This is a genomic window from Paenibacillus sp. HGF5 (assembly GCF_000204455.1).
GTDB lineage: Bacteria > Bacillota > Bacilli > Paenibacillales > Paenibacillaceae > Paenibacillus_AQ > Paenibacillus_AQ lautus_A.
In genome coordinates, this window is sequence record NZ_AEXS01000017.1 from 56,589 (window position 1) to 114,259 (window position 57,671).

46 protein-coding genes, 3 tRNA genes and 1 pseudogene (2 of these 50 cut by a window edge) are annotated in these 57,671 nt (G+C 52.3%); 7 read left to right on the forward strand and 43 right to left on the reverse strand.

The window, feature by feature from the left end:
- The 11 genes and pseudogenes from HMPREF9412_RS02150 to HMPREF9412_RS02200 form a co-directional block, all read right to left on the reverse strand.
- On the reverse strand, positions 1-1,566 hold the 5' portion of the coding sequence (locus HMPREF9412_RS02150) for a beta-N-acetylhexosaminidase (RefSeq protein WP_009589599.1). It extends 351 nt beyond the left edge of the window; 1,566 of the gene's 1,917 nt are visible here — the first part of the coding sequence; the start codon lies at positions 1,564-1,566; its stop codon lies off the left edge, out of view.
- A gap of 135 nt (positions 1,567-1,701) precedes the next feature.
- On the reverse strand, positions 1,702-4,437 hold the full coding sequence (locus HMPREF9412_RS02155; RefSeq protein WP_009589580.1) for an alpha-mannosidase: 2,736 nt from the start codon (positions 4,435-4,437) through the stop codon (positions 1,702-1,704).
- Positions 4,438-4,458: 21 nt separating this feature from the next.
- Positions 4,459-7,598, reverse strand: a pseudogene (locus tag HMPREF9412_RS02160) (beta-galactosidase).
- Positions 7,595-8,914 (reverse strand): glycoside hydrolase family 125 protein, encoded by a 1,320-nt coding sequence (locus tag HMPREF9412_RS02165; RefSeq protein ID WP_009589677.1) that lies wholly within the window; start codon positions 8,912-8,914, stop codon positions 7,595-7,597. The pseudogene HMPREF9412_RS02160 and the gene HMPREF9412_RS02165 overlap by 4 nt, the downstream one beginning before the upstream one ends.
- 21 nt (positions 8,915-8,935) lie before the next feature.
- A complete protein-coding gene (locus HMPREF9412_RS02170) occupies positions 8,936-12,049 on the reverse strand; it encodes an alpha-mannosidase (RefSeq protein WP_009589596.1) in 3,114 nt (1,037 codons plus the stop codon).
- A 3-nt stretch (positions 12,050-12,052) separates the two neighbouring features.
- Entirely contained in the window at positions 12,053-14,350 is a 2,298-nt protein-coding gene (locus tag HMPREF9412_RS02175) for a glycoside hydrolase family 3 N-terminal domain-containing protein (RefSeq protein WP_009589595.1), read from the reverse strand.
- Between the two features lie 26 nt (positions 14,351-14,376).
- Positions 14,377-15,273 (reverse strand): carbohydrate ABC transporter permease, encoded by an 897-nt coding sequence (locus HMPREF9412_RS02180; protein ID WP_036666173.1) that lies wholly within the window; start codon positions 15,271-15,273, stop codon positions 14,377-14,379.
- 52 nt (positions 15,274-15,325) lie between these two features.
- Entirely contained in the window at positions 15,326-16,255 is a 930-nt protein-coding gene (locus tag HMPREF9412_RS02185; protein ID WP_175320733.1) for an ABC transporter permease, read from the reverse strand.
- A 140-nt stretch (positions 16,256-16,395) separates the two neighbouring features.
- On the reverse strand, positions 16,396-17,874 hold the full coding sequence (locus HMPREF9412_RS02190) for an ABC transporter substrate-binding protein (protein WP_009589669.1): 1,479 nt from the start codon (positions 17,872-17,874) through the stop codon (positions 16,396-16,398).
- A 127-nt stretch (positions 17,875-18,001) separates the two neighbouring features.
- Positions 18,002-19,513 (reverse strand): response regulator transcription factor, encoded by a 1,512-nt coding sequence (locus tag HMPREF9412_RS02195; protein ID WP_009589604.1) that lies wholly within the window; start codon positions 19,511-19,513, stop codon positions 18,002-18,004.
- The gene (locus HMPREF9412_RS02200) at positions 19,506-21,329 is read right to left on the reverse strand and encodes a sensor histidine kinase (protein WP_009589678.1); all 1,824 of its coding nucleotides are present in this window, start codon (positions 21,327-21,329) and stop codon (positions 19,506-19,508) included. Before HMPREF9412_RS02200 ends, HMPREF9412_RS02195 begins: the two co-directional genes overlap by 8 nt.
- Positions 21,330-21,512: 183 nt before the next feature.
- Between HMPREF9412_RS02200 and HMPREF9412_RS02205 the strand changes: the two genes are divergently transcribed.
- Both HMPREF9412_RS02205 and HMPREF9412_RS02210 read left to right on the forward strand, forming a co-directional pair.
- Positions 21,513-21,851 carry a L,D-transpeptidase gene (locus HMPREF9412_RS02205; protein WP_036671045.1) on the forward strand — a complete coding sequence of 113 codons (339 nt, stop codon included), beginning with the start codon at positions 21,513-21,515 and terminating at the stop codon, positions 21,849-21,851.
- Between the two features lie 101 nt (positions 21,852-21,952).
- Positions 21,953-23,029, forward strand: a complete 1,077-nt coding sequence (locus HMPREF9412_RS02210) for an AI-2E family transporter (RefSeq protein ID WP_009589679.1) — start codon at positions 21,953-21,955, stop codon at positions 23,027-23,029.
- A 75-nt stretch (positions 23,030-23,104) separates the two neighbouring features.
- Here the strand turns inward: HMPREF9412_RS02210 and HMPREF9412_RS02215 are convergent, their stop codons facing one another.
- The 3 genes from HMPREF9412_RS02215 to HMPREF9412_RS02225 form a co-directional block, all read right to left on the reverse strand.
- A complete protein-coding gene (locus tag HMPREF9412_RS02215; protein ID WP_009589634.1) occupies positions 23,105-23,500 on the reverse strand; it encodes a hypothetical protein in 396 nt (131 codons plus the stop codon).
- 19 nt (positions 23,501-23,519) lie between these two features.
- Positions 23,520-24,206 carry a uracil-DNA glycosylase gene (locus HMPREF9412_RS02220; RefSeq protein WP_009589683.1) on the reverse strand — a complete coding sequence of 229 codons (687 nt, stop codon included), beginning with the start codon at positions 24,204-24,206 and terminating at the stop codon, positions 23,520-23,522.
- A gap of 200 nt (positions 24,207-24,406) precedes the next feature.
- Positions 24,407-24,492 (reverse strand) — tRNA-Leu (locus HMPREF9412_RS02225).
- Between the two features lie 396 nt (positions 24,493-24,888).
- On the opposite strand from HMPREF9412_RS02225, the gene HMPREF9412_RS02230 reads away from it, so the two are divergent.
- From HMPREF9412_RS02230 to HMPREF9412_RS02240, 3 genes are all read left to right on the forward strand, one after another.
- Positions 24,889-25,659 (forward strand): polysaccharide deacetylase family protein, encoded by a 771-nt coding sequence (locus HMPREF9412_RS02230; RefSeq protein ID WP_009589577.1) that lies wholly within the window; start codon positions 24,889-24,891, stop codon positions 25,657-25,659.
- A 190-nt stretch (positions 25,660-25,849) separates the two neighbouring features.
- Entirely contained in the window at positions 25,850-26,449 is a 600-nt protein-coding gene (locus tag HMPREF9412_RS02235) for a TetR/AcrR family transcriptional regulator (protein WP_009589588.1), read from the forward strand.
- Positions 26,450-26,553: 104 nt separating this feature from the next.
- The gene (locus HMPREF9412_RS02240) at positions 26,554-27,759 is read left to right on the forward strand and encodes an MFS transporter (protein WP_009589667.1); all 1,206 of its coding nucleotides are present in this window, start codon (positions 26,554-26,556) and stop codon (positions 27,757-27,759) included.
- 101 nt (positions 27,760-27,860) lie between these two features.
- On the opposite strand, the gene HMPREF9412_RS02245 is transcribed toward HMPREF9412_RS02240, so the two are convergent.
- A complete protein-coding gene (locus tag HMPREF9412_RS02245) occupies positions 27,861-28,118 on the reverse strand; it encodes a hypothetical protein (RefSeq protein ID WP_009589600.1) in 258 nt (85 codons plus the stop codon).
- A gap of 195 nt (positions 28,119-28,313) precedes the next feature.
- Between HMPREF9412_RS02245 and HMPREF9412_RS02250 the strand changes: the two genes are divergently transcribed.
- Entirely contained in the window at positions 28,314-29,924 is a 1,611-nt protein-coding gene (locus tag HMPREF9412_RS02250) for a GMC family oxidoreductase (protein ID WP_009589644.1), read from the forward strand.
- A 109-nt stretch (positions 29,925-30,033) separates the two neighbouring features.
- On the opposite strand, the gene HMPREF9412_RS02255 is transcribed toward HMPREF9412_RS02250, so the two are convergent.
- The 24 genes from HMPREF9412_RS02255 to lspA form a co-directional block, all read right to left on the reverse strand.
- On the reverse strand, positions 30,034-30,618 hold the full coding sequence (locus HMPREF9412_RS02255; RefSeq protein WP_009589616.1) for a hypothetical protein: 585 nt from the start codon (positions 30,616-30,618) through the stop codon (positions 30,034-30,036).
- Positions 30,619-30,903: 285 nt separating this feature from the next.
- Positions 30,904-31,008, reverse strand: a complete 105-nt coding sequence (locus tag HMPREF9412_RS33170) for a YjcZ family sporulation protein (protein WP_254663984.1) — start codon at positions 31,006-31,008, stop codon at positions 30,904-30,906.
- A 228-nt stretch (positions 31,009-31,236) separates the two neighbouring features.
- A complete protein-coding gene (locus tag HMPREF9412_RS02260; RefSeq protein WP_009589573.1) occupies positions 31,237-31,947 on the reverse strand; it encodes a DUF421 domain-containing protein in 711 nt (236 codons plus the stop codon).
- 180 nt (positions 31,948-32,127) lie between these two features.
- Positions 32,128-32,201, reverse strand: a tRNA-Ile gene (locus HMPREF9412_RS02265).
- 55 nt (positions 32,202-32,256) lie between these two features.
- Positions 32,257-32,333: transfer RNA gene (locus HMPREF9412_RS02270), tRNA-Met, on the reverse strand.
- A gap of 82 nt (positions 32,334-32,415) precedes the next feature.
- Positions 32,416-32,580 (reverse strand): hypothetical protein, encoded by a 165-nt coding sequence (locus HMPREF9412_RS32755; RefSeq protein ID WP_009589607.1) that lies wholly within the window; start codon positions 32,578-32,580, stop codon positions 32,416-32,418.
- A 182-nt stretch (positions 32,581-32,762) separates the two neighbouring features.
- Positions 32,763-33,035, reverse strand: a complete 273-nt coding sequence (locus HMPREF9412_RS02275) for a WXG100 family type VII secretion target (RefSeq protein ID WP_009589633.1) — start codon at positions 33,033-33,035, stop codon at positions 32,763-32,765.
- A 37-nt stretch (positions 33,036-33,072) separates the two neighbouring features.
- On the reverse strand, positions 33,073-33,348 hold the full coding sequence (locus tag HMPREF9412_RS02280; RefSeq protein WP_009589601.1) for a DUF4176 domain-containing protein: 276 nt from the start codon (positions 33,346-33,348) through the stop codon (positions 33,073-33,075).
- Entirely contained in the window at positions 33,348-34,115 is a 768-nt protein-coding gene (locus HMPREF9412_RS02285; protein ID WP_009589650.1) for a membrane protein, read from the reverse strand. Before HMPREF9412_RS02285 ends, HMPREF9412_RS02280 begins: the two co-directional genes overlap by 1 nt.
- A 14-nt stretch (positions 34,116-34,129) precedes the next feature.
- Positions 34,130-35,203: a WXG100 family type VII secretion target gene (locus HMPREF9412_RS02290; protein ID WP_009589658.1), complete on the reverse strand. Its 1,074-nt coding sequence runs from the start codon at positions 35,201-35,203 to the stop codon at positions 34,130-34,132.
- 72 nt (positions 35,204-35,275) lie between these two features.
- A complete protein-coding gene (locus HMPREF9412_RS02295; RefSeq protein WP_009589654.1) occupies positions 35,276-36,061 on the reverse strand; it encodes a hypothetical protein in 786 nt (261 codons plus the stop codon).
- A 217-nt stretch (positions 36,062-36,278) separates the two neighbouring features.
- On the reverse strand, positions 36,279-36,863 hold the full coding sequence (locus HMPREF9412_RS02300; protein ID WP_009589584.1) for a TetR/AcrR family transcriptional regulator: 585 nt from the start codon (positions 36,861-36,863) through the stop codon (positions 36,279-36,281).
- Positions 36,864-37,053: 190 nt separating this feature from the next.
- The gene (pyrE, locus tag HMPREF9412_RS02305; RefSeq protein WP_009589603.1) at positions 37,054-37,695 is read right to left on the reverse strand and encodes an orotate phosphoribosyltransferase; all 642 of its coding nucleotides are present in this window, start codon (positions 37,693-37,695) and stop codon (positions 37,054-37,056) included.
- Entirely contained in the window at positions 37,692-38,429 is a 738-nt protein-coding gene (gene pyrF, locus HMPREF9412_RS02310) for an orotidine-5'-phosphate decarboxylase (protein ID WP_009589605.1), read from the reverse strand. Before pyrF ends, pyrE begins: the two co-directional genes overlap by 4 nt.
- Positions 38,430-38,450: 21 nt before the next feature.
- The gene (gene carB / locus HMPREF9412_RS02315; RefSeq protein ID WP_009589631.1) at positions 38,451-41,657 is read right to left on the reverse strand and encodes a carbamoyl-phosphate synthase large subunit; all 3,207 of its coding nucleotides are present in this window, start codon (positions 41,655-41,657) and stop codon (positions 38,451-38,453) included.
- 1 nt (position 41,658) lies between these two features.
- The gene (gene carA / locus HMPREF9412_RS02320) at positions 41,659-42,795 is read right to left on the reverse strand and encodes a glutamine-hydrolyzing carbamoyl-phosphate synthase small subunit (protein WP_009589632.1); all 1,137 of its coding nucleotides are present in this window, start codon (positions 42,793-42,795) and stop codon (positions 41,659-41,661) included.
- A 60-nt stretch (positions 42,796-42,855) separates the two neighbouring features.
- Positions 42,856-44,157 (reverse strand): dihydroorotase, encoded by a 1,302-nt coding sequence (locus tag HMPREF9412_RS02325; RefSeq protein ID WP_009589657.1) that lies wholly within the window; start codon positions 44,155-44,157, stop codon positions 42,856-42,858.
- Positions 44,158-44,279: 122 nt separating this feature from the next.
- On the reverse strand, positions 44,280-45,191 hold the full coding sequence (locus HMPREF9412_RS02330; RefSeq protein WP_302621986.1) for an aspartate carbamoyltransferase catalytic subunit: 912 nt from the start codon (positions 45,189-45,191) through the stop codon (positions 44,280-44,282).
- A complete protein-coding gene (pyrR, locus tag HMPREF9412_RS02335; RefSeq protein ID WP_009589585.1) occupies positions 45,191-45,751 on the reverse strand; it encodes a bifunctional pyr operon transcriptional regulator/uracil phosphoribosyltransferase PyrR in 561 nt (186 codons plus the stop codon). The genes HMPREF9412_RS02330 and pyrR overlap by 1 nt, the downstream gene beginning before the upstream one ends.
- A gap of 317 nt (positions 45,752-46,068) precedes the next feature.
- Positions 46,069-47,322 (reverse strand): LL-diaminopimelate aminotransferase, encoded by a 1,254-nt coding sequence (locus HMPREF9412_RS02340; RefSeq protein ID WP_009589610.1) that lies wholly within the window; start codon positions 47,320-47,322, stop codon positions 46,069-46,071.
- Positions 47,323-47,472: 150 nt separating this feature from the next.
- Complete coding sequence (gene abc-f, locus HMPREF9412_RS02345; protein ID WP_009589581.1) at positions 47,473-49,434, reverse strand: ribosomal protection-like ABC-F family protein; 1,962 nt, start codon at positions 49,432-49,434, stop codon at positions 47,473-47,475.
- Between the two features lie 144 nt (positions 49,435-49,578).
- On the reverse strand, positions 49,579-49,734 hold the full coding sequence (locus HMPREF9412_RS32760) for an RAxF-45 family protein (RefSeq protein ID WP_009589583.1): 156 nt from the start codon (positions 49,732-49,734) through the stop codon (positions 49,579-49,581).
- A gap of 162 nt (positions 49,735-49,896) precedes the next feature.
- On the reverse strand, positions 49,897-50,871 hold the full coding sequence (locus HMPREF9412_RS02350; RefSeq protein ID WP_050802777.1) for an RluA family pseudouridine synthase: 975 nt from the start codon (positions 50,869-50,871) through the stop codon (positions 49,897-49,899).
- Entirely contained in the window at positions 50,868-51,368 is a 501-nt protein-coding gene (gene lspA / locus HMPREF9412_RS02355; protein ID WP_009589639.1) for a signal peptidase II, read from the reverse strand. The genes HMPREF9412_RS02350 and lspA overlap by 4 nt, the downstream gene beginning before the upstream one ends.
- A gap of 212 nt (positions 51,369-51,580) precedes the next feature.
- Between lspA and HMPREF9412_RS02360 the strand changes: the two genes are divergently transcribed.
- Positions 51,581-52,321 (forward strand): TraR/DksA C4-type zinc finger protein, encoded by a 741-nt coding sequence (locus HMPREF9412_RS02360; RefSeq protein ID WP_009589648.1) that lies wholly within the window; start codon positions 51,581-51,583, stop codon positions 52,319-52,321.
- A gap of 59 nt (positions 52,322-52,380) precedes the next feature.
- On the opposite strand, the gene HMPREF9412_RS02365 is transcribed toward HMPREF9412_RS02360, so the two are convergent.
- The 4 genes from HMPREF9412_RS02365 to HMPREF9412_RS02380 form a co-directional block, all read right to left on the reverse strand.
- On the reverse strand, positions 52,381-52,731 hold the full coding sequence (locus HMPREF9412_RS02365; protein ID WP_009589626.1) for a DUF5665 domain-containing protein: 351 nt from the start codon (positions 52,729-52,731) through the stop codon (positions 52,381-52,383).
- A gap of 228 nt (positions 52,732-52,959) precedes the next feature.
- Positions 52,960-56,049 carry an isoleucine--tRNA ligase gene (gene ileS / locus HMPREF9412_RS02370; RefSeq protein WP_009589668.1) on the reverse strand — a complete coding sequence of 1,030 codons (3,090 nt, stop codon included), beginning with the start codon at positions 56,047-56,049 and terminating at the stop codon, positions 52,960-52,962.
- A 590-nt stretch (positions 56,050-56,639) separates the two neighbouring features.
- On the reverse strand, positions 56,640-57,134 hold the full coding sequence (locus HMPREF9412_RS02375; protein WP_009589591.1) for a DivIVA domain-containing protein: 495 nt from the start codon (positions 57,132-57,134) through the stop codon (positions 56,640-56,642).
- A gap of 171 nt (positions 57,135-57,305) precedes the next feature.
- Positions 57,306-57,671 carry the 3' end of a YlmH family RNA-binding protein gene (locus tag HMPREF9412_RS02380; protein ID WP_009589598.1) on the reverse strand. 420 nt of this gene lie beyond the right edge of the window, so 366 of the gene's 786 nt are visible here — the last part of the coding sequence; the start codon falls outside the window, past its right edge; it ends in the stop codon at positions 57,306-57,308.

The window sequence follows — 57,671 nt, forward strand, 5'->3', positions numbered from 1 at the left end:
CCTTTTCAACGTAACGCCCAGGGTGCTCTTGATAACGAGGACCGAGGCCAATTTTTCATAGAAATCATAAAGGCGGTTAAACGGTGCCGGGTACTGTTCCTTGCAGTCCCGCCATCTCTGCTCCAGCTCGGCGTAATGTCCAGGCAGCACGGAATCCGCTTCCCCCTCCACATGCTTGTCCAGCAGTCCCAGCAAAGGATCCTGCCACAACAAATACTTCGAGGGATTGGCCATCCAGTGATTTCCCTCCGACACGCCGGGAACCTCATCCATATATTTCAGCGCGTTCAGCGATCCGAACAAATCGATGCCCGTGCAAGCCGCGAGCCTTCTTGCCAGAAGCTCGTCGCTGATACCGTCTCCGTACCCATGCTCGGCAAACAGCTGGAGGCCCGCCAGGATGACCAGGTGATTGGTTTCGTTTCCGTTATCCCCCCAGGCGGTGGCGATGACTTCGCGGATCCCTTTCGTTTTGGCGGCGCGCAGGGCAGGATGGCTGGTCATCCAGGTCTTGCCGTTGTTCGGACTGATGCTGTTCCACATATGAATGCCGCCAGCAAAAATCGGCTTGGAGCCCAGCTTCATATGCTTATCATACAGCCGCTCATACCCCTCTTCATCCCTGCGTCCGTAATCCCAATATACGAATTGGACGCCTTGGGGAATGCGGCTCATATTGTCGTCGGAAAAATCCGCATCCAGATTGTACAGCGAACCTTGATAATCGTTGGCCAGCAAATTAAAATACATGTCGCTCCAGATCATCGGCCGGAGTCCGAGACGCTCGGTAATGGCAAGCACCCGGCTGACATGGTCATTCATAATCTGAAACCGGTCCTGGACCCCGTTCAATTTTAAATACTTGCCAAGGCCGACCTGAAACGCCTCGTCCATCCCGATGTGAATCCGCTTGGAACGGAACATCCGGGATGCGGCGGTGATCATCTGTTCGATGAAAGCATACGTCTTGGGCTCACCTGCGAGCAAAATATCCGCATGATCCTTCATATCCGCGGCATAGCCCCATTTCAGCGCTTGCTGCAGATGCCCCAAGGTCTGGATGCACGGAATCATCTCGATGCCGAACAGGTCCGCGTAATCGTCGCATTCCCTCATTTCCGAAGCCGTGTACCGGCCGCGCATATAACCGAAATACGGCTGCTCTTTCACCTCGTACGTATCCTCGGTATACATCATCAGCCCGTTCAGCCCCATCAAAGCCATATAGCGGATAAACTGCTTGATCACCGGAACCTTAAGCACGCCATTGCGCGAAACGTCAAGCATCGTGCCGTTGAAGTCAAACCTGGGCTCCTCGGTCAACTCGAACCGGTCACGCTCCCTCGCCTGCTCCAGAAACACCCCTAAAGCACGAAAAAAATGAATCTTCTCCTGGTATCGGATCGTCCCCTGCCCATCCTTTAATGATAACTGGATCGGTCCTGGAGCCTGTATGACCCGAATCTTTAGGCCCTCTCCCTCCGTAATGCGGATATCCAATATGTCCGAGAGCTCGCCAACCCCTTCAAGCAGCTTCTCCGGCAGGTTATCAAAATAAATCTTCATCTCCATACCTCCATTCCGTTTTTGAGATGATGCCTATCACATTGCAAGACAGCAAAGCCCGATCCCTGTCATTTCGGAATCGGGCTTTTGCTAGCCGGGATGGATCACCATGCCCGGCGTATATTTGATCGAAACTTACTCGGCCGAAACTTTAACGCCCAGCGTCAAGATCTCATAAGGTTTCACCGGCAGCGTAAAGCTTCCATGATTGTCAAAGCTTTGAACCGCTCCCTCTTCCTCCAGGATATTGCTCTTGTACACGCCCTGGGACGGCAGGGAAGATGTCAGCGCGAGCTCAGCATCTGTGCCTGCCAAATTAAACCAGCGCAGCATCAAGTCCCCAGTGTTCGGATTCACTTTCAGGGAAGAGAATGCAAGCTCTTCGCGGCTCCATGCCAGCGGCGCGGAGGTGGAAGCCACCTGTCCGGTATGAACGCCGGTCTGGGCAGCCGTCCATGGAATCTGGAACTGGTAAGCCTCGGCATAAGCGCCGGAAGCGATGCCGTCGCCCTGATGCGGAATGACCTCCATACGTACCGTATGAACGCCGATGCACTGGGCTTCAGGCGTCGGGAAGTAACCCCAATCGCCGAGCTCGCCTACGGAGCGAAGCAGCGTAACGGCAATCGTATTCCGACCGTCCCGCAGGACTTCGTACTCGTTTAAGCCCTGGTTGGCCACCGTCAGTCCTGCCGCAGCCGCCGAAATGTCTACGAAAGCCTGTTGATGAGCCGTGTAGCTCGGGTTCTCCCATTCGGCAGCCGGGTCATTATCCCGTTTCGCCACTTCGAACATGGAATCCACGTAATGGGAAGATGCCTCCAAATCGGTCGGGAACAAAGCACGCACCCGATGATCCTTCGCCTGATTATCCAACGTGGCTTCGATCTCCACGCCTTTGCCGCTGCGGTTCAAGCTGACCACGGTACGTATGCGCATCGGCACCATCTCGCTCGATCTTTGCGCTTTGCGGTTCGGATAATACACAAGCTCATGCTGCTCTTCATCCAGCTTACTGTCCGCCATAGCCGGAATGGACCAGTTATGAACGATTTCAACGGATGCCCGGTAAGGCGTGTCTTCCAGAACCGTAATTTCGGCGGTCAGTCCTTTGGTTGTCAATGGAACTTCACCGTCCGGCTGTTTGTACATATATTCGTTACCGATGTCTCCGGTATTTTCATAAACGCCCAGATCGCGGTATACTTGTCCGTTCTTTTTATCCGTCAGGGAGAAGGAACCGTCCGCTTGGATTTCGACCTTGATCAGGTCATTTTCCAACACGTTCGACTGGCTGATCAGAGATCCCGTCTCGGCAGGCTTCACTTCGCTCTTCACCCAAGCATAGGCAGTCAAGCCCATGGCAGGAATGTCGCTTGCCTCGAAAGTCAGTCTCACGCGGCGGCACATGTACGGCTGGCGGAAACGGTCGTCCGGCAGATCGTACCCGAACTGAAGTCCCAGGTCCTCTACGGTGCAAGGCACGGCTTGACCTTGAGCGTTAACCAGCACGCGGCCGGACAAGTCGACTTCCTTCATCCGGCGGCTGGTTTCCTCAAGCGAATAGCCTTCCCGGAAATAGAGGCGTTTCGCGTCCAGCTCGATGCTGACCGTACCGCTGCGTTCCCATCCGGTCGTATTGAATACGACCAGCGGCAGCGGATCGGTGCCCCATTGCTCGAATGCGGTTGTGTCCACCGCATCCGCGATGACGCGCACGCTGTCGTCCACGATATTTTCCGCCACGTGGGCGCTTTTCTCGAAGCGGGTGACCATCTCGCGGTGAACTTCGTCCACGCTGCAGCCGCAGATGCTGTCATGCGGATGATTCTGCATCAGCGTCTTCCACGCATAGGTGAACAGATGATGCGGATACTCCTTGCCAAGCAGGCTGGCGTAGGATGCCAGCGGCTCGGCCACTTTTTCCAGCAGAGTCTGGCCGCGCTGGTTCATCTGCTTCAGGTATACGCGCGCCGAAGCGGTGTTCACGAGCGTTCCCCATCCATCGGTGCGCTGGCTGCGGAGCTCTCCTTTGACGGAGGAAAGATCCTGCGGCAGCTTCTCGCGGACCGCTTTCAGGTAATCGTCGAAATTGGAGTGGATAAACTCCGTATCCGGATACAGCTTCTTCGCTGTACGAATGCCTTCCGGAAGATCGGTCTGAATCGGCTGATGATCGCAACCGTTCATGTACAGCAGCTCAGGCGTGGAAGCGTACTTCTCGGCATCCGCCAGCTTGCGGTCCCAGAACGCCTTCGCCTCGGCTTCATCCACGGGTACCTCGTTGCCGTTGCTGTACCAGTTGGCAAACAGGATGCCCAGCACCTTGGAGCCGTCCGGACCTTCCCACATCAGCTCGGAGAACGAAGATTCATAGCCGCTGTCGGAGACGGTATTGTTAAAGCCCGTCGGCTTCACGCCCCGTCCGAAGAAGGCGTTATCGATGCCGGACTGGAGCATCAGCTGCGGGATTTGGCCCGTAAGTCCAAACGTATCCGGGAAATACCCGATTTTGGCAACCGTCCCGTACCGCTTCGCATCCTGGTGCCCGATCTGCATATTTCTCACGTTGGCTTCGCTGCTCGTCAGGTACGCATCCTGCAGGATGTACCAAGGACCGATGATGATGCGGCCGTCCGTGATCAGCTTCTCCAGCTGTTCTTTTTTCTCAGGTCTTACTTGTAAATAATCTTCGATAATAATCGTCTGGCCATCAAGGAAAAAGCTGCGGTATTCCGAGTCCTTTTCCATCGTCTCAAGCAAGCTGTCCATCAGCTCGATTAACCGCACATGGTGCTTTTCGTACGGCAAATACCACTCGCGGTCCCAGTGAGTATGAGAAATGATATGTGCCTTTCTGGATTGGTCCATCTCTACTTAGTCCCCCTTATGTTAGCCTTTCGATACGGTGATTTCGACTTCATCCGGACGGTACACCGATAACAGGTCGCCGCTCGCATCCACTGCGAACAAGATCGAACGATCCGCCTCGAGCACGAATGAATAGATAAGGCCGGTTGAAGGATCCTTCACCTCGACGTTCGCATCCCACGATTGCTCTGAGCCGAAGACGAAGAGGGCTCCTTCTTCAAACGTTACTTTGCGTCCGTATACGCCGGAATGTTCTCCGCCTTGATTCCAGATCAGTCCCGTGTCGGCTGCGGACAACTCCAATGCATGCCGGTACAAAGCGGAAATGGCGTCGATCCGGTCGTTCAGTTCCACCGGAAGCGGGCTCCAGAGCAGACGTCCTTCTCCAAGCTTCACGTCCACGAGCGAGTCGCCGGCTGCGTCTGCCGGTTTAGCCCCGCTGCCTGCCGGAATTTCTTTGCTCAGCTCGGCAATCTTGCGATGACCATATGAAACGGGCCATGCACGATCCCCTAAGCGCAAGCTTTCTTCCCGGCGCACATTTGCCAGCTTGCGTTCGCCCAGCTCTGCGGCCATGCGATCAACCGGATGCCAGTAAGCATCCAGACCGATCGGACCGGTCAGGAGCAGCGTGGCTCCCGTTTCCTCTACGATCGTTATCAATTCGGCGAACGCCTGATCATCCACATTGTGGGCGCTCGGCAGAATGATGAATTTCGCCGGATTGCTGCGCAGCGAGCTTAAATCATATTCCCCAACGGCACGGAACGGCACGTTCAGCTCGTAAGCAAGCGCGCGCGTCGCCTTCGTCGTCGCTTCAAAAGCAAGCTTCCGGTTGGAGAAATCGTTGGAATAAGGGAAGATGACCGCGGTCTCTTCAAGCTTCCGGCCTGCAAACAAATCCCGGATGCCTTCCATGAAGGAGCCGAAATCATACGATACATCCGCTTCCGGTTTCTCCGTGCCATCGGCGCGGACAGCTCCGATATGCGATTCATTGGCATTATCCATGTAGAAGTTGGTGTTCCAGATCCAATGAATGGCTCCTGCGCCACCGGTAGAGAAGGCGTAAGCATATTTGCGCTCCAGCAGGTTCCGAAGCTCGGCTTCGCTCCGCTTCGCCCGGCCGTCCGGTGTTTCCACGTACATAATGCCCGTTTCCTGAATCAGGTTCGGTTTATCCGGCGTTTTGGCAAAGATGCCGTCCCAGATCAAATAGTCGTTGAACCACCAGGAGTGAACCGTCGTATAGTCCACGGCTTCGGCATAGAAGAACGGGGATGGACGCTGTGCGCCAAGCGCCTCGTCTTGTCCGACGGTCACCATATGGTCCGGGCACACCGCCTTGATATCTTCATATAATTCCTTGGCCCAGCGGTTATGCATATCCATGGAGAACAATACATAATCGAGCCATTGCCCGCCTTTTTTCCCCTGGTGCATGTCTTGAACGTCAAAATTAATGGCTTGAGGCTCCGGAGGAACCACGGAGTCAAAACCCGGCAGCTGATCGGCCGTCATGTTCCAGCGTTCCTGTAAACGCTCAATCGAGCCGTGACGCTTCTTCAGCCAATCGACATAAGCCTGCCGCTCGAACGGATCCTTCGCCGAACGCGGACCGTCCGAGAAAATTTGCGGCGGATCGAACATGGAAGGCTCGTTGATCAGGTCCCAGTCCACATTCTTTGTGTCTTTGTGCCTTGTCACGATGGAGCGTATGAAACGCTTCTGCGCTTCCACGCTTCGCGGATCGAGGTAAGGATTCTGGCCTTCCCATGTCTCCGGCGTGAAGGAGAAGAAGGTAAACGTTACCTGCAGATCATGCTTCTTCGCCGTTAACAGGAAGGCGTCAATCGAACGCATAACCTCCTCGGATGCATGCCCGTCCACCTGCATAATATTGCGATAAGCGGTCCAAATGCCGGTGCGGATCCAGTTGATGCCGGCCCCCGCATTTGCGCCATATCACGATCCCATACATCCGTATTCGGAAGGAACAGGAATTTACGCGCGACATCGGACGTCATGTACGTCATGCCGACAACCGGCATCGGACGGCCGTCCTTGATGAAGTAATCCCGGTTGCAGGTTACGGGCGAGCCTGCCTGCAGCAGCTGCGGATCAGCTCCCCAGAAGCCTTGTCTCAGCCTGCGGATTTCTCCGTCCGGCCCTTCGGCTTCGCACACCACGCGATAAGCTCCCGGCTTGATATCGAGTGCAACCGGGATGCGCTGTACATAAAATTGCCCGGTCACGTCCACGGTAACGGTATGATTCCATTCGGAAGATTCATCCCCGTCGTGCTTGACAGAGATGCGGAACGTCCAGCTCTGCGGCTCATGAACCTGCAGGCCCCGGCCAAGCCTTTGCGCCTGCAGGGTCAGAATCGCGCGCTCGCCGGACTCGTAGGTCGCATAATTCGGCTTGATCCACAGCTCGGTAATCCCCTTCGCGCAGAATGCCGCCCAGCGGCGCACCTCTGCTCCTCCATCCTGTTCCCAGAAGGAAGCGGTGAGTGGCTGATTCACAAACAGCCAGCGTCCGCCCAAGAAAGGTCCGCCGACATTTTCCCATAGAACAACCGGAGCGGCGACCTCTCTCCCGTTCGCCGTGCTTCCCTTAAGGAGCGGATAAATCCGGGTATCCATCGGCCCGGCCGATCCCATTTGGTGAGGCAGATCACTGCTCTTGGTGACATGCGGAACCAAATTCCACGTATCGCTGACGGTTAACCGTTCCCGGCTGCTCTCCATCAGCGGTATAACGTCGCTTGCAATCAAATGATCGACACGCCCGCTGTCCACAGGCAGCACCTCATGAATATGAAGCTGCTGGTGATACGCCGTCTGTTCGTGCTCCACCACCCAAGCGCCGTCCTCTTTGCGGACAGGACGCTTGAAGGGTGCGCCGCCAACGCTGACCAAGCCGCCGCCGTTTCTCAGGAAGTCCAGAATCGCTCTCCAGGCGGATTTCGGAAAATAAGGCGAGTGCAAATTGACAAAGCTTGCACCTTGTCCGCCTGACGATGCCAGCGCTTCAGCGAGGTCCTCGGCGCTGCATACCGCATCAAATGCATTCAGAGCCGCGGCGCTAGCCGGCAAACCGGCAGCTTCTGCTGCCGGAAAGGACGGATCATAGAATACAATCAGGCGCCCGCTCATAGAATCCCTGCTTTCATCGCCTGATACACCAATTGCGAGAACAGGCTGTTGGACCAGGCAAACCACGATCTGGTGAAGACTTTCGGATCGTCGGCATGGAATCCTTCATGCATGAAGCCGGTATCGGCATCGGTCGCTTCCAGCAGCGCAATCATCTCCAGCTTCTCTTCTGCCGTCTGTGCCGTAATTCCCTGCATGGACAAGGCCATATGCCAGATATAATCCGGCGGCGTATGCGGACTGCCGATTCCTTTGGCAACAGCGCCCTCGTAGTAGAAAGGATTCTCTTTGCTGAGCGCGAACCGTCTGGTGTTTTGGTAGATTGGATCATCCGCGGAGCAATACCCCAGATAAGGAATGGACATCAATCCTGGAGTGCCCGCATCATCCATCAGGCAGTAATTTCCGTAACCGTCCGTTTCATAGGCGTAGATCGGTCCGAACTCCGGATGACGATAGATGCCGTACAGCTGAATTCCGTGATCCACGTCAGCTTCAAGTCGTTTCAATTCATCCAGCAGCTTCATGTCACGGAATACCCATTCCGCGAATTCCTGCATTTGACGAAGGGCCACAACGGCGAACATGTTCCCCGGAATGTTGTAGTGGAAATCACAGGCATCGTCGCTTGAACGGAAGCCCGACCAGATCATGCCCGTATAATTCACCGGCATGCCGAGACCGTTGTTGCGCAAGGAATCGGTTGGAATTCCGTTATCCCGCGTGAAACGGTAAGGCGATTTCTCGAAATGGTGCTGTTCGGTTTTAAACAGCTCGATGATTTTGATCATAGCCGACTTAAAGTTGGCGTCGAACACATCCGTCAGGCCGGTTTCCTTCCAGTACAGGTAGGCCAGGCGAACGGAGAAGCACAGCGAATCGATTTCGAATTTGCGCTCCCATACCCATGGCGACATGTCCGTTTCGTCGGTCGTGTTCCAGTGCCAGTCGTTGGCCGATTCATTGAAGGCATTGGCATAAGGATCGATATGAATATATTGAAAATGGCGTTTGATCAATCCGCTTAGAATCCGCTGAAGGTGCGGATCGTTCTTGGCAAACGGAATGTAATGGATCACTTGCTCTACCGAATCGCGCAGCCACATGGCCGGAATATCGCCGGTGATCACAAATGTCGTGCCATCCTCCATCAATTTGGTGGTTGTTTCCAGCGTGTTCGGGAACGTGTTCTTGAACAGCTGAAGCAGCTTGGGACGGTGCGCCAGCTTTTCTTCGGCCTCTTGCAAAACCGCCTGAATGGATTGCGGCAGCTCTAGCTCCGGCATTGGTATTTTGGGGAGTCTGAATTGTTCCATGATTTGTTCTGGCTCCTTTGACTAAGTATGTTGTGTGGTCAATTTGATGGTTTTGATCTCGTACGGCAGGAATTGAAGGGTTAGCCTTCCTTCCGCGATATCCAGTTGTTCGAGTTCTTCTTCCAAGGCGTTGGATCGATGGACCCTTTCGCAAGGATAAGGCCAGCTCACTGTTGCCGCATCCCGGCCGCCCGCGGACTCATACATCCGAAGGACGTACCCCGTGCCGTCTTCTGCCGGCTTAACGGTATCCAGGATAACGTGATCGCTCTCGAAAGGAATAAACGAATGCACGGCAGGCTGCGAACCCTTCTTCGAACCTGTTCTCACCCATGGCAGATCATGATTAAGCTCGGCTGCTTTGCGGACGATTCCGGCGCTTCTCCAGTCTCCGTTATGCGGATAGAGGGAATACGTGAACTCATGCTCTCCCAAATCCGCCGTGACATCCGGCCATTTCGGCGCGCGCAGCAGCGACAGCCGGATCGTGCTGTCCTGAACATCATATCCGTATTTGCAGTCGTTGATCAGGCTGACGCCGTATCCATGCTCCGACACATCCGCGAAGCGGTGTCCGCAGACTTCATATTGCGCCTGCTCCCAGCTCGTATTACGATGAGTCGGTCTCTCAATGGTTCCGAACGGAATCTCGTAGGTGGCCTTCTCGGCAACGACGCCGATCGGGAAACCGACTTTCAGCAATTTATGCGATTCGTTCCAGCTGACAAACGTCTTGAAGTCGATCCGTCGGTCATGATGATAAAAAATCATATCCTGCGTGATCTCCGACTGATGAATGCGCCAGCGGAAACGCAGCACATCCTGGACTTCGCCCGCAGACACCAGCTTCTTCTCGATCAGCTCGGCATCGCCGGCGGATTGCTCCTCGTAGCGGGTATCGATATCCCACGCATCCCACAGCGTCGGACGGTCATGGAAGAAGTGGAAACGATTCGCGGCTTCGCCCGGCTTGATTACTTCCCGTTGTGCTTCTTTATCCCACAGGCTCGTGATTTCGCCGCGCTCGTTAAAGCTGACCTTATAGAAATCCGTTTCCCAAGAATCTGCGAACACTGTAGTAGACTTCTCCGCTGCCTTTCCGTTTCCTGCCGAAGGCTTCAACCAGATGGTTGTGTATCCCAAAGCCGGGATGCCTTGAACATGAACGTTCAAGCGCTGCGAGGTTTCGCCGTTCTCTCCGGATAAGGCATCGAATAGCAGCGGCGAGCCATCCGAATCGTACGGTGTAAGACCATGCTCTACTTCTAGCGAGATGACGGCGTCTCTTCTCCATCCAAGTCCGTTGAAGATAACATACGGAACGCCTTCCCCTTCTGTATCGGCCTGGTCCGCCAATACCTGAAGCCCGAGATTCAGGCTATGATTTCCTTTTTGGAATACCTCTTTGTATTCCTTCTCGGAGGTCACGTAAGATTCCGTTATCGCGGAACCCGGAATAATATCGTGGAATTGATTCAGCAAAATCAGCTTCCAGCCGTCATGCAGCTCGCTGACGATGCCCTGCTTCTTCTCGTTGTCCATCGACGGGAAAGCTACCGAGTTCCATAGCTCCGCCTCGCGGAACAGGATTTCCGCTTTCCGGTTATGGCGCTTGTTTCGTGCATGCGTCGTATAGGTGCCGCGATGAAGCTCCAGGTATAAATCCCCGCGCCATTTCGGCAGCTTCGGCTGAGCTGCGTCGATCCCGTCAAAAAACTCGGCAGCCGTGCTGTATTTGTTGGCAGGCTGGCCGACCATCAGCTCGGCCCGGTTGATGTATTCCAGCATCTCGCGAGTTACGCCTCCGCCGCCGTCGCCGTGTCCATACAGCAGCATCTGCTCCGGATGAACGGCCTTTTGACGGTACGACTGCCAATGCTCGTGAACGTCCTTCGGCAGCGTGTTCTCGTTCACGCCATGGTTCAGATAGGAGAGCATCGGCGTTCCATCGATCCCGACCCAATGGAATAGATCGTACGGGAACACATTCGTATCGTTCCAGCCAAGCTTGGTTGTCATGAAATAATGAATGCCGCCATGCTTCAAGATTTGAGGCAGGGATGCACAGTATCCGAACGTATCCGGCAGCCATTCGATTTGCGATGTCAGGCCAAACTCTTCTTGATAGAAGCGCTGCCCGTACAGCATTTGACGCATGAGGGATTCCCCGCTCGGAATGTTCAGGTCCGGTTCGACCCACATCCCGCCGACCAGCTCCCAGCGCCCTTCCTTGATTCTGGCCTTCACTCTCTCGTACAGCTCGGGATCGTGATCCTTCAGGAATTGGTACAGCAGCGGCTGACTCTGAGCGTACTTGAATTCGGGATATTCGTTCATCAGCGCATCCATCGTGGAGAAGGTGCGGCTTGTTTTTCGTACGGTTTCGCGAACGGGCCACAGCCAGGCGATGTCGATATGGGACTGGCCCACCATATGCTCGGTGCCTTCAGAATGGCCGCCTATGGCTGCGACCGACTGTTTCAGATCATGCTCAATCGCGGTTACCTCGGCACCATCCCGAATGGCAGCGTCATTCAAGCCTACGAAGCGATCCATGGCCTGATACAGCGCCTCCATCAAACGGATGCGCCGCATATCGGTATCCGGCAGCAGGATAAGCGAATCCCGGATCACGGTAGCGGTGTACATCAGGCTCTGGACAGGCACGTTTACGCGGACAAGCAAACTTTGTACGCGGGTAATCGGTGGCTGAATGACAGCCTGCTGATTCAGCGGGTCGACCGGCTCCGGAATCGGATCGAACAATTCGATCTCAAGCTCCATGTTCATTCCGGTGCGCTTCGGATCCAGCGTAACGAAAGTATGATTCCGGTCCAATCCCTGATAAGACGCGCCATTAATGCGCAGCAGCCCCTCGCCCCCGGATTGAAACACGAGCCCAAGCGCTCCATCTGCCCATTGCGGGAGTAACTCAAGATTCCTCCTAAAGAAATAGGTTGTCCCCTGCGTGCTCGGAAACCTGTTGAAGTTCTGCCCCTCCGGATAAGGGGCCGTCTCTTCGTACACGCCCGGAACCATGTAAGTGGACCGGGTAATGTTCCAATCTCGAAGCTCCGTCGATTCGAGCCACTGCCGCTCCGACAGTTCGCGTATAAAGCGTCGAATACGTTCCATTGATTAATCCTCCTGTACGGTCAGATCTGCACTAAGCGTATCGTTCACATGCCTGCCTAGCATAACACGGAACAGCCCGGGTTCAACCACCTGCCGGTAATCTTGACCGATATATTGAAGCTGTTCCGGACCGATCGTGAATTCCACCTTGCGCCGCTCTCCGGGCTGCAGGGAAATTTTCTGGAAGCCCTTCAGTTCACGGGCGGGTCTTGTATATTTGCTGGCGGCATCGCTTACGTATAATTGTACAACCTCGGACCCTTCACAGTCACCGCTATTTGTAACGTTCACGGAAACAACGGCCGTACCGTCCGTTCCGATCACTTCTGGAGTCATTTGAATATCCGAATAACTGAATTCGGTATAGCTTAGCCCGTATCCGAACGGATAACGCGGCTGGGAATCCTCTTCAAGGTAACGCTTACCGCGCGACCGCTTGCCGTTATAGTAAACCGGCAGCTGCCCGACATGCTTCGGTATCGACATCGTCAGCTTGCCGGACGGATTCACGTCCCCGAACAAAATGTCCGCTATCGCATGTCCGCCTTCCTGTCCAGGATACCATGCTTCCAGAATCGCATCGGCATGCTCGTCGATCCACGGCTCCGCGATCGGACGGCCGTTGATGTACACCACGATCATCCGCTTGCCAAGCTTATGGATCTCCTGCGCCAAATCCAATTGAACGCCGGATAGCTGCAGCGTCATCCGGTCAATGCCTTCGCCGCAATCCATGTCGCTTAAAGCATCGTCCGTGACCTTCGAGGCCCCTGTGCGCAAATCAATCGTGCCTTCGCCAAAATCGCGGGCGCTGGAACCGCCAAGCACCATAACCACGGTATCGGCCTGTTCCGCACAAGACAATGCGAATTCAAAGCCCTCCCTGGAATCGTCCTTAATGCGGCATCCCGGAGCGTACAATACGCGCTGCGCTTCCTCTCCCAGTTTCGCGCGGATTCCGCCAAGCACGGTGGTCACGGCTGCCGGCGGCTGAGGAGAGGTGTAGTCTCCAAGCTGATTGTATCCCTGATCGGCATTAGGTCCAATGACGGCAATCACGCCGCCTTCCTTGGATAACGGCAGAGCCTTTGCTTCGTTCTTAAGGAGAACGATGCCTTCTGCCGCAAGCTGCCTGGCAAGCCCGATATGCTGCCCGCTGCCGATCACGTTCTCGGCTGTCTGGGGATCCACGTAAGGATTCTCGAACAATCCGAGCTTGAATTTTAACGTCAATACACGGCGTACGGCCTCGTCCAATACCGAGACCTCCAGCTTGTTTGACTCGACAGCCTTCTGAAGATGCTTGCCGAACATCTCGCCAGACATCTCCAAATCGATGCCGGCGCGGATGGCCTGCACAGCGGCATCCATTCCGTCTTCGGCGGTATCGTGGCCGCTGGCCAGCATATCGATGGCGCCGCAGTCGGTGATTACCATGCCGTCAAAACCCCACTCCTTGCGGAGAATGCCGTCAAGCAGCTCCGTATTGACGGTGCATGGCACGCCGTCAATCTCGTTATAGGCGGGCATAATGGAGGCCGCTCCCGCTTCCACGGCCTTCTTGAACGGCAGCATGTCCACTTCCATCAGCTCACGCGTGCCCATGTGCACGGGTCCGGCATTTCTCCCGCCTTCCGAGCTGCCATAGCCAACGAAATGCTTCAAGGTCGCCGCAACGCTGCTCGGGCTGTCCAGGGACTCGCCCTGAAGGCCTTCCACCGATGCGACCGCATATTCGCTGATCAGGTACGGGTCTTCACCGAAGCATTCCTCGGTACGTCCCCATCTTGGATCGCGCACGACGTCGAGCACCGGCGAATAGGTGACCGCGCCGCCCTGGCTGCGTGTTTCCAGCGCGACGGCCCGGCACATGTCGCGGTATAAATCCAAGTTCCACGTGCTCCCGATGGACAACGGCACCGGAAAGACCGTGCCGCCGATGGCCATGTGACCATGCGAGCATTCTTCCCCGATCAGGATCGGAATGCCAAGTCGGGACTGCTCAATGGCGTACCGCTGGATGTGATTGACGGCTTCCGCTCCTTCACGCGGAGAAAGACCGGTCTCAAGTGTTACACCGGTCCATGGATCAGCGCGAAGGGTCCCGTAAAGGGATCCGACGCCGCCATTTTTAACTTGCTCTTTAAATGAATCCGTTAATGTAATCTGACCTTCATTCACCTCATAGGTCTTCCAGCCGAACGGCTGGATCAGCTGCCCCACCTTTTCCTCCAGGTTCATCAGGCCAAGCAGATGTTCCACTCTTTCCGCAATGGGTTTACGGGGATCTTTATAAGTCATCTTATACCCTCCGGTACTTGAAGAATTTATTCTTTAACCGCGCCGATGGTCAGACCTTGAATGAAGTAGCGCTGGAAGAACGGATAGGCCAGAATAATCGGACCGGTTGCCAGAACGACCATCGCCATCCGCGAAGTATCCTGCGGCATGCTCTGAAGAGCGGCCATGCTAAGGGATGAGTTCTGCGAGTTCTGCAGGATGAACTGCATGCTGGTTTCGATCCGCATGAGCATGGATTGCAGCGGAACCAGGTTCGGATCGTCGATGTAGAGCAATGCGTTGAACCAATCGTTCCAATACCCAAGCGTGCTGAACAAACCGATGGTAGCCAGACCCGGCAGGGATAGCGGCAATACCAGCTTGTAGAAAATCTTAAACTCGCTCGCACCGTCGATTTTACCGGATTCGATGATGGCGTCCGGAACGCTGGTGCTGTAGAACGTACGCAGAATCATGATATAGAAGGCATTGAGCGCCAAAGGCAGAATCAAAGCCCAGATGGAATCTTTCAGACCCAGCAATTGCGTTGCTACGATATAAGTCGGTACCAGACCCCCGTTGAACAGCATCGTGAAAAATGCGAAGAACGAGAAGAAGTTCCGGTATCTGAACCCTTTGCGGGAGATGGCATAAGCATAAAGCGAAATGATGAACAGACTGAGCAGCGTACCTACGACCGTGACAAAGATCGTTACGCCGTAAGAACGAAGAAGCGTGTCGCCTGTCTGGAATACGTATTTGTAAGCTTCAAGACTCCATTTCTCCGGCCAGATTTGGTATCCGTTTCGGGCCAGTGAGCCTTCGTCTGTAAATGAGATGATCATAACGAACAGGAACGGAAATACACACAGGAACGAGAAAATACCGGCAATCAGGTTGAATACGACATTCCACCCGGATGAAAGCTGATGGAAATCTTTCATCTTGCTTTTCGATTTGAACACATCACATACCCCCTTCTTGATGATTGATCGATTAGAACAATGCGTTATCCTTGTCGTATTTACGAACGATATAGTTGGATACCATAACCAGAATAAATCCGACAACCGACTGGTACAGACCCGCAGCCGTACTCATGCCGATCTCGCCCGTTGTTTTCAGACCGCGATATACATAGGTATCAATGACGTTCGTTACGGAATACAAGGTTCCCGAATCCCTTGGCACTTGATAGAAGAGACCAAAGTCAGCGTAGAAGATTTTACCGATCGCAAGAAGAGTCAAAATGGTCATCAGCGGTTTCAGCATCGGAAGCGTGATGGCTTTAATCTGCTGCCATTTGTTCGCTCCGTCAATCATCGCCGCCTCGTACAAGGATTTGTCGATCCCCATGATCGCCGCCAGGTAGACGACGCTGTTATAACCTACGGATTTCCACAAACTGATCAACGTCAGGAATATCGGCCAATACTTGGCTTCGGAATACCACTGAACCGGCTCCATGCCGAACCAGCCCAGAATCTGATTCAGCATCCCTTTATCCATGCTCAGGAAACTGAATGCGAAATAACCTACGATAACCCAGGACAGGAAGTACGGCAGAAACATGCCGGTTTGATAGACTTTCGCCAATTTCTTGTTCACGATTTCAGACAATACGATAGCCAGCGCTACGGATAGAATGAGACCTAATATGATGAACACGAAATTATAAAGAACGGTGTTGCGCGTAATGATGTAAGCATCGTTGGTACTGAACAGGAATTTAAAGTTTTGGAATCCTACCCATTCACTATTAACGATACTTGCCCAGAACCCGTCTCGGCTAAAGCGGTATTCCTTAAATGCAATAATGGTCCCGAACATGGGCAAATATGAGAATAAGAGAAACCACAGGGTCCCCGGCAAAACCATGAACAGCATGGCCTTATTCGTCATAATATTTTTGAAAAACTGTCCGATTGCTCTCACGCTTACCCCTCCTCGTGATGTGCATGAAATGAACAAAAGAAGGGCGGTGAACATCCGCCGCCCCGTCCTTGTTCATGCTGCAGCGGCATCTGCTGCCCCTTAGGGCAGGCAGGCCGCTTCATGCATTGTTATTACTTGCTTGCTTTCCAAGCATCAATTTGGCTTTGTGCTTCAGCGATGATCTTATCCAGACCAGCAGCTTTCAGCTTTTCATTCGCTTTTGGCAGGAACTCTTCAGGATTGACGGTACCTGTCATCAGCGGCGCCCAGAACTCTTCTTTTACGTTGTTGACAGCAGCGAGCTCTGTGGATACTTTGGTTGGATCGAAGTTGAAGCCGAGAAGCGGAGCAGGCTGGCCGGACTCGTTAAACTTCTTGAACTCTTCCCATTTGTTCTCAGGATCTTCAGGATTCAAGTAAGTCAGCATGACATTGCCAAGCGCAAAGGTAGGCATGTCGTAGTTTTTCGATTCTGGCAAGTTTTCCATTACGTTCTCGCTAAGCTTCTTGTAGTGCACGCCTTCGATGCCGGAGTCAACCAGGTTACGAAGATATACGTCGGTGTTCAGCAGGTTCAGGAACTCCATTGCTTTCTCAGGGTATTTCGAGTTTGCGGAAATCGCTTGCATCGAACCCATAACCGACCAGTTAAAGATGTTTGCATCGCCGGCAGGAGTAGATACGACCGGATAGCCGTAGCTTTGGCTCCACAGGTTGTCCGCGAATGGCTGTGTAGCCGCACGGTCCGTGAACCAGTTGCCGGATGTCATCAGATCTTGCGTCGAAGTTGTTGTTGCAGCTTCTGGGGAGATGTATCCCGCTTTGTAGTACTTGTTCATCAACTTAAGCATATCCAACGTTTCCGGCATTTCGAGGAAGTTCACGACTTTCAGTTCTTCCTTGTCGTCCAGGTATACGGCCATTGGCATTTTTTCGATGATGTAGTCAAATGGAAGCAATGGTCCGAAGTCTTTGCTGATGGCCAAAGGCACGACGTTCGGTTCGTTTTCCTTGATCGTTTTCAGCAGCGGCTCTAAGCTTTCCATCGATCTTACGTTCGAAATATCGAGATTGTATTTATCGAGCAATGTTTTGTTAAAGCGCCATGCTTCTTGAGCAGGAAGTTCTTTGTTGGCCGGAATCGCATAGTTGTGTCCGTCAACCTTGGAACCTTCCAGGAACGCCGGATCGATTGCTTCTTTAATGCCTTTTCCGTGGCTTTCGATCAGCTCGTCCAATTCCATGAATGCGCCTTTACGTGCGTTCTGCACATAATCGAACGCCCATGAGCTCGTGAACAGGATATCCATCGGTTCGCCGGAAGCTGCCATAACCTGCATCTTCTGGTTGTAATCCCCGAAGTCGATCATTTTCATGTCAACGGTTACACCAATCTTCTCAGCAGTGTATTTATTGATTTCTGCCTCAACCTTGTCAACATCCTTTTGAGGTGTTCCGATGGTGTACCAGATCAGCTCAACCGGTTTCTCGGCAGTTCCCCCGCCGTTTCCTGCACTCTCTTCTTTATTGCCTCCGCATGCAGACAACAGCATGGACGCGGACAATAAAAGCGTTAGCGGCAGGAGCCATTTCTTTTTCGATTTACTCATGTTTATCCTCCCTTTTGAATCCTTGTGTCTCTACACATATAAGGTTATCCCATGAAAGCAGTTTCACATAGGCGAAAAATTAAAGGTATTATGGTGAAAATAAAGAAAAAAACTCTGATTCTATCAATCAGAGCATTCCTCTAAAATCCCTCGGCGATACGCCGACGAATTTTTTGAACTGTTTATAGAAATAACCGGTTTCCCAATAACCGACATTTTTTGCGATATCCTGCACTTTTGTCGAAGAGTTCCGAAGCAGCTCCTTGGCCCGCTCAATCCGGTACCGGTTAATGTACTCCGTGAAGTTTTCTCCCGTCTCTTTATGGAACAGATGACCCAGATAGACCGGATGGATATGATAGTTAGCTCCCAGCACCTTCAACGACAAATCCTCGTTGTAATGGTGCTGGATATGATTCAGAATCTGCTGGATGACAGGACTCTTCACGTCATTGTTGAGCGAATCGACCAGCCCGCCGACCCCATCCTTTACCGCAGTGATCAGATCGTCGATCGATACGGAATCCATAATATCGGTAATTGTATTTTTCACGAAATCAGGGGCGGCCGTATACTGGATATCGTTCAGCTCCAGTTTCAGGCGAATGACCATTTCGACCGCGATGCTCTTCAAGGTTGTCGGGTTCATTCCCTGGGTGTGGCGAAGCCGGTCAAAATCGCTGTCGATCAGATCGAACAGCACCTGCTTGTCCCTTCCAGCGATGCCTTTGGCATACTCGGGCCACTGTACCGAATAGGATTCCGCCGCTTCTCCCTTTTTGGCCTGAACATCAACATAATCCACGTAGGAGGGCTGCTCCAGAACAAGATAGTATTCCTGGGCTTCCTTGGCATGGAGATAACTGTCCTTGTAATTCCCGCCGAGGCTCTCCACGCTGCCGAGCGAGATGCTCAGCTCTTCTTCATAGCACTGCTCCCGCACCTGCTGCAGCAGGCGGATTGCCCTCGCTTTTTCCGTATCCGGGTCTTTCATCATGAAGATGACCACATGGTCGCCGTCGTTGTCCCGGAAATACAGAACGCCCGGCTCCTGGTCCATTAATTGATACAGGCAGTTCTCCAGCGGCGTGAAGTCCGCTCTCAGGATAGATGCCATAACATAGGGCAAATTGAGATTCAATCCCAGAAGGGTCGCCCGCTCCTCCAGCTCCTCCGGCTCGATCCGGTCGGTGATCCAGCGATACAGGATGTTGCTCCGCAAAATATTGATGTCATACTCGTCCAGTCTCATTTCCCTTCTGGATTTGTTCATTTTATCCGTTGTGCTTGCAATCGTTTCTTCCAGCTCCTTGAGGTTGATCGGCTTGAGCAGATAATTCTCGATCCCGAGCCGCATGCCTTCCTTCAAATAGGCAAAGTCGTCGAAACCGCTCAGGATAATCACCTTCAGATTACGGTTTAATTTGCGTGCGCCCTCAATCAATTCAAGCCCCGTCATCACCGGCATCGATATATCCGTTATAAGAATGTCGACCGGAACGACCGCCATCTTCTCCAGTGCCTGACGGCCGTTCTCCGCATGACCGACCACCTCGATGCCATACTTCGACCAATCCACGACATCAACCAATCCCTCTATAATGAACGGCTCATCGTCCACGATAAATACCTTATACATCGTTATTCAGCTTCCTCTCTGTCACCGGAAATTTCACTGTCACCGTCGTTCCGTTACCCGGCTCACTCTGGATGTCCATTCCGTACGAACTTCCATATGTCAGCTTTAATCGCTCATTCACGCTCCGCAGACCAAACGATTCTCCGCTCGACTCGGCCACATCCAGCCGGGATTTGATTTCCTCGAGCCGCTGCGGCGGGATCCCTTTCCCGTTGTCCTTGATCTCGATATGGACCTCGTCATCCTCCTGCGTCGCGTTGATGGTCAGCCAGTTATCGTCCTGATCGCTGCGCAGGCCGTGAACGATATAATTCTCAATCAGCGGCTGCAGCGACATTTTGATCATCGGCACATGCTTGATTGGATCGTCGCAGTGCATTTTGTAAATATACTTGTCCTTATAGCGAATGCGAAACAGCTCCAGATAAAGCCTGCACGCTTCCAGCTCATCCTTCAGCGTATAGTGGGACTTATGCTGAACGATATTCTTGAACAGCATCGACAAGCTGTAGATCATATCGCCGACGTCCTGCGCCCCTTGCGAGAGAGCCCTCATTCGAATCACTTCAAGCGTGTTGTATAAAAAATGCGGGTTGATTCTCGCCTGCAGCGCGGACAGCTCCGCGTTCTTCTGGTTAATCTCCGCTTTATACACCTTATCGATGTAACGGGAAAGCTCATCCAGCATTTCATTGAAGCTGCCTGCGATTTGCCCCAGCTGATCGTCCTTGGTATCCTGCATCCGGGCCACGAACTCTCCCTTCTCGACCTTGCGCATAAAACGGATAATGTTATCGGTTCTTCTGGAGTAATTGACGATCATCAAGGAAGGGATGGACACCGCAATCACGATGCATAGCAGGGCCGCAATGATAATGGTGCTCTGCAAGCCATGGAACGATTCCGCGATTTCGCGCTTGGGCGTGATGCCCACCACCGTATAGCCTGCCTGATTATGGGCTGCCGTTGTAATATAGGATTCCTCATCGAGGGTCACGGTTTCCTTGGAATTCAGCAGCTGGTCGGCATACGGATACTTCTCGCCGTAATATTTGCCGGAGGAGTCAAACATCACGCGGCCGTCGCCCGACAACACCAGAACGGAGCCCTTCAGGGAATCGTCGCTGTTGTTCAGCACGGCATCCAGCGCATCCGTTCGATACAAAATAAGCAGCTGTCCCAAATTTTTGTAAGTGGTCATATCATTAATCGGGCTTCGGATCGAGAACAACGGCAATGTCACGTCTCCGGCCAGCTTGCGTATCCATAGATTCGGCAATGTGACGCTCTGGCTTTCGAGCGCCATCACGTCGGGAATGTAGGAATGCGTGGCATTCGCCTGATACAGCCTTGTCATGCTGCCCTGCTTGTACACGTAGACATACTGCTTCTCCGCGCTGTACAGCATGATGTTCTCTATATCCGGATCATCGTCAAGCCTCTGCTTGAAATAAGCGACTACGCTGTCCGAATTGGACTGCCCCCCGCCCGCGATCCGATTCATTCGCTTGGCCATATACTCGTTGAACGAGTTCATGAGAAAATAGGAAGTGTCAATGCCCAAAGAGCTGTTGCGGTATAAGTCGTTCACATAGGACTGGGCATTCTCGTATTTTTGATTCAGGTGTCGTTCCACCCGCTCCACCGCACTCCGCTGGATGTCCAGCTCGCTGCGGACGGCCGATTGAAACAAGAAGTAATACATAAGAAACGATAAGGTGACGATGGTAACTACCGCAATCAGGGCGATTAACAGCAGCATCTTGGTAAACATATTATTTTTAATATATTTTAGATATAGCCTTGCGGGAGACATCGGCTTCCCCTTCCTGGTGTAAACGTTGTAACTGCTTAACATATTAAATATAACATCGGCCGACCGTCCTCAACGGATGAAATTTCTACCAAGTCATGAAGGTGTAATTTGCCTATTTTAGACCATTTTGGGGCCGATCTCCCCCCTGTTTCATAGCATGAATCTTGAAGGAGATGGATGATCATGCCTCAATACCGCATTATTGTCGATTTGTCCGACTTTCAGCTGCACCTGCTCGACGGCAACATCGTGGTACGCACGTTCCCGGTCGCCATCGGCAAAATGGCTACGCAATCGCCGCCCGGCAATTACACCATCGTCAACAAACAACCGAATCCCGGCGGTCCTTTCGGGGCTTACTGGTTAGGTTTGTCCAAACCCCACTACGGCATCCATGGCACGAATGACCCTTCATCCATCGGACGCTCCGTTTCCCATGGCTGCATTCGGATGTATAACGAGGACGTGGTGGAGCTCGCTTCCCTCGTGCCCATCCATACCAGGGTCACCATACGAAACTAATAACATAAACTGGTGATTTCAAATCCCTCCAAATTGGTTAAATACAAATGTTACATGGTACCCGTGTATTTTACCTACTCGTTGTTATGGAGGGATTGCCCATGATGCAGAGCAAATATTTCAGGACATGCTTTGGCATAATCGCGCTGCTCTTAATCATCTACCTCGGAGCCGAAATCAGCTTTTTGTTTCGCCCCATCGTCTCCATGTTCAACATGCTGATCGTTCCGGTGGCCATGGCCGGCTTCTTCTATTATCTGCTCAGGCCGATCGTGGACTACCTGGAGCGACGCAAAATCAAACGATCCATCGGCGTCCTGATGCTGTATTTCGTGTTTGCCGGTCTCTGCGCGATCTTTGGCATCGTCGTATGGCCGACGCTCCGTGAACAGATCGAAAACTTCATCAGCAACGCCCCCTTCCTGGTTGAGGGCGTGGAGGAGCAGATCGACCAGCTTCAACAAAATCAATTCTGGTCCCGCTATATACCAACGGAATCCGAATTGTCGACCTCCCTGACGGAATACATGAACCGCATCATCACCTGGATCAGCAATTCCATCAATAATCTGATTTCCGTTGTATCCGGCGTCGTTGTCATTATCGCTACGATTCCGATCATTTTGTACTACATGCTGAAGGAAGGCAGCAAGCTCCCGCCAAGACTGCTCAGCGTCCTGCCCAGACGATACCGCCGCGACGGCCAGGAGGTGCTGGGCGAGATCGATACGGCACTCAGCAATTTTATTATCGGCAAAGTGATCCTGAATCTTATACTTAGCGTCATGATCTATATCGGATTTTTGATCATCGGACTGCCCTATTCCCTGCTCTTGACGGTGATTTCCTTCTTCTTGAATTTCATTCCGTACATCGGTGCGCTGCTGGCGACCATTCCAGTCGTCATCATCGGATTTATCGAATCGCCCTCCATCGCGATATGGTCCGTCGTGGTCATTGTCATCGCCCAGCAGATTCAAGATAATATCCTGACGCCCGTCATCTACGGGAAACAGCTGGATATTCACCCGCTGACTACGGTTGTCCTCATTCTTGTAGGCGGCGACTTCTTCGGACTGCTCGGCATCCTGCTGGCCATTCCGGCCTACATGATCATCAAAATTATCGCGGTGCGAATTTACGAGCTGTTCCTCGCCGAAAAAGTAGAGGACGCATGATGGCGCCTCACAGCAAAAAAGGATGTCCCCGCCAACTTTGCGATGGCTAGTGGGACATCCTTTATTTTAAAAGAATCACGCATTGCCGCGCAGGGACCGAACCACGAAATCATGCTCGTCCTTACGCAATATCGTGCCATTCGACAGTGTGACGGTATCCTCATCGTGAGATGTCAGGATGGCCTGGGAAGACACCAGCTGGTTGCCCCTCCATACCATGACGCAGGATCCAAAATAAACGGCATTATCGAATTGAATGGTATGACTCACGATATAACCGATGGAGTTCAGGGCCGGATAGGAGTTCCTCGGCATAATTCTATGAATGGCTCGAAACGGAATGATAAGCTCGCCCGGGCCTAGAACCACTTTTTCCTGAACGGGATCCCACCCTTTCAGCACACCTTCAACCGTGCTTTTCGCCCCGTCTAGACGCTGAATGACAACATGACTACCAATCCAATGCTTCATGAAGGTCACCTCTCGCGGATTATTCATCTCCATCGTCCGGCGTGTTCGGGATGTCCCACTTCACCGGATCCATACCCTCTTGCATTAAAAAAGCATTCGATGCTGAAAATGGACGGCTGCCGAAGAATCCTTTGTGCGCTGCAAACGGGCTCGGATGACTAGACTCAAGCACCTTGTGACGGCTTCGGTCTATGAAGGAACCTTTCTTCTGTGCATAACTGCCCCATAATATAAACACTATGGGCCTTTCACGTTCATTCAGTTTCGCGATGACCTTATCGGTGAAGGTCTCCCACCCGATGCCTTTATGCGAGTTCGGCTCGCCCTCGCGAACCGTCAGCACGGCATTGAGCAGCAGAACTCCCTGGTCCGCCCATGATTGCAAGGATCCATGATTCGGGGCCGAAATCCCCAGATCCGATGAAAGCTCCTTATGTATATTGCGTAAAGACGGAGGAATCGCAACCCCGGGCGAGACGGAGAAACTCAGTCCCTGCGCCTGCCGGCGACCGTGATAAGGGTCTTGCCCCAAAATAACGACCTTCGTCGATTGGTACGATGTTTGCTGCAGAGCCCGAAATATATCTTCCTTAGGAGGATACACCGTACTGCGCCGGTACTCTTCTTCCACCCGTTCCAACAAAGCTTGAAAATAAGGCTTATCCACTTCTCCCTGCAGGATAAGGTCCCAATCATTGTTAAACATCCGCATGTCTCCTCTCCCTTCTCCTCACGCAGGTCAGCATGGAATCATAAAAGAAATGCGATCACTTTAATCGGGACGCGGCATCTTCCGCTTAGGTCTGCAGGAACAACGCCCGCTGATGAATTTGCGTCGATTTAAAAAATAAGCCGGCACCCATACAGGGGCCGACTTATTTTGCATCATACCAGACGCTGTTATAATGCCGAGGACGGGGGTCGAACCCGTACGGTAGTCACCTACCGCAGGATTTTAAGTCCTGTGCGTCTGCCAATTCCGCCACCCCGGCATATTGTATCCGCGCATGTTCCTAGCGTCGTTCACGTTCACTTGAAAAGCCCGAAGGTACGCGTGGAATTCGCAATATTTTGCGAGATCATCCCGAAATCTAGGTGTGCACATTTCGTCTTAGCGACAAAATCGATAATACCATGTACAACCATATGATGTCAATATATGAAACTCATAATTTTTCGCATCACCCCGGGCCAAGCATTCATCTCGATGAACTAGCGCCATCGCTCTGCTTGTAGGTACTGACAGCAAATCAAGGGGCTCCTTCGCAATCGGCGCGCGTGCTTTCCCCTTCCTATAGAATAATTTCTCGGTTACCGTGCATCCTAAATGAAGCTCGCGTGCTTACATGCGGAGACTAGAACAACAGAAGAAAAGGAAACCCATCGACATGAAAAAACGAACATGCTCAGCCTTCTCATTGCTTGCCCTTGCGCTGATTCTTGGTTATCCCGGCCATGTGCATGCGGAGCACGCGCCTTCCGCCTCCAAAGGCAGAGATTATTATGAGGAGCGCGGCGAGATCGTGTGGGAAGTGCCCACGCAGAACAAGGTGATCGCCCTCACTTTTGACGACGGCCCGGACGAGCATAATACCGTTCAAATTCTGGATCTGTTAAGGCGGTATGACGCTAAAGCCACCTTCTTCGTTGTAGGCAGCCGGGTGGAGAAACATCCCGACATCGTTGCACGGGAGCTGCAGGAAGGACATGAAATCGGCAACCACTCCTATACGCATCCGCCCTTTCACAATATTAACGTCACGAAGTTATCAAGTGAACTGAATCAAACGCAGGATGCGATCTATCAAGCCACCGGCATGAAGACCGTACTGTTCCGCCCGCCCGGGGGCAGCTATAATGAAGCCATTGTGAGGACGAGCAAGGATTTGGGCATGCTGACCGTATTGTGGTCATGGCACCAGGATACCCTCGACTGGCGAAAGCCCGGCGTCAACCGCATCGTCCGAAAGGTTCTGGATAACGCCCGTAACGGCGACATCGTACTTATGCACGATTTTGTACCCAGCAGTACGCAGACGGTTGAAGCCCTGAAGGTGATTTTGCCGGAGCTGCAAAAAAGGGGTTATTCATTTGTTACCGTATCCGAGCTGATGTCCTACCATGAGAAATCACGCAAGTTCATCGAAGTCAACCATTAATAAGCCGTTCGCATGTAAGACAATGACCGCTGCCTTTTGGAGGTAACGGTTATTTTTTTAGGCAGGCTTCGATCCCGGAGCGCCGGATAGAATTTTCACTTGAATATTTTAAACCCATTTGTTAAGATACAGAACGAACGTTCAGTATATACAATTTTGACGATAGCCTAGGGGATAAGGGGGTGCATGCGTGAACAAAAAACAACAACAAACCGAAGATACCAAGCGACGCATTGCCGAAGCCGCCAAGGCGCTATTTATGCAGAAGGGATACAAATCAACGTCGATCGAGGAAATCGTCGAAGCCACCGGCAGCAGCAAAGGGAATATCTATTATCACTTTAAAAGCAAGGAAGGGCTGTTTCTGTATTTGATCGAGGAATGGGACCTCGAGTGGGAACAGAAATGGAGCAGTAAGGAGCAGCAATACACCACAACCGTTGATAAATTGTACGGAATTGCCGACCAACTGGTGTTTGATGATCTGAACCACCCCTTCTCCAAGGCTCTGGACGAATTCATGAACAACAATGGAGACGTGTCCGAGGAAGTAGAGCAGCGAATCGTCCGGATTATCCGAAGCCACCTGGAATTCAATCAGAAGTTGCTGCAGCAAGGGATTGATCAAGGGGAGTTTGAGAATCATAACGTGGAGCAGCTCTCCCTCATTTTTGAAAGCCTCATCGTGGGCTTAAGCCAGATGTCCCGCATTACGAAGGTAAAAAATCCGCTTGCCCTTTATCATACGGCCATTCAAGTATTCCTGCACGGCATCGAAAAGAAATCGTAAATGACACGTTCTCTTTTTTATGCTCTATTATAAACCGAACGTTCAGTATAGAAAGAAAACCGTACACCATCATTAAATCGTTGTTTATCTTTGGAGGAATCATCATGTCATTACTATTGCGAAACAATGGAGCCATTCTGCTCCTCATGTTCAATATATTTTTAGTTTTCACCGGCATCGGGCTTGTCATCCCCATTATGCCTACCTATATGACGGAGCTGCATATCAGCGGAAGCACGGTGGGCATGCTCGTTGCCGCCTTTTCATTAACGCAGCTGCTATTCTCGCCGCTTGCGGGGAGATTGTCCGATATCATGGGCCGCAAAAAAATCATCATCTCCGGCATGATTGTATTCGCCATATCGGAATGGTTATTCGGAGCGGCCAGCACGCCGACGCTGTTGTTCGCGGCAAGAATGCTTGGCGGCATCGGCGCCGCCCTCATCATGCCTGCCGTCATGGCCTATACGGCTGACGTCACTTCCAATGAGGAACGTGCCCGGGGCATGGGATTCATTAATGCAGCGATTACGACAGGCTTCATTATCGGACCCGGCATCGGGGGGTTCATCGCCGAGTTTGGCATTCGTGTTCCTTTCTACGCTGCAGCCGTAGCCGGGGGCATTGCCGCTTTGGTGACGCTGCTGCTGCTTCCGGAATCATCCGCCAAGCAAGAAGCACCTACCGTGCTGGGACGGAAACAGGAGAGCCTGGCGGTCCAGCTGGTCCGTTCGTTCAAGGAGCCGTATTTCCTTAGTCTGATCATCGTATTTGTTCTGTCGTTCGGTCTTGCCAATTATGAAACGGTGTTCGGCCTGTTCGTGGATCATAAATTCGGATTCACCCCTAAAGATATCGCCATGATCATTACGTTTGGCTCCATTGCGGGCGCTGTCGTGCAGGCAACGATATTCGGCTGGATCCTGAACCGGTTCGGCGAGAAAAGGGTCATTACGCTCAGCTTGCTCACAGCGGGAATCTGCATTCTGTTAACGCTGTTTGTGCATAAATATTGGCTAATCTTCCTTGTGACGTTCCTTGTCTTCCTGTCGATCGACATCCTGCGTCCTGCCATCGGCACGCAAATGTCCAAGCTGGCAAAGGATCAGCAAGGCTACGTCGCCGGCCTGAACTCGGCTTATACCAGTCTGGGGAACATCGCGGGGCCCCTTATCGCAGGTTATCTGTTTGATTTGGACATCAACTTCCCATACATCTCTGCATCGATCGTCCTCATCCTCTGCTTTTTCTTGGCCATGCGTGCCGGCAGAGCCTGGGCTGCTACGGAAGCTGTCACGAATGAGCGGTAATCATACGCTGAAACGACATACTCTCTCGTCTTAGACAATGACAGAACAAGACCCTGCCGGAAACTTCCGGCAGGGTCTTTAGGTTTCGTTGTTGTTATGTATTAATAAGCCAGCAGGACAATAATCGCCAATAAAGCCACCAGCGCAAACAATAGGGCCCATCCCAGTTCAAAACGTCTTTTTTCTTGATATGCCTTAAAAGCTTTCCTTGACTCGAATACGAATACGATCACTAAGAAGGCAAGCAACACGGGCAGTCCCCAGGACTGATTCAATACCCACTCTGACACCTTGATCCCCCATCCTATGTAAGAAAATGAGCTGCATCCCACCAGCAGCCTCAGCGTTTGGAAGTACATGTCCCTAACGACTCCATTAAAATGTACCGTAAGTTGCTCCCGATTACAAATCTCGTTGATCGGGTCCTCTGATGGATCTTTTAGGCTCCTCTGGATTTGAGCCCCACTTGAATCATGATCATATTGCGGAATTAGGCACAGTTGTCAGAGCAAATTAATATTCTGAATTAGTTCATTTCCAAAAGGAGTGCTTTAATGGAGAAAAAATCAACTTATGATTACATCGTTGTAGGCACAGGTCCTGCTGGGGCCGTGATTGCGAAGACACTTACTGACGACATGCGAACCTCCGTGCTTGTTTTAGAATCGGGCGGAAACCATGACAGAGACAAACCGATTAAGGATTCAACCTTTGCACTTGAATTGGAAGAAAGTTTCTTTCCGAATTACTTTTGGCAGGGGGAAGGCGTCCCCCAAGAGGAACTTGATGAACGCGCATTCGAATGGACCACAGGTCGACTCTCGGGAGGCGGTTCTTCAATCAACGGAGAACAATATGTTAGACCGACATCCGCCGTGCTCCGAAAGTGGGAACGGCTGCTTGGACCTCTATGGTCACCTGATAAAGCGATTCGACGATTCAAAGCATTGGAGAATTATAACGGAGAAACCACAGATATCAATGCACACGGGTATCGAGGAAGAATTAACATTCGGCAAGCACCCGAAACTCCAACGCCGATGGCTCACAAGCTGACAACTGCGATCGAGCGGGCAACAGGTTATCCGACCATTCTTGACTATAATGATCCGAATACTCCCATGGGACCGTTCACCCGTTGGCAATTATACCAACAGCCTGATGGTCGCAGGGAGAGCTCCTCCACGGCCTTCCTGTCTCGCGATATTATGACGGCAACAGGTCGGGGAGTGAATAACAGAAAACTAACTGTGAAGTTTCGAACAACGGTTCTCCGTATTCTTTTCTCCGGCAAGCGGGCCATTGGCGTTGAATATTTGAAGGATGGCAAGTGCTGCTATGCATATTCCCGTAAAAAGGTTATTATTTCGGCGGGGATCAACAGCCCTCAGTTGTTGATGTTGTCAGGAATCGGACCCGCCAAAATGCTGAAAAAGGCTGGAATCCCTGTCATCTTCGACAATCCAAACGTAGGGCAAAGGTTAAAAAACCATACGTTAAATTTCGCAGTATTTGCTACCAATTCACAAGATCGTCCCCTCCCTCCCTTAGACCCCAACGCACTGTATACGGGAGGAGCTTTCTTGCCAGATCCATCTGGTATCGATCCGGATGAGCGGGCTGTTCAACTCGTTGGCATTGGATCCGATGAAGAATTGACAATAGCGATTCTGTACTTGCGACCCAAGAGCAATGGGACGATCCGCATACAAAGCAAAGATCCGCTGAATATCGTATTGGCAGATGAGGGTTTTCTCTCAAATCCGGACGACATGGAGGCGGTAAAAAGAATTTATAGAACGTATATCAAAGATATTGCCATAGAGTTGGAACAGATTGATTCTTCATATCGTCTCGTATCCCCTACATTTGATATTATCGATGACGATGACAGGCTTGAGGAATTTATTAAGGAAAATTTCGATCACAATCACCATCAGCAAGGATTTCTGCGGATGGCTCCTTTATCCGAAGGAGGAGTCGTTAACCGTAAAGGAAAGGTACACGGAGTTCAAGATTTGATCGTTGCAGATGCGTCCTTAGTTCCATATACAGTCGACGGAAACACCTCTTCTGCTGCATACCTTATCGGATACACCATCGCAAAGCAATTAAGTAAACGCAAAAAAAAGCAACGATCACATCCGGAATCGGGGGAAGAATGAAAACTCCCCGCGGTTCCGTTATGATGGAATGCTAATATAGCGAAAGGAGCTCATTGCCGCGCTCGACCGGCCGCTTCTCAGCCGGTGGATGCTTTGAGCTACTACCGGACTAATCTTCTAGTTCAATCTCGATACGGGCAAGGACGCCAGCTGGATTATCTCCGCTTCTGTTTGCATTGGACGGGAAGTTAAAAGCGGCGATCACGATATCGTTTGTACCTCTCCGAAGGAAGCGTCTGATATTAAAAGTTCTTCCCGGATTAAAGAATGAAACATTGCCCTGCGGGTTGTCGATAACGACCGGCCGTCCATTGATTAAAACGATGGCAAAGTTATCCACGGACAGGAATAAGCTGGCTCTCTCAATATTGTCTCTAATCGTAAATCTTCTGGCGACCACGGCAGCAGGACCGTTAGGGTCATTTCTTCCCCAAACGTACGATTCACCAGCTTGCGGCGCAACCCATGCCGGATTTCGCTCGATTTCTAGTGCATTTACCCAATTTCGATTCGTACTTATTCTTCTAGTTCGTTGGCTAATAACAACCGGATTTTGTGCATTCAATGATCTCTGTGCGGCAATCATCGTTCTCATTGCTTTTGCAACGCTACCCGCCCAGATTCCGCTATGTCTTCTAGGCTTTTGTTGTTTGACCGTATTTTTTGCCTTTCCTGATACTGTGCTTTTGTGCATTGTGCTTCCTCCTTTTTATCAACGAAATCCTTAACATATATATGAGTCCAGCGAATTAATGGATATGGACAATAGATTAGTCACAATCACTCAATTTTCTCACGGGTGTCGTTGTTTAATGTTCAGTTTATGTACAATGAAAAATGCTAAAAACGGGGACGGTAAGTTGCCGTCCCCGTTTATCGTAATTGGGGATACCACATGGGTGCAGTATCGTAATTTGATAAATTAAATTAAATTAAATTAAATTAAATCAATGAATGAATGCTTCATTAAGGAGCTTCGTTATATCCAAAACGTTCCCAAGATAATAACCAGGAGAATGAATAAAACCAGAACAGTTCCTACTGGACTACCGTATCCGTTGTAACCACCTTTTTCGCAGCTCACCGATTTAACCTCCTTGCTTTGTGGAATGGTACAGTTTATGTACATAGACGGTCTTAGTCTGGACATTTCGGCAATCATGATCAGATTGTGCTAATGCTAAGGGTATTACCCATGCTTTCAGTGCCTTCAGGCGTCTGCCAAACCGTCTTGTAAACAGCAAAAAACCCTTGCATCGCAAGGGTTTTAGCTTCTCCTATTATATAAATTCCGGCTGTATGTGATGCGTCATTACTCTACATCAACGGGATGCTGTATTTTATCCCGATACAGATCGATGTACAGCTGACCGTCGGTTCCTTTCACTGCATAAAAAACATCTGCAATTTCTTTGTTCCGGACTTTTAATTTTTCTTTAATCCACTCTGGGGACAGATCATTAATTTTTAGATTATTTTCTAAAAGTTGGCCATCCATGATAAGCTCAATCGGAAACTGCTGATTCCCTTTCAAGCCCTTTTTCATATCTTTTAAAGTTACATTCTGGTATTCCTTTTTCTTCATTACAGATATCTTTCCATTGATCTCTAATACGCCGTACTCCACTTCCGAGATGTCAAATATATCCTTTTGCCGCAACATCTGATTGATCGTATCTAAAGTTAACTTATTTTTCCTTAGATTCTCTTCCAGGATCTTGCCACCTTCTATAACTACGCTCGGCGTCCCTTCAGCCCACATGCGGAATTTACGATTCTTCACCACGATCTTTGATAAAAAATATGATGTAAATGTAAATACGGCAAGCGAGATTAGCAGGTGTATGACTTCCATTTTTTCATTGAAAGCAAAATTCGCAGCAATTGCCCCTAATATCACGGCCGTAACAAATTCATGAAAATTCATGTTAGACAACGTTTGTTTGCCCAAAAACCGCGTAATAATCAACAAAATGACGAATGCTGATATACTACGAAGTAAAATAACCATGTGCTCTAGCATGAAGGCCCATACACTCCTTTCTACCGTATATCTTATGTATGGGCAATTTTTCTAAAAATAAACCGATAAGCTTAGATGCCTTCAGCAGCAATCCGATCTTATCATAAAATCTCATATCGTTCGGTCTAAACAGTCCTGTAAACAGCAAAAAACCCTTGCATCGCAAGGGTTTTCATAAAGTGGGCCCTGAGGGACTCGAACCCCCGACCAGTCGGTTATGAGCCGACCGCTCTAACCAACTGAGCTAAGGGCCCTGAACATACATGTACACATTAACATAAGGACGTCATACATACATCGTTTAAAAATTGGTTGCGGGGGCAGGATTTGAACCTGCGGCCTTCGGGTTATGAGCCCGACGAGCTACCGAACTGCTCCACCCCGCGTCAATGCTGTATCAAACAGCGACAAGAATAAATATACACCATTCCCCTGCATCAAGTCAAGTGCTGTTTTAATGGAATTTCCTCAAGGCAGGAATCGCACGCCATAACGCCCCTTCTTGGAACGATAAACCTCCACCATCCGCGGATCATGATACCCGAACAGCCAGCCATCCTGCTCCAGACGTTTAGCGAAGCACCCAGCCTGAAATTTGGTTGTATAGAGCTTGCCGTAATATACCCAGTTCATCCTATGCGACTCCTTACCGAAATGATAATGTAATGCTGTCATATTATGTCCAAACTTCCACAAAAAAAACGCCGTCCCCCGAAGTTCTCCTTTCCTCCCCATAATAAAAACAATCAGCCATGCCGTATACCGTGCCGGGATACGCATATGCTGATTGTTGCCTTGGGTTATAACCCATTCGCTTATTGGCCGTCGGCCTCTGCAAACCGGGCAGCGATGCTCATCAGCTCCTGCTCCATCGAATGCATCATCTGGATGAAATTCATCAGCTGCGCCTTCGTCTCCTCGGCCTCTGTGCGAAAACGCTGCTGGGAAACGCCTTCCCATTCGGCATTCAGCGTTTCAATGACCTGGGACAGCCTCGCGACCAATTCCCCGCCGTAGTCACTCCCGCTGCGAATGTCTGCCGCCGCGCGGCGCAGCTCCTCGGGCGATACCTCTATACGTCCTGACATAGATCCGCCTCACGCTCCTCCCTTAATCCCTGGCAAGCTAAGTAGCCTTCGTCTCAGCCAGTACGGCCTGAAATTGTTCTTCCTCTTCGTCCTGGTAACCCGTAAAAATAATCTCTTGGATATCCTCATGGTTAAACACGTAAGCAAACTCCGGGCTGACATACCCTTCCGGATACGGACAAGCCAGATAGTCGAACAATTGCGGCTGCTCCAGCGCCAAAATTTGCTTGCGTCCATAGATCACCAGCTTTTTCTCGCCTTCCTTCAAAATGACGATCGATCCGTTTGGCAGCAGCTGCTGTTGTTGCGTCATTACGATCCTCTCCTTTTCTTGCTATGACGATGCGGTGCGGCCGGCGTGCGGCCCTGATTCATTTTGTTCAGAAACGCGGCGTTCCGCTGCTCCTTCGGCAATCCCAATACGGGGTAATGGGCCTTCAGCTTTTCCATATTGTTCTGGATGAACCGATATCGAGGGATGAACACAACGGCCAGGTACAGGCCGAGAATCAACAATACGGAAAAAGCCGCCATGCCCATGACGAATCCGCCAAGGTCACCGGTAACGGCAACCACGACGTAATACCCTGTGTAACCGATGCCTGCCAACAGCAAGGCCGCTTTGCCTGCTTTGCCGATGCCGCCTTTGCGTTCCATGGATTGGTACGTCCCTTGCCGCAGCGCTCTTGCATGCAGAACATAAAACGCAACGAGCAGCAGGAGCATCACCGCGATCGAGCTAAGCCCATATCCCATCGACTCGACACCGGCCATGTCATACATCATTTTCAAGATAGCCAGCTGGCAAGTGACCGCCAGCGCCAATCCGTAAATCCCCAAGTACAGCACAAAACCGACCTCAGACCGGTACGGATTAACGCTCAGGCCAATTCCCCACAGCAGCATGGCCGCCCACACTGCCGCCGCCGCATAAAAATAAACCGACATCATCGGCGCCGCCAGCGTGACCAGCGCGGGGATGAGCATAATGAATAAAAAGCATACGATGCCGCCCCGAATTTGCTCGGCGGGGATTAGCCGGAAATGAAACTGTTCTTCCTCTGAAATCTTCGTGCTCATCTATGACACTCCCTTTATTTGAACCATCCGGCTATCGTAGAACCTATCTTCTCCGCCCCCATTTTCAATCCTTCGGTTACGGTATCTTTCTTCCCGTCCCCGTCAAAATCGGCGAACTTGATGCCGTCCATGACATAGGAAGCACCGACCGACACGCCGAAGCCGATGGCCGCACCCGCCAGGGTGCCGATCGGACCGCCCACCGCCGTGCCGATAAGCGCGCCGGCTTTAGCGCCAGCCGCCGCGGAAGCGACCACGGTTCCCACGCCGACGCCAACATCGACGACGGCGTCTCCGGCTATTTTTGCCCCGCTCTTGTTTTCATTGATATTCGTAACCAGATTTCCCACCGTTTGCATGGCGATGCCCGCATAACCAAGCTTGCCGCCCTTCCAGCTGAGCGAGTCCTTCACGGCTGCGCCGGGCAGGACGTATTTCGGAATTCGGGGGTGATTCCGCCAATTGTACTCGGCATAGGATTTTTTGCGGATATTGGCAAGCATGCCGTTCGTCACATTGGCACGCATGTTGCCGCGCTTGTCTTTCTCAAGCCATACACCGAAGCCGTTCCGGTACATATCCCAGTATTTGTACATCGTGCCCGATGCGGTTACCGTTCCGAACAATACTCCTGCGGCCGCAAGCGGATTGCCCTTCCATTGATCCGCCGTGCCGCCGAATGGCGCGAGCGCATTGAATTCGACGCCCGCCGCCGTCACGGGCGGATCCGTCTTCTTATTTCCGTTCTGTGCCATACTCGCCTGAAGCAGCAGATGCGGACTCACCTGGGCGACCGATTGTTTGCCGAAATTCAGATTGTTCCCGAGCGATTGGTCGGTCTGCGAAAAATCCCCCGCTTTCTTCACAAGCTGGCCGCGATTCTGCTCCAGACGGCCTACGACCGACTGGCACGCGGCCCGGCATTGCGCAAGGCGCTGCTCTACCTGGGCGCGATGGCGCGATTCCCAGGACATGCTCTGGATGCGCTGCTGCATCCGCTCCTGAAGCGCTTGGACTTCCCGTGCAATATCAGATACCGCTGCGCCCTGCTGGTTCAGCATTTCAGGTACCACACGTATTTTGGTCATAGCTAACAATCCTCCATGTCATTGATCGAGAAGGCAAAAATCTGAGTATGCGGGATCAGGATGCAACGTCTCTCACTTAATACGCTCGATGACCGCGCCGAGTTCCCGGATGATCTCGGTTACCGTAGCACCCCATATTTGGTCCTGTTCGCCTTCGTCGCGAATCAGCCAATTGGATTGCGCTCCTCTTAACAGCTCGATTCCCTGAATCCGGCAGTTCAGATCCGGACAATAATACGCCGTGAAGGTGGCATATCTCTCCGGATGGCTGACGCAATCAGCCAAGGCAGCAACGACCGTTTCCGGATAGCCTTGAGCAAGCAGGTGCTTCCGAGGCTCCTGCCCCCCTTGCTCGGCGTTCATCCATTGCTGGAACCAGCCTTTAGGCAAGGCCAGTGTGCCTGTATCGCGATTTTTTCGATCCTCCAGCTGCAGGTAACCGATGATCTTCAGCCAAGCCTCCGAAGGGGTTCCCAGCTCTTCCAGCACATAAAGCCTTTCGCCGCCTGGCCCGATTTCGATATCTGCCTTCACGACAAGGCTGGAACTGTAATAAATGAAACACTCCTTCGACGTTTCCTCCGAACCGGCCACCCTCATATGAATCGTTAACAAGGTCCGGCTGCATACTTCTATGTATTCCAGGAGCTCCTGCACAAGAACCGGCTCGTTATCGGCCGTTTGAATCAAACCCTTCTCCAGCAGTTCCTGCTCTATCTTGGCTACTTCAACAGGCATCTCTTCCGTGAGCGTTCCGCGAAAAGGGTCCTCCAACCCGATGACAGCCCGCGCACCGACAATGCCGGTTAATACAAAGAATTGCTTGCCGGTCAGTTGGATCCTGGACGGAATTTCCAAAGAACTCTCCTCCTTACGGTCAGTCCCGCCTATTTTGTGTTTGTTTTCGAAGTGATCATTACTATTATAGGTGAGACGTATCCTTCCCCTCTACCAAATCCTGGCCCTAAATTTATAGGAACATATACCCAAATCAGACGGCTCCCAAACCATCAAGCGGCAAAATATAAAAAAACATTCCCGGGCTTTGGCAATCACCTCTGGAATGTTTTAGCGGTTATGCTGGATTAAGCGGCTCATCCTTCCGGATAATGCCGTGATATAGAATCGTCATCAGTTGTTCGCTGACCGCATTCAGGCTGCCCAGACCATGGTACCATTCCGTTCGTGCCGTAAATTCCTTGATGAAAGTCAAAAACGCGACAAGTACCTGCGGTGAAATGTCTTTGCGGATTTGTCCCAGCTGCTGGCCTTTAAAAATCAGCATTTCGAATTCCGGCACAACGTATTTCTGATTGAACTCAATCAGCTTTTCCATCTGTTCCGGAAACTTGGCCAGATCCGACACAAATTGCTGCGAGACGAGCGCCGAAAACTTCTCCTGATCCCTGTAGAACACGGTTAAGGCCTCCAGCGGATCTTTTGCCTGCTCCATGATCCCGCGATAGATCGCCATCAGCTCCTCGACCATGCGATCCACCACATGATCCAGTAAGCCCTCTTTGCTCTGATAATAGTTATAAATCGTCATCTTGGAAACGGGGACAGCTTCGGCAATCTGCTCCATGCTGGTTTGCACAATCCCATGCTTCAGAAACAACCGCTTTCCGGCCTCAAGCACCGCTTCTTTTTTTGCGTTCATCGGTAGATTAGATCCCTTCTATTCGGCTTACGGATGTCTATGGCTAAATCAGCCGCTTACAGTCCTAATGTAACGATCCGTTCTTCGACTGTCAACCCGCGGCCGACATTACGTTTATCTTGTTTCAGGGAACCAAAAAAGCCGCCTCTGTGTCAGTTCACAGAGACGGCAGCCTGAGAATGAAGAATATCTATACGCCAAAGGAGGTTGGATTCGATCTCCAGGATTGAAGGAGCTCCACGTCCTCTGCTTGAATCCGGTTCTCCGATAACGCTACATCAATGAGTGCACCGTAATTGGACAGGCTCTGCAGCGGAATTCCCGCTTCGGCGAAGGCTTGTACCGCTTTATCCAGCTGATAGCTGAATATGGCGAGCACCGCGAGCGGCTCCGCTCCTGCGTCCTTGACCGCTTGCGCCGCCTTCAGGGAGCTGCCGCCGGTGGAGATCAGATCCTCGATGACAACGACCTTCTGGCCGGGCTTGATCAAACCTTCGATCAGGTTTTCCTTGCCGTGGCCTTTGGCTTTGTCCCGAATATAGGACATCGGCAGGTTCATCTTCTGGGATACGAAGGCCGCGTGCGGGATCCCTGCGGTGGCCGTTCCGGCAATGGCCTCGGCTTCCGGATATTGCTCCCGAATGACGGCCGCGAACGATTCAGCAATGTAATCGCGAATGTCGGGATAGGACATGGTCAGGCGATTGTCGCAGTAGATCGGAGACTTGATGCCCGACGTCCATGTAAACGGCTGATGAGGTCTTAGGGAAACGGCCTCGATCTTAAGCAAATAAGATGCGATCTGATGCGGAATATTCGCGATGGTACTCATGCTTGAATCATCTCCTCAATAATCTGTTCAGCAGCTTGTCTCGGGTTATGGGACTCGGTGATCGGGCGGCCGACAACCAGGTAATGACTCCCCTTGCGGATCGCTTCCCCAGGTGTAAGCACCCGCGCTTGGTCACCGATATCCGCGCCGGCAGGGCGGATACCCGGAATGACGGTTTTGAAATCCTTGCCGCAGGCGGATCGAATGGCTTCCACTTCCAGGGAGGATGCCACGACGCCGTGAAGCCCGGACTGCCGGGCCAGCTCAGCATAACGCACGACGGTATCCTCCACCTGGCCTGGAATGCCGATTTCGTTATTCATGACATCCTGATTCGTGCTGGTCAACTGCGTTACCGCAATGATTGTAGGCATGGCAAGACCCGGGGTGTCCGCCACTGCGGCTTCCGCCCCGGCTTTTGCCGCCTGCATCATGAGCGCGCCGCCGCCGGCATGGACATTAAACATGTCCACGCCCAGCCGCGTTACGCTGTGCGAGCCGCCTTTGACCGTATTCGGAATATCATGCATCTTCACATCCAGGAACACGGAATAGCCTTTCGCTTTCAATTCTTTCACAAAGTCAGGACCGGCCGCATAGAACAGCTGCATGCCGACCTTCATATAACACGGGATGCCCTCCAGCTGACGAACCAATGCTTGTGCACGCTCGGCATCCGGGTAATCCAGGGCCACCATCAGGCGGCCCGCCATTTCATTGTAGCTGGCGTTCATCTGTACCCCTCCTTCTCGATTTTAAACCGGCATCGCTTCAGAGGAGAAGTTGATGGTCTCCAGCATCGTCAGAAGCTCGCGAACCGTATCGAGCGAGGTCATGCATACAACGCCATTCTCTACCGCTTCACGGCGGATTCGGAATCCGTCGCGCTGCGGCGTTTTGCCTTTGGTCAATGTGTTGAAGACAAAGTTAGCTTCGCCTGTGCGGATCATATCGAGAATGTTCGGCGTGCCTTCGGACAGCTTGTTGATGGTCGTCACGTCAAGACCCGCTTCTTTGAGCGCTGCCGCCGTACCGCCGGTTGCGATGATTTTATACCCCAGCTTATGGAAGCCCTTCAGCAGCGCAGCCGCTTCGGCTTTGTCTTTATCCGCTATGGTGGCGATGATCGCGCCCGTTGAAGGAATCTTCATGCCTGCACCGATGAGGCCTTTATACAGTGCCTTGGCATACTTCACGTCGCGGCCCATAACCTCGCCGGTCGATTTCATTTCCGGTCCGAGGGTCGGCTCAACGCGGCGAAGCTTCGCGAAGGAGAAGACCGGCACTTTAACCGATACATGCTCGCTTTCCGGCCACATGCCTTCCTCGTATCCGAGATCCTTCAGCTTGCCGCCCATAATGGCCTGCGTAGCCAGGTTCGCCATCGGGATGCCCGTCACCTTGCTCAGGAACGGCACCGTCCGGGAAGAACGCGGATTCACTTCGATTACGTACACTTCGTTTTTATAGATAACGAACTGGATGTTGACAAGTCCGCGTGTATTCAGCTCTTTGGCAATCTTGATCGTAATTTCCGCAATCTTGTCTTTCAGATCCTGGGACAAGTACTGAGGAGGATATACCGCAATCGAGTCTCCGGAGTGAACGCCTGCACGTTCTACATGCTCCATGATGCCTGGAATCAGCACCGTCTCGCCATCACAGATCGCGTCAACCTCCACTTCTTTACCCATCATGTAACGGTCGATCAGAACCGGGTGATCCGGGTTGATCTTAACCGCCTCTTTCATGTAGCTCAGAAGCTCGCTGTCGGAGTATACAATCTCCATGGCGCGTCCACCCAGTACATACGAAGGTCTTACGAGCACGGGGTAGCCCAGCGATTGTGCTGTTTCTACGGCATCATCGACCGACGTTACGGTTTTACCTTTCGGCTGGGCGATCTCCAATCGGGACAGAAGCGCTTCGAATTTCTTGCGGTCCTCGGCTTCGTCAATGCTCTCCAGGCTTGTGCCCAGAATCTTCACGCCCGCTTTGCTGAGCGGCTCCGCGAGGTTGATCGCCGTCTGCCCGCCGAACTGTACGATGACGCCGATCGGCTTCTCCTGCTCGATGACATTCATGACATCTTCGAAGAATAGAGGTTCGAAGTAGAGACGGTCCGATGTATTAAAGTCGGTGGATACGGTCTCCGGGTTGTTGTTGATGATAACCGCTTCATATCCCGCCTTCTGGATGGCCCATACGGCATGCACCGTGGAGTAGTCGAATTCGATCCCTTGACCGATCCGAATCGGACCGGAGCCGAGCACGATGACTTTCTCCTTCGCGGATTCGATGACTTCATTCTCCGTTTCGTAGGTGGAGTAGTAGTACGGCGTCGTTGCTTCAAACTCCGCTGCGCAGGTATCCACCATTTTGTATACCGGACGCAATCCGTGCTCGCGGCGGAGGAATCCGATCGACTCCTCGGTCGTGTGCGTGCTGGCCTTGCCTTCTGCGCGGAGCTCGGCGATGGCACGATCCGTAAAGCCGAGACGCTTCGCTTCGTACAGCGTTTCGTAAGTCAGCGACGCTTCGCTGCGAATATGGTCTTCATACTTGATCAGGCGTTCGATTTTGTCCAGGAACCACCAGTCGATCTTCGTCAGGTCCTGAATCTGCTGCAGATCATAGCCACGGCGGAACGCTTCCGCGATCAGGAACATCCGCTCATCGTCGGCTTTGATCAGGCGCTGCTGGAGCAATTCATCGCTCAGCTCGTTCGCGCCTTTCAGGTATAGACGATGCACGCCGATTTCCAGGGAGCGGACCGCTTTATGGATCGATTCTTCGAAGGTGCGGCCGATTGCCATCACTTCGCCGGTTGCCTTCATCTGGGTGCCCAGCTTCCGGTTGGCATGGATGAACTTGTCGAACGGCCAGCGCGGAATTTTGCTGACGATGTAATCCAGCGTAGGCTCGAAGCAAGCATACGTCTGGCCCGTTACCGGGTTAACAATCTCGTCCAGGGTGTAACCCATCGCGATTTTTGCTGCCATCTTCGCGATCGGGTAGCCCGTTGCTTTGGAAGCCAGCGCGGATGAGCGGCTGACCCGTGGGTTTACCTCGATGACGTAATATTGATAGCTGTTCGGATCCAGCGCGAACTGCACGTTGCATCCGCCTTCGATGTTCAGGGCGCGGATGATTTTCAGCGATGCGGATCTGAGCATTTGATACTCGCGGTCAGACAGCGTTTGGCTTGGCGCCACGACGATGCTGTCGCCGGTATGAACGCCGACCGGATCGAAGTTCTCCATGTTACATACCACGATGCAGTTATCGTTGGCGTCGCGCATCACCTCGTACTCGACTTCTTTCATTCCCGCAATGCTCTTCTCGATCAGGCACTGCGTGATCGGGCTGTAGCGAAGTCCGGAGCTGACCGTTTCGCGCAGTTCCTCTTCGGTTGCGCAAATGCCGCCGCCGGTGCCGCCAAGCGTGTAGGCCGGACGCACGATCACCGGATAACCGATCTCATTCGCGAACTCAAGCGCCTCTTCCAGGGTCGTTACGATCGTGCTCTCCGGCACGGGCTGATCCAATTCGCGCATCAGCTCACGGAACAAGTCGCGGTCTTCGGCTTTTTCGATCGACTCCAGCTGCGTTCCGAGCAGTTTGACGTTTTCCTGCTCCAGGATTCCGGCGCGGGCAAGCTCAACCGCCATGTTCAGCCCTGTTTGTCCTCCAAGCGTCGGGAGCAGTCCGTCCGGACGCTCTTGACGGATGATCTGGGTAACGAAGTCCAGCGTGATCGGCTCGATGTATACTTTATCCGCCATGTTGGTGTCGGTCATGATGGTCGCCGGGTTGCTGTTGATCAGCACGACCTCCATGCCTTCTTCTTTCAGTGCCTGGCAGGCTTGGGTTCCAGCGTAGTCGAATTCCGCTGCTTGCCCGATGACGATCGGACCGGAGCCGATGACGAGAATTTTTTTCAATGTATCATGTTTAGGCATATTATTGAGCTCCTTTCACGGCTGCGGCCAGAACCGCCTGGCGCGGTTTCCGGATTTCATTCTGTTTATGGTCTCTTATCATTTCAAGGAATTGATCGAACAGATAGCTGCTGTCGTGCGGGCCAGGCGCAGCTTCAGGATGGTATTGCACGGAGAAGGCCGGGAATTTCGAGTGCTTCAAGCCTTCGATCGTTTTATCGTTGTTGTTGATATGCGTAACTTCCAGATCCGTCCCTTTGACGGATTCTTCGTTTACGGTGTATCCATGGTTTTGGGAAGTGATGTAGCAGCGTCCGCTGGCAAGCTCTTTTACCGGATGGTTTCCGCCGCGGTGTCCGAATTTCAGCTTCTCGGTGTCCGCGCCCGCAGCCAGCGCAAACAATTGGTGGCCAAGGCAGATGCCGAAGATCGGATATTCGCCGAGCAGTTCTTTGACCATGTTGACTGCGTAAGGCACGTCTTTCGGATCCCCAGGGCCGTTGGACAACTGAATGCCGTCCGGGTGAAGTCTGCGGATTTCATCGGCCGTCGTGTCATGCGGAACGACCATGACGTCACATCCGCGGGACGTCAATTCGCGCAGAATCCCGCTTTTTGCACCGAAGTCGACCAGAACGATCCGTTCCTTTGAACCTGGACTCGTAAACATTTGCGGCGTTGAGGTTTTTGCCACCTGGTTGCGGAGTTCAGCGATCGTTGTATCGCCGAGCATCTCCTTAAGCTCTTCCACCGGTTTGTTGGAAGTGGTCAGAATGCCCTTCATCGTACCGTAATGACGGATGATACGGGTTAGCATCCGCGTATCGATCTCGCTGATCCCCGGAATTCCGTATTCCTTCAACAGGCTGTCAACGCTGTATTCTGCACGCCAGTTGCTGGGAACAGGCTCATGACGACGAACGACGAATCCGTGAACGAACGGCCGAATGGATTCAAAGTCATCCCGCGTGATGCCGTAGTTGCCGATCAAAGGGTACGTCATGGTTACGATCTGTCCGCAGTAGGACGGGTCGCTCAGCACCTCTTGATATCCTGTAATCCCTGTATTGAAAACAACCTCTCCGGTCATTTCAGCATCCGCGCCGAAGGATTTTCCGCTGAACAGCGTTCCGTCCTCCAGTAACAATCTTGCCTGCATCCCGATCACTCCTGTCATCTATGTGTAATTTATTTTATAAGTCTTTTGCCTATTTGTTACTTAGAATCCGTTTTGTTCGGACCATTTCACTTCGCCGTCCACCCAAGTCATCACGGGCCAGCCTTTCAGCTTCCAGCCTGTAAATGGCGTGTTGCGGCCTTTTGTTGCGAACTCTTCCGGGTTCACTTCTTTCTCCGCTTCGAGATCGATCATGGTCAGGTCCGCTGCTTTACCGGCTTCCAGCACACCCGTTGCAAGACCGAATACTCTTGCCGGATCGCTTGTCATCCGTTTTACGAGCAGGGCGAGATCCCATTTTCCTGTGGCGACAAACTTGGTGTAGAGCAGCGGGAACGCCGTTTCGAATCCCACGATGCCGAAGGGAGCCAGCTCCATGCCTTTTGCTTTCTCTTCCGCGCTATGCGGTGCATGATCCGTTACGATCATATCAAGCGTTCCATCCAGCAGACCTTCTATACAAGCCTCCACATCACGCGGTGTGCGCAGCGGCGGGTTCATCTTCCAGTTTGCATCAAGGCCCGGAATGTCTTCGTCGGAGAGAACCAGATGATGCGGGCATACCTCGGCCGTTACCGAGATGCCGATCGCTTTTGCCTGGCGGATCAATCTTACGGACTGCTCCGTGCTCACATGGCATACATGGTAATGCACGCCGGTGGCTTCGGTCAGCAGAATGTCGCGCCCGACATGGATCGCTTCCGACTCGTTCGGTATTCCTTTCAGGCCGTGCTGCTGAGCGAATTTGCCCTCGGTCACGCAAGCTCCCTTTACCAGCGAGTCATCCTCGCAGTGCGCAATGACCGGCATACCCAGCGCTTTCGCTTTATTCATGGCATCTTTCATCATCTGTGCGTTCTGCACACCGACGCCGTCGTCCGTAAATCCGATCGCACCCGCGGCCTTCAAGGCCTCAAAGTCCGTCAGTTCGCGGCCCAGCTCGTTCTTCGTAATGGCTGCATATGGCAGCACCTTCGCAAGATTCGCCTCGCTGGCCTTATCCAACACGAGCTTCACCGTTTCCGGCGTATCGGTCACCGGTCTTGTGTTCGGCATGCAGGCGATGGTTGTAAAACCGCCTTTGACTGCCGAGCGGCTGCCGCTCTCGATGGTTTCCTTGTGCTCATAACCCGGCTCTCTCAAGTGCACATGCATATCGATGAATCCCGGCGTGACCAGCTTGCCCTCGGCATCGATGATTTGAACGTGATCGCCCGGTTCCGGCAAGGCTGCGATATCGCTCGCAACCGACTGAATCAATCCGTCTGCAATGACGATATGTTTATCTTCGAGCTGTCCTTGTTCATTGATCACTTTGGCATTCTTTATCACTTGCATTTGCATCTTGGTTCCCCTCCGCAGCAGAAGCACCGTTCGCTTCTTTGTATATTGTATAATAAAAATTCATGTTTGTGTATAATTATTAATATTTATTCATTCTGTAAACCGTATTCCGCATGTTCGAATCAGACCATCGCCCGTTCCATGACCGCCATGCGAATGGGCACTCCGTTCGCCATCTGCTTGAATATCATCGATCTCGGGCTTTCCACGACCGCGTCGTCGATTTCGACGTTGCGGTTCACCGGTGCCGGATGCATAATCATGGTGTGCCCCGACAGCTTGGCCGCCCGCTCTTCCGTCAAGCCGTACTGCTCCCGGTACTCCGCGCTGGATTTGAACACCCCTTCGTTATGGCGTTCCAGCTGAACTCTCAGCATCATCACCACATCGGCCTTGAGCGCCTTTTCCATCGATACGTAAGGCGCATACTGAGCCAGCTCCGGAGCCTGCATCGATTCCGGCGCGCAGAACTGCACATGGGCTCCGAACTTCTGCAGGGCCCACAGATCCGAACGAGCAACCCGGCTGTGCTTGATGTCCCCGATGATGGATACCGTTAATCCCTTAAGCTCGCCGAAGCTTTTCTTCATCGTGTATAGATCAAGCAGCGCCTGCGTGGGATGCTCATTGTTGCCGTCGCCCGCATTGACCAGCGGAATCGAGATCCGCTCCGCCAGCTCCTGCAGCACGCCGGATGGCTTCAGCCGGATGACGCCCGCGTCGATTCCCATGGATTCCAGCGTTCTGACGGTATCGTAGATCGACTCGCCTTTCTCGACGCTGGATGCTGCCGCCGCAAAGTTCATGACCTCGGCACCGAGTCTTTTCTCAGCCATTTCAAACGAGAATCTCGTCCTGGTGCTGTTCTCGAAGAACATATTTACCGCAAATTTCGATTGAAGTACCGGCACCACTTTCTCGGACTGCGCTTCCCAATATGCTGCCCGATTCAGGATGGATCCGATTTCGTCTCTGCTAATATCCTTCAAACCTAAGAGGCTGCGTTCTTTCAATGAAATGGCTGTTGTCATGATTATCGTTCCTCTCTTTGGCTAATGGTCACTTCGTCCTTGCCGTCGATTTCGGTTAATGCCACCGTAATTTCCTCTTGTTTGGAGGTAGGAACGTTCTTTCCGATATAATCCGGCCGGATCGGCAGCTCGCGATGCCCCCGGTCTGCCAAAACCGCAAGCTGTATCATTCTAGGCCGTCCGCAGTCCATCAGGGCGTCCATCGCTGCCCGAATCGTCCGGCCGGTGTACAGCACGTCATCAAACAAAATAACCTTCTTGTCATGGATGTTCAGGTGCGCTAGGCTGTGCTTCGCTCCCTCAGCCCGTTCCGCAGCGGCTCCCTTGCTGTCCCGGTCATCGCGGTAGGAGGTCACGTCGATCTCTCCCCAAGGAATCGGAGTACCTTCGATCTCGTTCATTCGCTCCGCGATTCTCTGGGCAAGAAACACGCCGCGCGTGCGGATCCCGACCAATACGCAATCCTCGATCCCTTTATTTTTTTCCAATATTTCATGGGCAATTCTCGTTAGCGCGCGGCGGATGGCCGTCTCGTCCATAATCACATGCTGTTCGTTGCTCATCCTCTTGTCCTCCTTCTAAACGTTTGATTAGCCCTTTATCGTTCCTGACGATCCGTGGTTTCATTCCACACAAAAAAACTCCTTGCCCGGCTGGACAAGGAGTTGATCTCATAGAGATGGTGTGGAAAGCGCAGCATCTATCCGCAGACAGAGCCATGCCTCCTGTTAATGAACCTCGGTTCACGTTACCTTGCCAGCCTCACGGGACTGATTTAAAGGTGCTATTCGATTGATCCCATTATGACAGACACTACAAGAGATGTCAACAGCAATCATGTCGAACGTTGTCGCGTTCCAAGCACGTTCATAGCCTTTTTTTAGAACTCAAATTCCACATCGCTGAGTCTTCTGCGAATTTCGGAAATGACGCGTTTCTCTTCCTCCTCGCCGTCGGCAATGAAGGTAACGGAGAATCGAACGAAGTGTCCTGCATCATCCCAAGGGACGGTGGAGATCAATTTCTCGCGAATCAGGTACTGGGAGAAGTCTTCCCCGGATTCAAAACGGCGTCCGCCTTTGACGCCTTTCGGAGCCTCCACATACAGGAAGAAGGAGCCTTTGGGCTTCTCCGCCGTAAAACCGAGTCCGTTCAGCACGTCGACCAGCATGTTGTGGCGGCGGGAATACTTCTCGGCAATCTTCTCCGTAATTTCCGGATGATCCAGACCGTAAGCGGCAGCCTTTTGAATGGCGATGAATTGTCCGGAATCGTTGTTGTCCTTCACGTCGCCAAACGCTTTAACCACCAGCGGGTTCCCGGCGATGAAGCCAATGCGCCACCCCGTCATGTTGTAGGATTTGGACAGGGAGTGAAGCTCCACGCCGACGTCCTTCGCTCCAGGAACGGATAGGAAGCTCAGCGGCTTCAAACCATCGTAAGTGAGCGCAGCATAAGGTGCGTCATGAACAACCACCACGCCATATTTGCGGGCCCACTCGACAACCTCGGCGAAGAATTCGGCCGTTGCGCTGGCCCCCGTCGGGTTGTTCGGATAGTTCAGGTAGAGCAGTTTGGCACGGCGGGCAATGTCCTCAGGGATCGAGCCGAGATCCGGCAGAAATGCATTCTCTTTTTTCAGCTCCACATTGTAGACTTCGCCGCCCAAATACTTGGTATGCGTTCCGAGCACAGGATATCCGGGAACCGTCATGATCGTGATGTCGCCCGGGTTGATGAAACAGGACGGCAGCATCGCCAGTGCCGGCTTGGAGCCGATGGAGTGCAGCACTTCCGTGGACGCATCGATGCCTTCGACGCCGAATACGTTGTTCAAATAGCGAACAGCCGCTTCCTTGAACTCGGGAATCCCGTTATCCGCATATCCGCGGTTTTCCCGCTTCGCCGCCTCTTCCGCCAGCTTTGCCACGATGCCTGCATCCGCCATCTCATCCGGCTCGCCTACTCCCATATCGATCAACTCGGTATCAGGATGCTCCTGCTTCGCAGCCGCCTTTGCTCTCTTGATCTTCTCGAATTTATAAATGGCCGTATCTTTACCGTAATTAGCACCGCCAATCCGATCGGCAAAGCTCTGTTGAATGTACGTTTCCTGATATTTATCCATGCTCATGATTTGTATTCATCTCCTACTCTAGCTTTGTTACACATCCTAAATATGCAGGAAAATCACAACTGGAGCCATGCATTATATATCAGATGATTTGTACTTTTTAGGTTGAGTCGGAGCTGATAGACACCATGGCCTCCCTGCACGAAGTGGTTAAGACAGCTCCAGCCATTCCGCTAGGAGCTCGTCGCGGCTCGCTGCCAGCGACTCCCGCTCGTTCCAATGCTCTTCGAGCAGCGTCATGTCCGAATTGCCGCTTATCGAGCCTTCCGTTTCAAGCCAGCCGTCCAGCTGCCGGATGCGGGTCTCCAAACGGGCGATCTCCTCTTCCAGCCATTTGGATCTTTCCGCGGCAGAGCGATCAGGATGGTTGCGTTCGAATTTCTGGCCGGGCTTTTCGTTGGATTTGGACGGCGGCGTCCCCTTTTGTAAAGAAACGGCATTCGCACCAGCTCTGAGTTCTCTTACCTGCAATGCGGCTTCAAGCTGGTCTTTCTTGGCCCGGAAATCATCATAATTTCCATGAAAGACGGTCAGCGTTCCTTGGTTTAAATCCCACACTTTGCCTGACACTTGGTTTACGAAATAACGGTCGTGGGAAATGGCAAGAACGGTCCCCTGATACCCCTGCAGCGCATCCTCCAAGGTCTCCCGGGAAGCAATATCCAGATGGTTCGTAGGTTCATCCAGCAGCAGCAGGTTCGGCTTTTGATGGATAAGGAGCGCCAGCCTCAATCGTGTCCATTCACCGCCTGACAGCTGGCCCACCGATCGGAACACGGCCGCGCCATAGAACAGATATCTTGCCAAAATCCCGCGGGCCTCTCCCTCTTCAACCCCGGCGTTCTCCCGAAAATATTGGAGCACCGTTTCCTTCGGATTATCCGGCTCCTCCTGCTGGGCCAGATAACCCACGTCGACGCGCGCGCCCCATTCAAGGGACCCGGCGTCGGGCATAAGCTCACCCACCAGCACTTTGAACAGCGTCGTTTTTCCGCTGCCGTTCGGACCCATCAGCGCAATTTTTTCGCCGAATTCGATAAGCCCGGAAGCCCCTCCCAGCACCGCCTGATTCCCGTAGCGAACCTCAACTTGTTCAAAGTATGCCACGCGGCGGCCGGAACGATCCTGAGGATGAAGCTCGAAATCGGCCTGTCTTCGATCCAGCACAGGTCGCTTGACCTTCTCCATCCGTTCCAGCGCTCGCCGCATGGAAGCCGCCCGCTTAAAAAATTTCTCGTTGCCGCCGATCCGGCCGAATTCCTCCAGCTGCTTGATGGATTCCTTCATCTTCTTGATCACTTTCTGCTGCTCCTGGTAATCGGCGAACTGCTGCAGCAGCCGTTCTTCCTTGTCTTTCATGAATGCGGTATAACCACCCTGGGCAGAGAAAGCCTCTCCGTCCTCGAGCTCTATCGTCTTGGTCACCACCCGATCGAGAAAATACCGGTCATGAGAAATAATGACACAGGTTCCCGGGTATTCCCGCAAAAATTCCTCCAGCCATTCCGTGCGTGCCAAATCCAGATGATTCGTCGGTTCATCGAGCAGGAGCAGATCAGGCTGTACGATCAGCTGCGATGCCAGTACGACGCGGGTTTGCTCTCCCCCCGACAACGAGCCGAATGACAGTCCGTACTCGCTCTTGGGTATTTGCAGCCCGGTAGCGATTCTGTCGATGCTGGCTTCCAGCTCATAACCGCCTTCTGTTTCAAACCGTTCCTGGAGCGCCGAGTAGCGACGCAGCACACGATCGAGCAGCTCAGAATTCCCGGCGATTCCCGGATCACTCATTCTCTTCTCCAGTTCCGTCATCTCCGCGCGGTATTCCTTCAAGTGAATCAATCCATGGGACAGTACATCCAGCACCGTCCAGGAATCCATATGGCTCGGAATCTGCTCCACATAACCGATTTTCGTATCCTTCTTGATGGCAAGCTGCCCTTCGTTCGGCTGATCCAATCCGGCAAGCAGGCGCATCAGCGTGGACTTGCCGCTTCCGTTTCTGCCGATTAGCGCTACCTTCTCGCCTTCCTGTATTTCAAACGATATCCCGTCCAATACCAGCTGGGCCCCGTGGTATTGCGTCAGTTTCTGTACATTGATCATATTCATTCTTGGTTTCCTCCTGTATGCTGCGAACATTCCCCATACTCTGTTCGATAGCATGAATTAGGGAGAAGAACCGGACTGCAAACGCAAAAAGGGTCCACAGAGCAAGCTCCGCGGACCCTTAAGAATCGTAAGCCTTAAATCGGCTTAATCCGTGCAGGCAGGCAGGTGACTTCTCGCGATGGTACAACTCGTATCATTAAAATTGGACAGACCTCTCCCGTTGTTGAGAAATGCATGAACAATGCCAGCCATAGCGATAGGCAGCTGGCTAATACGGTTGTTGACCATCTCGATATTCATCCTGCTCACCTCCTTCATCAAAGTTATCGTCACTATACCATATCCATGGTTTGGAAAGCAAGAAAAATAGCCCCGCAAAGTGGAGCCCATGGAGCCCATGCTTTGATGCTTAACCCAAATCCTTTGTGGGACCCCACAACTAATAAATGCGAAAAGGGACCGCTAGCGGCCCCTTAAAATCGTCAACAGCTCATTCATATCGCTCGGCATCGGTGCCGAAAACTCCATATACTCCCCGGTCGAAGGATGGACAAAACCCAAAACGGCCGCATGAAGCGCTTGTCCGTTCAATTTGATCCCCTTGCTCTTGCCGTAAACGGGATCCCCTACGAGAGGATGCCCGATATACTTCATATGCACGCGAATCTGATGGGTTCGTCCCGTCTCCAGCTTAAGCTCGAGGAGACTGTAATCCCCGAACCGCTCCACGACGGTAAAATGCGTCACCGCATGTTTGCTGTTCCGGTCCGTGACGGTATACAGTTTGCGATCCTGCGCGTCCCGTCCGATCGGTGCGTCAATGGTTCCCTGATCATGGCTGATATTGCCGTGCACCAACGCCAAATAACGGCGGTTCACGCTGTGCTCCTTCAACTGGGCGGCCAGCGAAGCATGGGCTTTATCATTCTTCGCGGCCATGATCAGGCCCGTAGTATCCTTATCGATCCGATGGACGATGCCGGGGCGAAGCTCTCCATTGATTCCCGACAAATCCTTGCAGTGAAACATCAATGCATTCACTAGCGTGCCGGACGAATGCCCCGGAGCCGGATGGACAACCATCCCTCTCGGCTTGTTTACGACAATCACGTCTCCGTCTTCAAACGCGATCTCAAGCGGGATGTCCTCGGGAATGATTTCGACGGCCGATGGCTCGGGAACCTTCAGCACGATGCGGTCACCCTGACTTACTTTGTAATTGGACTTGATCGGGCCATCGTTCACGCTCACATGTCCGTCCGCAATCCATAACTGCACTTGGGAACGCGACACATCTTCCCCAAGATTCTCCGTTATGTATTTATCGATACGGGTTTTGGCAGCGTCGGCCTCCACCGTCCATTCGCTGGCTTCCGTTTCCCGACCGTTCTCATCTGTCCAATCCGTATCTGTATCCTTACCGTCTTGCACTATCATTCAGTCCCTTCTGTGCCAGAAACTTCACTTGTTGTCTGCATCTTCTCGCGTCTTCCTTCCAGAAGCGTATCCAATATGATCAGTCCCACGCCGATCACGATGCAAGAATCGGCAATATTAAAGATCGGGAAGGTGTAGCTGCCAAAATTAAACTGCAGGAAATCGACGACCTCTCCCATTATCAATCGATCGATGAAGTTTCCGAGTGCCCCTCCAAGTACAAGCGCAAGCGCGGTCGGCAGCAGCTTGCGTCCTTCTTTTGATACCTTCCGCAGGTACCAGACGATTCCGCCCACAACGATTATTGTCACAATGATGAAGAACCATAACTGGTCCTGAAGTATGCCGAACGCGGCTCCCCGGTTCCGGCTGGACGTGATCAGGAAGAAATCCCCGATGACCGGTATCTGTTCATAAAGCTCGAGCCTGGTAGCAATCAAGTACTTGGTTCCCTGATCGATTAGAAATAAAACAAATGCAATCAAATAATATACCACTTGTTTATGTCACTCCGTTCTTGTCTTCTCCAATCAGGCGAACTTCTTCGCCGATCGGTCCGTAACTCGTCTTATTGTAGCACAGCGGCTCAGAAACCGTCCATTCCTGTCCAGCGGCGAGAACATTTTCCGTCAGTAAAACCTTATCGATGGGTGCACTCTATACCTATGAACCAAGAAGGTCAACTTCGGGACCATGAAAGGAGCCTGACATGTCGCATCTCACTCAGGAGCAACTTCATAATTTGCAACAAAAGCTGATGGATCGAAAGGTTGAACTTGAACGGCGCATGGTCAATAACGACCAACACGGGCTGGGAGAATCGGAGCGAGATATGACCGGCGAGCTGTCCCATATTGATAATCATCCTGGCGATGTGGGAACCGAGGTGTTTGAAAGAGGAAAAGACCTCGCGCTTCAGGACAGGGTGGATCAGGAGCTGCAACGGGTAATTTTTTCGCTGGAAGCCATTCATCATGGCCGTTACGGCGTCTGCCTTACCTGCGGCCAGCCCATTCCGTACGAGCGGTTGGAGGTTATCCCGGATACGCAATATTGCGTAGAACATACGCCTCGGGAGCGCGTGTCCCGCGACCGTCCGATCGAGGAGGACGTTCTAGCTCCCGCTTTCGGAAAATCCAGTATGGATGAGCACGAATATGCTGCATTTGACGGCGAGGACGCCTGGCAGATCGTTGAGAGCTGGGGGAACTCCAATTCCCCGGCTTTGGCGGAAGGTAACGAAATTGACAGCTATAACGAAATGGATATCGAGAATGGCGACGATCAAGGCGGGTTCGTGGAGGTATACGAAAACTTCGTTGCCACCAATATCGATGGCTCGGAAGTGTTTATCGTACGCAGTCCCCAATATGTCGATTACCTGAACCGGGGCGAAGGAAGCTATCTCCTTGACCCCCATGGCGACCCGGATGATGAATCATTCAGCTGATTAAGCGTCTTACCCGGCAGCATATGACTTGCAGCGGCTGCCGGGCATTACATAATCCATTACGTCAGTTCAAGCTGGCGCTGGACAATCCGGACAATATCCGCAATGTAATCGCCGATAATAGGCAAATTCAGCGCGCCAAGCGCCTGCAGGGCATATATGATGGTTGCCGCAAAAAAAGTAAACCCGATCGCGATTCCCACGCCGCGTGCCGACCCGGCCAACAGATTGGTCCAGATCAATTTCCAGGGGCGGTTCAACAGCTGGGTGTATTCCGCGATCCGGGCCTTCTCCAGCTGCTGCGCGATGTCCGTGGTCATGCGGTGTATGGCGCTCAACTGGTCCCGTTCAGCTTCCACAAGCGATTTATTCTTTTCGGTTGATAACGCATTTTCCGGCTTCTCTGCCATATTCACCGCCCCCTTGCCACTATACTAGGCAGACTCTGGAAAAAACAGATCAGGATCCGCTTTCTTCCTGCTTGAAACCTTACATAACATGCATGAGAATTCGCTGATTATTATGCATCTGTTGAAAGCATCTCATTCGCACGGAATCCCCCGAACAGAGCCGGTGCTTATTAGCACGTTAAAAAACCACCGCCATGCAATGGCGGTGGTTTAAAATATCAACGATTCTCAGGCGATATGGATGCCAATGGTTTTGCCGCCAAGCTCAACCCGCTCCATGCCTTCGCTTTGTCCGTATTGCAAATCGTTAACCAGAACATTTTCGCGCAGCACATCTTCAAATGCGGTGATCGCAGCTTGAAGCTCATCATCCGTATCGAGGGTCAGATTGACCCGCTTCTCGATCGGCAGGTCCAGCTTCTTGCGCGTATCCTGCACGGCACGCACCACTTCGCGAACCCAGCCTTCCTGCTCCAGCTCCGGCGTGATATCCGTATTGAGCGCAACGGTTAACCCGTAACCCGAAGCGGATGCAAAGCCTGCCTTCGCCTTCTTCTCTACCAGCAGCTCTTCGGACGTGATCTGCAATTCTTCGCCTTCCGGTGAAGTTACGTTCACGCCGCCCGATTGGACCACCTTGCGGGTTTCGTCACTGCTCATTCCCTTCAGGAAACCTTGCAGGAAGCCAATATTTTTACCGTATTTCTTGCCTGCAACCTTCAGGTTCATTTTGAGCGTGAAATCAACGAACCCGCTGTCGCTGGTCTCCACCTCAATTGCTTTGACGTTGATCTCATCCTTGATGATGTCTTCATACCCCGCGAGATCGAACTCGCGATCCATGGATACGATGAGCTCGGACAGCGGCTGACGCGTCTTGATTCCTGTCTCGTTGCGGACGTTGCGCGCAAGCTCTACGATCTGTCTTGCCGTTTCCATGTCCTGCTCGAGCGCTTTGTCGATCAACGCTTCGTCGGCTTGCGGGAAGTCGGCCAGATGCACGCTCTCGCCGCCGCCCAGGTTGACGAAGATATCTTCGGACAGCATCGGCGTGAATGGTGCCATCAGCTTGGATAGCGTCAACAGCACGTGCGTAAGCGTCCCGTATGCGGCCAGCTTATCTTCCCCGAGTCCGCTGCCCCAGAAACGATCGCGCGAACGACGGATATACCAGTTGCTCAGCTCATCCACATAAGCTTCGATGGCTTTGGCCGCGTTAAGGAAATCATTGACGGCCAATCCCTTGTCAACCACTTGAATCAAGCTGTTCAGGCGGGAGAGAATCCAGCGGTCCAGCTTGTGGTCCGATCCCTTGAAGTCATGCTCCTTCGGATCATAGCCGTCGATGCCGGCATACAATGTCAGGAACGCATGGGTGTTCACCAGCGTGTCCACAACCTTGGATTTAGCTTCGCCGACGATTCCTTTCGAGAAACGCTTGCTGTTCCATGGCGCACTGTCGGCGAGCAGCGCCCAACGGAACGCATCCGTGCCGTACTCCTCGATGATTTCCCAAGGATCGATGACGTTGCCCTTGGATTTGGACATCTTCTGTCCGTTCTCATCGAGAATATGGCCCGTGGCCATGACCGCTTTATAAGGCGCTTTACCGGTGAAGAGGGTCGATACGGCGAGTAAGCTGTAGAACCATCCGCGCGTCTGGTCGATCCCTTCGCAGATCATATCGGCAGGATACTGCTGTTCGAACTTCTCCTTGTCCTCGAATGGATAATGGTATTGCGCATACGGCATCGATCCGCTGTCAAACCATACGTCAATGACTTCCGAGGTCCGTTCCATCACGCCGCCTTCACAATGCGGGCATTTGACTTTCACTTCATCCACATATGGCTTGTGCAGCTCCAGATCCTCTGCTACCTCGCCTACGGCGTTAGCCCGAAGCTCCCCAATGCTGTGCGGCGAGAACTGCCCTTCACAAGAATCGCAGACCCATACGTTAAGCGGCGTTCCCCAGTAACGGTTCCGGCTGATATTCCAATCGACCAGATCTTCAAGGAACTTGCCGAAGCGGCCTTCACGCACATGGCCTGGGTACCAGGTTACCTCGTTGTTGTTCGCGATCAGCTGATCCTTAACCGCCGTCGTTTCGATAAACCAGCTCTCCATCGCATAATAGAGCAGCGGGGATTTACAGCGCCAGCAGAATGGATAACTGTGCTCGTATTTCTCCTTGCTGTACAGAAGTCCTTTTTCGGACAATGCCTTCACGATGTCCAGATCGCAATCCTTGACGAAGCGTCCGGCAAAATCCGTCACTTCATCGGTATAACGGCCTTGGCCGTTCACGACACTCACGAAGCTGATGCCATTCTCGCGGCATACGCGGTAGTCGTCTTCACCGTGCGCAGGAGCCATGTGTACAATCCCCGTACCGCTTGCATCGGTAACAAAGGATGCGCCGACAACGATGTTCGATTTTTCCGCTTTTACATAAGGGAATGGAGGGTCGTAAGTCTTGCCGACCAGCTCGGAGCCTTTCAGCGTCGATAGAACGGTAAAGTCGCCTTTCATGACATCCTCTACCAGATTTTTAGCCACGATATAGATGCCGTCCTCCTGCTTGACGCGAGCGTAATCCATATCCGGATTCACGGCGAGCGCCACGTGGGATGGCAGCGTCCAAGGCGTCGTCGTCCATGCCAGCACATACTCTCCGCTGTCATGCAGCTTAAACTTCGCCGTTGCGCTCAGGTCTTTAACATCCTCGTAACCCTGTGCCACTTCGTGGGAGCTCAGTGTCGTCTGACAGCAAGGGCAGTACGGGCTTACGCGGTGACCACGGTACAGAAGGCCCTTGTCATGAATCGTCGCCAAAATGTTCCAAACACTCTCGATATAGTTGTTCTCAAGCGTGATGTACGGATGATCCAGGTCGGTCCAATAAGCAATCGCTTCGGTCAGCTCGCGCCATTTATGCTCATATTCAAATACGCTGGCTTTACACTTTTTGATAAAGGCCTCCACGCCATAATTCTCGATTTCCTGCTTGCCGGAGATGCCCAGCTGCTTCTCTACGCCCAGCTCAACCGGAAGCCCGTGCGTATCCCAGCCCGCTTTCCGGACGACATGGTAGCCCTTCATCGTCTGATAGCGGCCCACAAAATCCTTGATCACGCGGCCGAGCACGTGACCGATATGAGGCGCGCCATTCGCGGTCGGCGGACCTTCGTAAAATACATAATTCGGCTTGCCGGCCCGCAGCTCGATTGATTTCTTGAACGTGTTCTCCTCGTTCCATTTGTTCAAGATGCGCAGCTCTCTTGCCCGCGCTTTCTCCTTGACGTCTACTCTGTTCATGCAGATCTTCCTTTCACCCTTTTTCGAGGTTGTTCAAAAAGTCCGATTTTGATCACGAAGTGAATCAAGAATCAACTCGGCATCGAATCTTGAATTCAGCCGGGCCTTCCGGTGCTCACGTACAAACTACGTACGCTCCGCTCCTCACTCCCTAGCTTCATCCAACCTTCTCGGTGCTGAAAACCGACCTTTTTGAACTCGCCCTTTTTCGTAAATGTTCTGTGAACATAAAAAAAGGCCCCGTCCCCCAAGGGACGAGAACCTGTTCTCGCGATACCACCCTAATTTCGCCCGGCCGACTTCTAATGGAAGCCTGCACAAGCGACACCTCAATGTCCATGCCCTGTTTGTAAGGCAAGGTCCGATATAACGTTCGGCAGACGGCTTAGCTTACGCACGCGGTCACACGCTTCAGCTTCACTTCTCCGGGATGATCTTCTGCTAGGCCTGAACGCCGGGCTTTCAGCAACTGCCGGCTCTCTGGGGGACAGATCCTTCGCGTACTATTCCCATCAACGAATTACGGTATGAATCAACAATATGTTATTAGTTATAGACGACTTCTCGGAAAAAGTCAACCGGATACCCGCCTAGTATACCTCTTTCGGCTCCAGACTCGGTTCGCGGTTCTCCAACGTCTCCCAGCCTTCCTGCTTCAGAAGCTCCAGCTGAGCCTCTACCAAGGAGCGGAAACGGGTGCGGTAGATGGAGGCCTGCTTCTTCAGCTCTTCAACCTCCAGCGCGATTTTGCGTGATTTCCCGAGCGCATCGTTAATGATCCGGTCCGCATTCTTCTCGGATTCCTTAACGATCAGCTGAGCTTCCTTCTTCGCGTTGTTCTTCAGCTCATCCGCCGCCTCCTGGGCGACAATGATGGTCTTTGATAAGGTTTCCTCAATATTCGAAAAATGATCCAGTCTTTCTTGCATCGCCATTAGCTGGTTGCCTAATTCTTTATTCTCCCGGATCACACTTTCATAATCCTTAATAATCTGATCCAAAAACTCGTTGACCTCGTCCTCATCATAACCGCGAATTCGACGGGCGAATTCCTTGTTATGTATATCAAGCGGTGTCAATGGCATGGTGTGCACCTCCTAAATATATGGGCCTTACAGGACGGTCCGTCCGCTGTGTTAGCCAAACCACCCGTCCGTGAAGACAATAGCGGTCATTTACGATTTATCGGCAAATCCATTGTCATTTTGAATGTTCCCTGTATGGTTTCGACAAAAAAACGGCAATTCCTTCAAAGGTCAAGCATATTTCCCAACCTTGATACGGTACCGCCCTTTTTTCGTCAGGCCGCCCGTCTCCAGTACTTTAAACCGTCCAAATCCTTGGATGGAGACGACATCGCCTTCTTTTAAATTCGTGGAGGGATCCTCTTCCACTTTCCAGTTGACGCGGCACCGGCCAGCCTTGATCGGCACGACGATTTTTGTGCGGCTGATTCGGTAGGCATCACTGGCGATTCCGTCCAGTCTCATGGAAGATACCGTAATGTCCATCGCCTCGAAATTCGTGCGGGCCACCTGAAGCTTGTCCAGCGGCAGCAGATCCGTCATGACATGCACCCGGTGGACCTGGCTGAGATTCAGATGCAGGAAGGCGCTGATATC

Coding starts and splice junctions, on each gene's coding strand:
- HMPREF9412_RS02155 (WP_009589580.1), bottom strand. CDS start 4,437: ATGGACCAATCCAGAAAGGCACATATCATTTCTCATACTCACTGGGAC.
- HMPREF9412_RS02165 (WP_009589677.1), bottom strand. CDS start 8,914: ATGGAACAATTCAGACTCCCCAAAATACCAATGCCGGAGCTAGAGCTG.
- HMPREF9412_RS02170 (WP_009589596.1), bottom strand. CDS start 12,049: ATGGAACGTATTCGACGCTTTATACGCGAACTGTCGGAGCGGCAGTGG.
- HMPREF9412_RS02175 (WP_009589595.1), bottom strand. CDS start 14,350: ATGACTTATAAAGATCCCCGTAAACCCATTGCGGAAAGAGTGGAACAT.
- HMPREF9412_RS02180 (WP_036666173.1), bottom strand. CDS start 15,273: ATGAAAGATTTCCATCAGCTTTCATCCGGGTGGAATGTCGTATTCAAC.
- HMPREF9412_RS02190 (WP_009589669.1), bottom strand. CDS start 17,874: ATGAGTAAATCGAAAAAGAAATGGCTCCTGCCGCTAACGCTTTTATTG.
- HMPREF9412_RS02195 (WP_009589604.1), bottom strand. CDS start 19,513: ATGTATAAGGTATTTATCGTGGACGATGAGCCGTTCATTATAGAGGGA.
- HMPREF9412_RS02200 (WP_009589678.1), bottom strand. CDS start 21,329: ATGTCTCCCGCAAGGCTATATCTAAAATATATTAAAAATAATATGTTT.
- HMPREF9412_RS02205 (WP_036671045.1), top strand. CDS start 21,513: ATGCCTCAATACCGCATTATTGTCGATTTGTCCGACTTTCAGCTGCAC.
- HMPREF9412_RS02210 (WP_009589679.1), top strand. CDS start 21,953: ATGATGCAGAGCAAATATTTCAGGACATGCTTTGGCATAATCGCGCTG.
- HMPREF9412_RS02215 (WP_009589634.1), bottom strand. CDS start 23,500: ATGAAGCATTGGATTGGTAGTCATGTTGTCATTCAGCGTCTAGACGGG.
- HMPREF9412_RS02220 (WP_009589683.1), bottom strand. CDS start 24,206: ATGTTTAACAATGATTGGGACCTTATCCTGCAGGGAGAAGTGGATAAG.
- HMPREF9412_RS02230 (WP_009589577.1), top strand. CDS start 24,889: ATGAAAAAACGAACATGCTCAGCCTTCTCATTGCTTGCCCTTGCGCTG.
- HMPREF9412_RS02240 (WP_009589667.1), top strand. CDS start 26,554: ATGTCATTACTATTGCGAAACAATGGAGCCATTCTGCTCCTCATGTTC.
- HMPREF9412_RS02245 (WP_009589600.1), bottom strand. CDS start 28,118: ATGTACTTCCAAACGCTGAGGCTGCTGGTGGGATGCAGCTCATTTTCT.
- HMPREF9412_RS02250 (WP_009589644.1), top strand. CDS start 28,314: ATGGAGAAAAAATCAACTTATGATTACATCGTTGTAGGCACAGGTCCT.
- HMPREF9412_RS02255 (WP_009589616.1), bottom strand. CDS start 30,618: ATGCACAAAAGCACAGTATCAGGAAAGGCAAAAAATACGGTCAAACAA.
- HMPREF9412_RS02260 (WP_009589573.1), bottom strand. CDS start 31,947: ATGCTAGAGCACATGGTTATTTTACTTCGTAGTATATCAGCATTCGTC.
- HMPREF9412_RS32755 (WP_009589607.1), bottom strand. CDS start 32,580: ATGAACTGGGTATATTACGGCAAGCTCTATACAACCAAATTTCAGGCT.
- HMPREF9412_RS02275 (WP_009589633.1), bottom strand. CDS start 33,035: ATGTCAGGACGTATAGAGGTATCGCCCGAGGAGCTGCGCCGCGCGGCG.
- HMPREF9412_RS02280 (WP_009589601.1), bottom strand. CDS start 33,348: ATGACGCAACAACAGCAGCTGCTGCCAAACGGATCGATCGTCATTTTG.
- HMPREF9412_RS02285 (WP_009589650.1), bottom strand. CDS start 34,115: ATGAGCACGAAGATTTCAGAGGAAGAACAGTTTCATTTCCGGCTAATC.
- HMPREF9412_RS02290 (WP_009589658.1), bottom strand. CDS start 35,203: ATGACCAAAATACGTGTGGTACCTGAAATGCTGAACCAGCAGGGCGCA.
- HMPREF9412_RS02300 (WP_009589584.1), bottom strand. CDS start 36,863: ATGAACGCAAAAAAAGAAGCGGTGCTTGAGGCCGGAAAGCGGTTGTTT.
- pyrE (WP_009589603.1), bottom strand. CDS start 37,695: ATGAGTACCATCGCGAATATTCCGCATCAGATCGCATCTTATTTGCTT.
- pyrF (WP_009589605.1), bottom strand. CDS start 38,429: ATGAACGCCAGCTACAATGAAATGGCGGGCCGCCTGATGGTGGCCCTG.
- carB (WP_009589631.1), bottom strand. CDS start 41,657: ATGCCTAAACATGATACATTGAAAAAAATTCTCGTCATCGGCTCCGGT.
- carA (WP_009589632.1), bottom strand. CDS start 42,795: ATGCAGGCAAGATTGTTACTGGAGGACGGAACGCTGTTCAGCGGAAAA.
- HMPREF9412_RS02325 (WP_009589657.1), bottom strand. CDS start 44,157: ATGCAAATGCAAGTGATAAAGAATGCCAAAGTGATCAATGAACAAGGA.
- pyrR (WP_009589585.1), bottom strand. CDS start 45,751: ATGAGCAACGAACAGCATGTGATTATGGACGAGACGGCCATCCGCCGC.
- HMPREF9412_RS02340 (WP_009589610.1), bottom strand. CDS start 47,322: ATGAGCATGGATAAATATCAGGAAACGTACATTCAACAGAGCTTTGCC.
- abc-f (WP_009589581.1), bottom strand. CDS start 49,434: ATGAATATGATCAATGTACAGAAACTGACGCAATACCACGGGGCCCAG.
- HMPREF9412_RS32760 (WP_009589583.1), bottom strand. CDS start 49,734: ATGAATATCGAGATGGTCAACAACCGTATTAGCCAGCTGCCTATCGCT.
- HMPREF9412_RS02350 (WP_050802777.1), bottom strand. CDS start 50,871: ATGATAGTGCAAGACGGTAAGGATACAGATACGGATTGGACAGATGAG.
- HMPREF9412_RS02360 (WP_009589648.1), top strand. CDS start 51,581: ATGTCGCATCTCACTCAGGAGCAACTTCATAATTTGCAACAAAAGCTG.
- HMPREF9412_RS02365 (WP_009589626.1), bottom strand. CDS start 52,731: ATGGCAGAGAAGCCGGAAAATGCGTTATCAACCGAAAAGAATAAATCG.
- ileS (WP_009589668.1), bottom strand. CDS start 56,049: ATGAACAGAGTAGACGTCAAGGAGAAAGCGCGGGCAAGAGAGCTGCGC.
- HMPREF9412_RS02375 (WP_009589591.1), bottom strand. CDS start 57,134: ATGCCATTGACACCGCTTGATATACATAACAAGGAATTCGCCCGTCGA.